The 53961-nt window shown below is 66.0% G+C and carries 60 protein-coding genes (2 of these 60 cut by a window edge); 32 read left to right on the top strand and 28 right to left on the bottom strand.

Features of this window, described 5'->3' with window-relative positions; all coding sequences use genetic code 11:
• The 4 genes in view from leuS to ACFSGJ_RS13660 are tightly spaced (at most 54 nt apart) and all read left to right on the top strand, a layout consistent with a single transcriptional unit that may run on beyond the window.
• On the top strand, positions 1-259 hold the end of the coding sequence (leuS, locus tag ACFSGJ_RS13675) for a leucine--tRNA ligase (protein WP_390262843.1). The gene continues 2288 nt to the left of window position 1, outside the view; only the last 259 of its 2547 coding nucleotides appear in the window; its start codon lies off the left edge, out of view; it ends in the stop codon at positions 257-259.
• Complete coding sequence (gene lptE / locus ACFSGJ_RS13670) at positions 246-722, top strand: LPS assembly lipoprotein LptE (protein WP_390262840.1); 477 nt, start codon at positions 246-248, stop codon at positions 720-722. Before leuS ends, lptE begins: the two co-directional genes overlap by 14 nt.
• Positions 719-1741, top strand: coding sequence for a DNA polymerase III subunit delta (holA, locus tag ACFSGJ_RS13665; protein ID WP_390262837.1), 1023 nt, complete (start codon positions 719-721; stop codon positions 1739-1741). Before lptE ends, holA begins: the two co-directional genes overlap by 4 nt.
• 54 nt (positions 1742-1795) lie before the next feature.
• Positions 1796-2794, top strand: a complete 999-nt coding sequence (locus ACFSGJ_RS13660; RefSeq protein WP_390262835.1) for an LLM class flavin-dependent oxidoreductase — start codon at positions 1796-1798, stop codon at positions 2792-2794.
• Here ACFSGJ_RS13660 and ACFSGJ_RS13655 read toward each other — a convergent pair.
• Positions 2766-3938 carry a TIGR03862 family flavoprotein gene (locus ACFSGJ_RS13655; RefSeq protein ID WP_390262832.1) on the bottom strand — a complete coding sequence of 391 codons (1173 nt, stop codon included), beginning with the start codon at positions 3936-3938 and terminating at the stop codon, positions 2766-2768. The genes ACFSGJ_RS13660 and ACFSGJ_RS13655 overlap by 29 nt on opposite strands.
• Before the next feature lie 38 nt (positions 3939-3976).
• Between ACFSGJ_RS13655 and ACFSGJ_RS13650 the strand changes: the two genes are divergently transcribed.
• Positions 3977-4288 (top strand): HNH endonuclease, encoded by a 312-nt coding sequence (locus ACFSGJ_RS13650; protein WP_390263121.1) that lies wholly within the window; start codon positions 3977-3979, stop codon positions 4286-4288.
• 21 nt (positions 4289-4309) lie between these two features.
• On the opposite strand, the gene ACFSGJ_RS13645 is transcribed toward ACFSGJ_RS13650, so the two are convergent.
• A complete protein-coding gene (locus ACFSGJ_RS13645; RefSeq protein ID WP_390262829.1) occupies positions 4310-5305 on the bottom strand; it encodes an asparaginase in 996 nt (331 codons plus the stop codon).
• 175 nt (positions 5306-5480) lie between these two features.
• Here ACFSGJ_RS13645 and ACFSGJ_RS13640 point away from each other — a divergent pair, with 175 nt between their 5' ends.
• Positions 5481-6008 carry an invasion associated locus B family protein gene (locus ACFSGJ_RS13640; RefSeq protein WP_390262826.1) on the top strand — a complete coding sequence of 176 codons (528 nt, stop codon included), beginning with the start codon at positions 5481-5483 and terminating at the stop codon, positions 6006-6008.
• A 137-nt stretch (positions 6009-6145) separates the two neighbouring features.
• The gene (rlmN, locus tag ACFSGJ_RS13635; RefSeq protein ID WP_390262823.1) at positions 6146-7348 is read left to right on the top strand and encodes a dual-specificity RNA methyltransferase RlmN; all 1203 of its coding nucleotides are present in this window, start codon (positions 6146-6148) and stop codon (positions 7346-7348) included.
• Here rlmN and ACFSGJ_RS13630 read toward each other — a convergent pair.
• Entirely contained in the window at positions 7345-8097 is a 753-nt protein-coding gene (locus ACFSGJ_RS13630) for a winged helix-turn-helix domain-containing protein (RefSeq protein ID WP_390262820.1), read from the bottom strand. The genes rlmN and ACFSGJ_RS13630 overlap by 4 nt on opposite strands.
• Positions 8021-8314: a hypothetical protein gene (locus tag ACFSGJ_RS13625; RefSeq protein WP_390262817.1), complete on the bottom strand. Its 294-nt coding sequence runs from the start codon at positions 8312-8314 to the stop codon at positions 8021-8023. The genes ACFSGJ_RS13630 and ACFSGJ_RS13625 overlap by 77 nt, the downstream gene beginning before the upstream one ends.
• 192 nt (positions 8315-8506) lie before the next feature.
• On the opposite strand from ACFSGJ_RS13625, the gene ACFSGJ_RS13620 reads away from it, so the two are divergent.
• From ACFSGJ_RS13620 to ACFSGJ_RS13610, 3 genes are all read left to right on the top strand, one after another.
• Positions 8507-8941, top strand: coding sequence for a hypothetical protein (locus ACFSGJ_RS13620; protein ID WP_390262814.1), 435 nt, complete (start codon positions 8507-8509; stop codon positions 8939-8941).
• A gap of 150 nt (positions 8942-9091) precedes the next feature.
• Positions 9092-9715, top strand: a complete 624-nt coding sequence (locus ACFSGJ_RS13615) for a ribonuclease HII (protein ID WP_390263119.1) — start codon at positions 9092-9094, stop codon at positions 9713-9715.
• A gap of 98 nt (positions 9716-9813) precedes the next feature.
• Positions 9814-10935: a site-specific DNA-methyltransferase gene (locus tag ACFSGJ_RS13610; RefSeq protein ID WP_390262811.1), complete on the top strand. Its 1122-nt coding sequence runs from the start codon at positions 9814-9816 to the stop codon at positions 10933-10935.
• An 80-nt stretch (positions 10936-11015) separates the two neighbouring features.
• On the opposite strand, the gene ACFSGJ_RS13605 is transcribed toward ACFSGJ_RS13610, so the two are convergent.
• The 3 genes from ACFSGJ_RS13605 to mutY all read right to left on the bottom strand — a co-directional run bounded on the left by ACFSGJ_RS13605 (position 11016) and on the right by mutY (position 13808).
• Positions 11016-12161 carry an alkane 1-monooxygenase gene (locus ACFSGJ_RS13605; protein ID WP_390262808.1) on the bottom strand — a complete coding sequence of 382 codons (1146 nt, stop codon included), beginning with the start codon at positions 12159-12161 and terminating at the stop codon, positions 11016-11018.
• A gap of 84 nt (positions 12162-12245) precedes the next feature.
• Complete coding sequence (gene gloA, locus ACFSGJ_RS13600) at positions 12246-12746, bottom strand: lactoylglutathione lyase (RefSeq protein WP_390262806.1); 501 nt, start codon at positions 12744-12746, stop codon at positions 12246-12248.
• A 15-nt stretch (positions 12747-12761) separates the two neighbouring features.
• Entirely contained in the window at positions 12762-13808 is a 1047-nt protein-coding gene (gene mutY, locus ACFSGJ_RS13595; RefSeq protein WP_390262803.1) for an A/G-specific adenine glycosylase, read from the bottom strand.
• An 82-nt stretch (positions 13809-13890) separates the two neighbouring features.
• Here mutY and ACFSGJ_RS13590 point away from each other — a divergent pair, with 82 nt between their 5' ends.
• Positions 13891-14439 carry a DUF721 domain-containing protein gene (locus tag ACFSGJ_RS13590; RefSeq protein WP_390262801.1) on the top strand — a complete coding sequence of 183 codons (549 nt, stop codon included), beginning with the start codon at positions 13891-13893 and terminating at the stop codon, positions 14437-14439.
• Between the two features lie 3 nt (positions 14440-14442).
• The gene (locus tag ACFSGJ_RS13585) at positions 14443-15117 is read left to right on the top strand and encodes a DsbA family protein (protein ID WP_390262799.1); all 675 of its coding nucleotides are present in this window, start codon (positions 14443-14445) and stop codon (positions 15115-15117) included.
• Between the two features lie 12 nt (positions 15118-15129).
• Here ACFSGJ_RS13585 and lpxK read toward each other — a convergent pair whose 3' ends face one another.
• From lpxK to ACFSGJ_RS13555, 6 genes are all read right to left on the bottom strand, one after another.
• Positions 15130-16119 carry a tetraacyldisaccharide 4'-kinase gene (gene lpxK / locus ACFSGJ_RS13580; protein ID WP_390262796.1) on the bottom strand — a complete coding sequence of 330 codons (990 nt, stop codon included), beginning with the start codon at positions 16117-16119 and terminating at the stop codon, positions 15130-15132.
• Positions 16119-17297 carry a 3-deoxy-D-manno-octulosonic acid transferase gene (locus tag ACFSGJ_RS13575; RefSeq protein ID WP_390262795.1) on the bottom strand — a complete coding sequence of 393 codons (1179 nt, stop codon included), beginning with the start codon at positions 17295-17297 and terminating at the stop codon, positions 16119-16121. The genes lpxK and ACFSGJ_RS13575 overlap by 1 nt, the downstream gene beginning before the upstream one ends.
• Positions 17298-17316: 19 nt before the next feature.
• Entirely contained in the window at positions 17317-17562 is a 246-nt protein-coding gene (locus ACFSGJ_RS13570) for a DUF4170 domain-containing protein (protein WP_390262793.1), read from the bottom strand.
• 36 nt (positions 17563-17598) lie between these two features.
• Positions 17599-18402 (bottom strand): 3'(2'),5'-bisphosphate nucleotidase CysQ, encoded by an 804-nt coding sequence (locus tag ACFSGJ_RS13565; protein ID WP_390262791.1) that lies wholly within the window; start codon positions 18400-18402, stop codon positions 17599-17601.
• Positions 18389-19744 (bottom strand): TldD/PmbA family protein, encoded by a 1356-nt coding sequence (locus tag ACFSGJ_RS13560; RefSeq protein ID WP_390262788.1) that lies wholly within the window; start codon positions 19742-19744, stop codon positions 18389-18391. Before ACFSGJ_RS13560 ends, ACFSGJ_RS13565 begins: the two co-directional genes overlap by 14 nt.
• 153 nt (positions 19745-19897) lie before the next feature.
• Positions 19898-21421, bottom strand: coding sequence for a DUF2125 domain-containing protein (locus tag ACFSGJ_RS13555; RefSeq protein ID WP_390262785.1), 1524 nt, complete (start codon positions 21419-21421; stop codon positions 19898-19900).
• Between the two features lie 144 nt (positions 21422-21565).
• On the opposite strand from ACFSGJ_RS13555, the gene ACFSGJ_RS13550 reads away from it, so the two are divergent.
• Positions 21566-22312, top strand: coding sequence for an SDR family oxidoreductase (locus tag ACFSGJ_RS13550; RefSeq protein WP_390262782.1), 747 nt, complete (start codon positions 21566-21568; stop codon positions 22310-22312).
• A 20-nt stretch (positions 22313-22332) separates the two neighbouring features.
• Here the strand turns inward: ACFSGJ_RS13550 and ACFSGJ_RS13545 are convergent, their stop codons facing one another.
• Together ACFSGJ_RS13545 and ACFSGJ_RS13540 are read right to left on the bottom strand one after the other, a co-directional pair.
• Entirely contained in the window at positions 22333-23739 is a 1407-nt protein-coding gene (locus ACFSGJ_RS13545; protein WP_390262780.1) for a sensor histidine kinase, read from the bottom strand.
• 115 nt (positions 23740-23854) lie between these two features.
• Entirely contained in the window at positions 23855-24553 is a 699-nt protein-coding gene (locus ACFSGJ_RS13540; protein WP_390262777.1) for a TVP38/TMEM64 family protein, read from the bottom strand.
• Positions 24554-24843: 290 nt separating this feature from the next.
• Between ACFSGJ_RS13540 and rpmH the strand changes: the two genes are divergently transcribed.
• The 5 genes from rpmH to ACFSGJ_RS13515 all read left to right on the top strand — a co-directional run bounded on the left by rpmH (position 24844) and on the right by ACFSGJ_RS13515 (position 27642).
• Complete coding sequence (gene rpmH / locus ACFSGJ_RS13535; protein ID WP_343081895.1) at positions 24844-24978, top strand: 50S ribosomal protein L34; 135 nt, start codon at positions 24844-24846, stop codon at positions 24976-24978.
• A 20-nt stretch (positions 24979-24998) separates the two neighbouring features.
• On the top strand, positions 24999-25427 hold the full coding sequence (gene rnpA / locus ACFSGJ_RS13530) for a ribonuclease P protein component (protein ID WP_390262773.1): 429 nt from the start codon (positions 24999-25001) through the stop codon (positions 25425-25427).
• Positions 25424-25657, top strand: coding sequence for a membrane protein insertion efficiency factor YidD (yidD, locus tag ACFSGJ_RS13525; protein ID WP_390262770.1), 234 nt, complete (start codon positions 25424-25426; stop codon positions 25655-25657). The genes rnpA and yidD overlap by 4 nt, the downstream gene beginning before the upstream one ends.
• Positions 25650-26540: a tRNA 2-thiocytidine(32) synthetase TtcA gene (ttcA, locus tag ACFSGJ_RS13520; protein WP_390262767.1), complete on the top strand. Its 891-nt coding sequence runs from the start codon at positions 25650-25652 to the stop codon at positions 26538-26540. Before yidD ends, ttcA begins: the two co-directional genes overlap by 8 nt.
• Before the next feature lie 70 nt (positions 26541-26610).
• On the top strand, positions 26611-27642 hold the full coding sequence (locus tag ACFSGJ_RS13515; RefSeq protein WP_390262764.1) for an EAL domain-containing protein: 1032 nt from the start codon (positions 26611-26613) through the stop codon (positions 27640-27642).
• Positions 27643-27995: 353 nt separating this feature from the next.
• On the opposite strand, the gene ACFSGJ_RS13510 is transcribed toward ACFSGJ_RS13515, so the two are convergent.
• Positions 27996-30242 carry a transglycosylase domain-containing protein gene (locus tag ACFSGJ_RS13510; protein WP_390262761.1) on the bottom strand — a complete coding sequence of 749 codons (2247 nt, stop codon included), beginning with the start codon at positions 30240-30242 and terminating at the stop codon, positions 27996-27998.
• A gap of 266 nt (positions 30243-30508) precedes the next feature.
• On the opposite strand from ACFSGJ_RS13510, the gene ACFSGJ_RS13505 reads away from it, so the two are divergent.
• Positions 30509-30847: a P-II family nitrogen regulator gene (locus tag ACFSGJ_RS13505; RefSeq protein ID WP_390262758.1), complete on the top strand. Its 339-nt coding sequence runs from the start codon at positions 30509-30511 to the stop codon at positions 30845-30847.
• Positions 30848-30878: 31 nt separating this feature from the next.
• Positions 30879-32246 (top strand): ammonium transporter, encoded by a 1368-nt coding sequence (gene amt / locus ACFSGJ_RS13500; protein WP_390262755.1) that lies wholly within the window; start codon positions 30879-30881, stop codon positions 32244-32246.
• A gap of 57 nt (positions 32247-32303) precedes the next feature.
• Here the strand turns inward: amt and ACFSGJ_RS13495 are convergent, their stop codons facing one another.
• From ACFSGJ_RS13495 to argB, 6 genes are read right to left on the bottom strand one after another with little or no spacing between them, the layout of a single operon-like run.
• Positions 32304-33485 (bottom strand): amino acid aminotransferase, encoded by a 1182-nt coding sequence (locus ACFSGJ_RS13495; RefSeq protein WP_390262752.1) that lies wholly within the window; start codon positions 33483-33485, stop codon positions 32304-32306.
• Positions 33486-33487: 2 nt separating this feature from the next.
• Entirely contained in the window at positions 33488-34336 is an 849-nt protein-coding gene (sseA, locus tag ACFSGJ_RS13490) for a 3-mercaptopyruvate sulfurtransferase (RefSeq protein ID WP_390262750.1), read from the bottom strand.
• 60 nt (positions 34337-34396) lie between these two features.
• Positions 34397-34870, bottom strand: coding sequence for an SsrA-binding protein SmpB (gene smpB / locus ACFSGJ_RS13485; protein ID WP_390262747.1), 474 nt, complete (start codon positions 34868-34870; stop codon positions 34397-34399).
• Positions 34871-34879: 9 nt separating this feature from the next.
• Positions 34880-35398: a SixA phosphatase family protein gene (locus ACFSGJ_RS13480; protein ID WP_390262744.1), complete on the bottom strand. Its 519-nt coding sequence runs from the start codon at positions 35396-35398 to the stop codon at positions 34880-34882.
• On the bottom strand, positions 35395-36036 hold the full coding sequence (locus ACFSGJ_RS13475) for a ferredoxin (protein WP_390262741.1): 642 nt from the start codon (positions 36034-36036) through the stop codon (positions 35395-35397). The genes ACFSGJ_RS13480 and ACFSGJ_RS13475 overlap by 4 nt, the downstream gene beginning before the upstream one ends.
• Entirely contained in the window at positions 36036-36911 is an 876-nt protein-coding gene (gene argB, locus ACFSGJ_RS13470) for an acetylglutamate kinase (protein ID WP_390263116.1), read from the bottom strand. Before argB ends, ACFSGJ_RS13475 begins: the two co-directional genes overlap by 1 nt.
• Positions 36912-37060: 149 nt before the next feature.
• Here argB and ACFSGJ_RS13465 point away from each other — a divergent pair, with 149 nt between their 5' ends.
• The gene (locus ACFSGJ_RS13465) at positions 37061-37792 is read left to right on the top strand and encodes an SDR family NAD(P)-dependent oxidoreductase (protein WP_390262738.1); all 732 of its coding nucleotides are present in this window, start codon (positions 37061-37063) and stop codon (positions 37790-37792) included.
• On the opposite strand, the gene yihA is transcribed toward ACFSGJ_RS13465, so the two are convergent.
• The 4 genes from yihA to ACFSGJ_RS13445 all read right to left on the bottom strand — a co-directional run bounded on the left by yihA (position 37793) and on the right by ACFSGJ_RS13445 (position 41786).
• Positions 37793-38443 carry a ribosome biogenesis GTP-binding protein YihA/YsxC gene (gene yihA / locus ACFSGJ_RS13460; protein ID WP_390262735.1) on the bottom strand — a complete coding sequence of 217 codons (651 nt, stop codon included), beginning with the start codon at positions 38441-38443 and terminating at the stop codon, positions 37793-37795.
• Positions 38444-38512: 69 nt separating this feature from the next.
• Positions 38513-39262, bottom strand: a complete 750-nt coding sequence (locus tag ACFSGJ_RS13455; RefSeq protein ID WP_390262732.1) for an MOSC domain-containing protein — start codon at positions 39260-39262, stop codon at positions 38513-38515.
• Positions 39259-41058: a membrane protein insertase YidC gene (gene yidC / locus ACFSGJ_RS13450; RefSeq protein ID WP_390262729.1), complete on the bottom strand. Its 1800-nt coding sequence runs from the start codon at positions 41056-41058 to the stop codon at positions 39259-39261. The genes ACFSGJ_RS13455 and yidC overlap by 4 nt, the downstream gene beginning before the upstream one ends.
• A 173-nt stretch (positions 41059-41231) precedes the next feature.
• The gene (locus ACFSGJ_RS13445; protein ID WP_390262726.1) at positions 41232-41786 is read right to left on the bottom strand and encodes a hypothetical protein; all 555 of its coding nucleotides are present in this window, start codon (positions 41784-41786) and stop codon (positions 41232-41234) included.
• Positions 41787-41920: 134 nt separating this feature from the next.
• Here ACFSGJ_RS13445 and ACFSGJ_RS13440 point away from each other — a divergent pair, with 134 nt between their 5' ends.
• The 6 genes from ACFSGJ_RS13440 to ACFSGJ_RS13415 all read left to right on the top strand — a co-directional run bounded on the left by ACFSGJ_RS13440 (position 41921) and on the right by ACFSGJ_RS13415 (position 47842).
• Entirely contained in the window at positions 41921-43633 is a 1713-nt protein-coding gene (locus ACFSGJ_RS13440) for a type I secretion system permease/ATPase (RefSeq protein ID WP_390262723.1), read from the top strand.
• Entirely contained in the window at positions 43630-44880 is a 1251-nt protein-coding gene (locus tag ACFSGJ_RS13435; protein WP_390262720.1) for an HlyD family type I secretion periplasmic adaptor subunit, read from the top strand. The genes ACFSGJ_RS13440 and ACFSGJ_RS13435 overlap by 4 nt, the downstream gene beginning before the upstream one ends.
• Positions 44881-44954: 74 nt before the next feature.
• Positions 44955-45419, top strand: a complete 465-nt coding sequence (locus ACFSGJ_RS13430) for a RidA family protein (RefSeq protein ID WP_390262717.1) — start codon at positions 44955-44957, stop codon at positions 45417-45419.
• A 77-nt stretch (positions 45420-45496) separates the two neighbouring features.
• The gene (locus tag ACFSGJ_RS13425; protein ID WP_390262714.1) at positions 45497-46258 is read left to right on the top strand and encodes a glycerophosphodiester phosphodiesterase family protein; all 762 of its coding nucleotides are present in this window, start codon (positions 45497-45499) and stop codon (positions 46256-46258) included.
• A 91-nt stretch (positions 46259-46349) separates the two neighbouring features.
• Positions 46350-47528, top strand: a complete 1179-nt coding sequence (locus ACFSGJ_RS13420) for a GNAT family N-acetyltransferase (RefSeq protein WP_390262711.1) — start codon at positions 46350-46352, stop codon at positions 47526-47528.
• A complete protein-coding gene (locus tag ACFSGJ_RS13415; RefSeq protein ID WP_390262708.1) occupies positions 47525-47842 on the top strand; it encodes a 4a-hydroxytetrahydrobiopterin dehydratase in 318 nt (105 codons plus the stop codon). Before ACFSGJ_RS13420 ends, ACFSGJ_RS13415 begins: the two co-directional genes overlap by 4 nt.
• 27 nt (positions 47843-47869) lie before the next feature.
• Here ACFSGJ_RS13415 and ACFSGJ_RS13410 read toward each other — a convergent pair whose 3' ends face one another.
• Positions 47870-48358, bottom strand: a complete 489-nt coding sequence (locus tag ACFSGJ_RS13410; protein ID WP_390262705.1) for a peroxiredoxin — start codon at positions 48356-48358, stop codon at positions 47870-47872.
• A gap of 74 nt (positions 48359-48432) precedes the next feature.
• Between ACFSGJ_RS13410 and ACFSGJ_RS13405 the strand changes: the two genes are divergently transcribed.
• The 5 genes from ACFSGJ_RS13405 to ACFSGJ_RS13385 all read left to right on the top strand — a co-directional run bounded on the left by ACFSGJ_RS13405 (position 48433) and on the right by ACFSGJ_RS13385 (position 53053).
• Positions 48433-49635 (top strand): NAD(P)/FAD-dependent oxidoreductase, encoded by a 1203-nt coding sequence (locus ACFSGJ_RS13405; RefSeq protein WP_390262703.1) that lies wholly within the window; start codon positions 48433-48435, stop codon positions 49633-49635.
• A complete protein-coding gene (rsmD, locus tag ACFSGJ_RS13400) occupies positions 49635-50198 on the top strand; it encodes a 16S rRNA (guanine(966)-N(2))-methyltransferase RsmD (RefSeq protein ID WP_390262701.1) in 564 nt (187 codons plus the stop codon). The genes ACFSGJ_RS13405 and rsmD overlap by 1 nt, the downstream gene beginning before the upstream one ends.
• Before the next feature lie 11 nt (positions 50199-50209).
• Complete coding sequence (locus ACFSGJ_RS13395) at positions 50210-51058, top strand: universal stress protein (protein ID WP_390262698.1); 849 nt, start codon at positions 50210-50212, stop codon at positions 51056-51058.
• An 81-nt stretch (positions 51059-51139) separates the two neighbouring features.
• The gene (locus ACFSGJ_RS13390; protein ID WP_390262695.1) at positions 51140-52624 is read left to right on the top strand and encodes an AMP nucleosidase; all 1485 of its coding nucleotides are present in this window, start codon (positions 51140-51142) and stop codon (positions 52622-52624) included.
• A 138-nt stretch (positions 52625-52762) separates the two neighbouring features.
• Positions 52763-53053, top strand: a complete 291-nt coding sequence (locus tag ACFSGJ_RS13385; RefSeq protein ID WP_390262692.1) for an HU family DNA-binding protein — start codon at positions 52763-52765, stop codon at positions 53051-53053.
• A gap of 97 nt (positions 53054-53150) precedes the next feature.
• On the opposite strand, the gene aroC is transcribed toward ACFSGJ_RS13385, so the two are convergent.
• On the bottom strand, positions 53151-53961 hold the 3' portion of the coding sequence (aroC, locus tag ACFSGJ_RS13380) for a chorismate synthase (RefSeq protein WP_390262688.1). The gene runs 293 nt beyond the window's last position; the window shows 811 of its 1104 coding nt (coding positions 294-1104); the start codon falls outside the window, past its right edge; its stop codon occupies positions 53151-53153.

Raw genomic sequence — 53961 nt, 5'->3', positions numbered from 1 at the left:
GATGCTGGGGGGCGAGGGGCTCGTCGCGCAAGCGCTCTGGCCCAAGGCCGATCCGGCGCTACTGGTCGACGATACCGTGATCCTGCCGATCCAGATCAACGGCAAGCGCCGGGCCGAGATCGAGGTGCCGCGCGACATGCCGCAGGCCGAGATCGAGGCGCTCGCGCTGGCCGAGGAAACCGTGGCGCGGATGCTCGACGGCAAACCGCCAAGAAAGCTCATCGTCGTGCCGGGGCGCATCGTCAATGTCGTGGTCTGACCGGCGCAGCCTTCTGCTTGGCCTGATGGCCTTGGCCGGCTGCGGCTTTCAGCCGGCGCTTGGCCCCGGCGCACCGGCGCGCGGGCTGATGAACGCGGTTCTGGTGGATGCGCCGGGCGACAAGGACGCCTATGATCTGGTCGAGCGTCTGGAAGAGCGTCTGGGACGCAGCCAAACTCCGGCCTACCGGCTGTCCTATCGGATCTCGACCGGGCAAACCGGGCTCGGCATCACGCCCGAGGGGGCGACGACGCGCTACAATCTGGACGGCAGCGTCACCTACACGCTGGAGGATATCGCGTCGGGCACCCAGATCGCAGCGGGCCGGGTCGAAAGCTTTACCTCATGGTCAGCCACGGGCAGCACGCTCTCGACGCTCGGAGCGGAACAGGATGCGCGGCGGCGCCTGATGCATATCCTTGCGGATCAGATCGTGACACGGCTGATCGCCGGGCGGTCATGAAACTCGCCGGCGCCGAGGCTGTCCGCTATTTCGCAAGGCCCGATCCCGGGCGCCCGGGGCTGCTGATCTACGGCGCGGATGCGATGCGGGTCGCCCTGCGCCGGCAAGAGGTGATCGCCGCGCTGATCGGCCCCGAAGGCGAGGCCGAGATGCGGCTGACGCGGATGACCGGCGCCGACCTGCGCAAGGACCCGACGCTTTTGCCGGACGCCGTCCGCGCGCAGGGTTTTTTTCCCGGCCCGCGCGTGGCTTTTCTTGAGGATGCGTCAGACAGCGTCGCCGATCCGGTTGCCACAGCACTTGGCGAATGGCGCGAAGGCGACGCGCAGATCGTCGTCACGGCAGGATCGCTGACCGCGAAATCCCCGCTCCGAAAGCTGTTCGAGGCGCATCCCCGCGCCCATGCCATCGGTATCTATGACGATCCGCCGGGACGGGAAGAAATCGAGGCGACGCTTGCCAAGGCCAGTCTGCAGCGGATCGAGCCGCAGGCGATGGCCGATATCCAGGCGCTCGCTCGCAGCCTCGATCCGGGCGATTTCCGGCAGACGATCGAAAAGCTCGCGCTTTACAAGTGGCAGGATGAGGCGCCCGTCACGCCGGATGACATTGCCGCCTGCGCGCCTTCGACCATTGAGGCGGGAATGGACGATATCCTGCATATCGCTGCCGAGGGCCGGCTGCAGGAGGTCGGCCCGGTGATGCGGCGGCTGGAGGGGCAAGGCGTGCAGCCTGTCACGCTCTGCATCGCGGCGGCGCGACATTTCCGGGCGCTTCACGCGGCGGCTTCGGACCCTGCCGGGCCGGGACAGGGCATCGGCCGCCTGCGTCCGCCGGTCTTTGGGCCCCGGCGCGACCGGATGCTGCGTCAGGCACAGGGTTGGGGTATGATCAAGCTGGAACAGGCGCTGACGCTTCTGCATGACACGGACCTTGCGCTGCGGTCTTCGCAACGGGCGCCCGCGATGGCGCTGGTCGAACGGGCGATGATCCGGCTTGCCAATCTCGCACGGCGCTGAGGGTTTCACTTCGCCCCGCGATGCCTAGATAGAGGCAAAGCAAAGGACGCGACCATGATCCCCTTTTCCCTACTCGATCTCGCCCCGGTGCCCGAGGGCAGCACCGTGACCGAGGCGCTGGCCAATGTGACCGATCTTGCCCGTCATGCCGAGCGTCTCGGCTATCACCGGTTCTGGATGGCGGAACACCACAACATGACCGGCATCGCGAGCGCGGCGACAGCGGTCATGATCGGCCATGTCGCCGGCGCGACCCGCACGATCCGGGTGGGCGCAGGCGGGATCATGCTGCCCAACCACTCGCCGCTGATGGTGGCGGAACAGTTCGGTACGCTCGCGACGCTATACCCCGGCCGCATTGATCTGGGGCTGGGCCGCGCCCCCGGAACCGACGGGGCCACCGCGCAGGCCCTTCGGCGCAACCGCAACCCCGAGGATCATTTCCCGAACGATGTCGTCGAACTGATGACCTATCTGGGCGATGCCGAACCCAACGCGCCGATCCGCGCCGTCCCGGGCACGGGGACACATGTGCCTGTGTGGATCCTCGGCTCCAGCCTCTTCGGGGCGCAACTGGCGGCCTATCTGGGTCTGCCTTACGCCTTTGCCTCGCATTTCGCACCCGCGGCCCTGCCCGAGGCGGTCGAGGCCTATCGTGGCGGTTTCCGCCCCTCGGCACATCTGGACCGGCCGCGCTTCATGCTTGCGGTGAACGTCTTTGCGGCCGACACGGATGCCGAGGGCACCTACCTTCGCAGCTCGATGATCCAGGCCTTCGCTAACCTGCGCACCGGGCAGCCCGGCCCCCTGCCCCGGCCTGTCGAGAATGTAGAGGAAATACTGCCCCCGCATATCCTGCCCGGCGTGCGTCACGCGCTCGCCGTCTCGGCGGTCGGCAGCGCCGCTACGGTCCGGCAGCAGTTGCAGGGCTTCCTGGATGCCTACCAGCCGGATGAAGTCATCCTGACCGGGCAGATCCACGACCATGCGGCGCGGAAACGGTCCTTTGCGATCGCGGCCGAGGTCATGTCGGACCTTCGCGCAGCCGCCTGAGCGCGGCCCGCCCCGCATGGCGCCCTGTCGCAAGGCAAGCCGTCAACAGATAGCCGCCCGTCGGCGCTTCCCAGTCCAGCATCTCGCCACAGGCAAAGATGCCGGGGAGCGCGCGGAGCTCCAGCGCCGGCGTCAGGGCAGACCGGCGGATGCCGCCGGCGGTCGAGATCGCCTCATCCATCGGGCGCGGGCCGGCATGGCGCAGGGGCAGGCGCTTGAGCAGCCGGGCCAGCGCCTGCCCCTGCGGCAGCGGGCGACCAAATTCCTGCAACAGCGCCAGCTTGACCCCGTCGAGCCCCAACTTCCGCCGGAGGTGGTTGGTGATGCTCTGGCTCGACTTTCCGGCAATCCGCCGGGCGATCTCTGGCTCCGGCAGGTCGGGCAGCAGATCGAGGTGCAGCACGGCGCCGTCGCGCATCTGCCGGGCAAGCGCATAGATCCCGCCGCCTTCAACACCCCGGGCCGAGACGACGAATTCGCCCCGGTGGCGCCTGTCGCCCGCTGAAAGCGCGACGCCCTTGACCGGGGCGCCGAACCAGCGCGCCATATGTGGCGACCAGTCCACGACAAAGCCCATATTGGCGGGGGCAAAGGGCGCGACCTCTACCCCCTTTTCCGTCAGCCACTGCACCCAGGCGCCATCCGAGCCGAGCCGCGCCCAGCTTGCCCCGCCAAGCGCCAGCACCGTGACCGCCGGCCGCAGCGACGCTGCATCGCCCTCAAATCGAAGGGCGTCCCCGTCAAACCCCGTCCAGCGCCACCCTGTGCGCAGTGTGACACCTTGGCCATCGAGCCGCCGCAACCAGGCCCGCAGCAGCGGCGACGCCTTCATCGCCACCGGAAAGACACGCCCGGAAGAGCCGGTAAAGACCTCCTGCCCCAGCGACCGCGCCCAGTCCTGAACCCCGGCTGGATCAAGGTCGGCGATCATCGGGCGCAGCCAGTCGGCGGCCTCTTCGTAATGCGCCAGAAAGCCCTCGAACGCCTCGGCCTTGGTGAGGTTGAGGCCCGACTTCCCGGCCATCAGGAACTTCCGTGCGGGGCTCGGCTTGGCCTCGGCCACCGTCACCGACACACCGCCCGCCGAAAGCACGTCAGCCGCCATGAGCCCCGCCGGCCCCGCCCCGATCACAAGCGCGTCCATCCTTGTCCTTTCCCGCAGGGCCCCCGATCTTGTCCACCATGACGCCGCATGATCCGCCAGTCTGCCCGCTTTGCCATCGTCCGATCCCGCCGGACGTGCCGCAAAGCCTGCATCATCTCGTCCCCCGGCTCAAAGGCGGCAAGGGCGGCCCGACCGCCCTTTTGCATCACATCTGCCACAAGGAAATCCACGCGAGCCTTACCGAGGCCGAACTGGCGCGCGACTACAGCACGTTCGAGGCCCTGCGCGCGCATCCAAGGCTTGCGCGGTTCATCGACTGGGTGGCGCGGCGCCCGCCGGGTTTCATCTCGCGCACGCCCGGTGGGCATCGACGTCCGGGCCGGCGCTGAGGGCAGGCCAGAGTCAGGGCCTCAGGCGAAGCCCTCGGCCTTGCGAAAGATCCCCACCTCGCGCCCGCGCCAGTTCCGCTGCACCGCGTCCAGCCGTTTCAGCGTCGCGGGATGGTTCGGATCGAGCACACCTTCCCGCACCAGCAGAGCGCAGATCGCGGCCTCGGCCCCACGGGTGCCGCCATCCACGATCTTGAGCGCGATCCCGCGCCTTTTTTCCGGCAGGATCGCCACGAAGACCGCCTCGGCGCCGGTCTTGATCGCGACCTTGCCGCCCATCGCCCGCATGAGCTCGGTGCAGGCGCGCCCCTCACCGGCCACAAGCTCGGGCCGGGCGGCCATGGCCCGGGTCAACCGGGCCGCCGCGCGGTTGCGGGTGTCGCCGTCAGGATTGGCCGCCGCGAAAAAGGCCATCGACCGCGCCAGCCCCGCGACCGAGGTGGCAAAGTTCGGCGCCGAGCAGCCGTCGATTCCGTGACCGGGGCTTTGCTCGCCCGTCACCTCTTCGAACGCCGCCTTGACCGCCTGCTGAACGGGATGGTCAAGCTCGACATATTCCGGCCCCGCGCCCATATGCTGCGCCAGCGTCAGAAAGCCGCAATGCTTGCCCGAACAGTTGTTGTGGACCTGACAGGCGCCCTCCTCGGCGCGGATCAGCCGGTCACGTTCCGCCCTGTCCGAGGGTTCCTGCACGCCGCAGCGCAGGTCCGCGTCACCGAGGCCGAGGTCGGCAAGCCAACGGCGTGCCATGTCGGTATGGATCGCCGCGCCCTGATGACTGGCGCAGGCAAAGGCAAGCTGTGCCTCGCTCAGGCCCGCGGCGTCGGCCGCACCGCTTTCCAGCAGCGGAAGGGCCTGCAACATCTTGCACGACGACCGCGGAAAGATCACCGCCTGCGGATCGCCCCAGGCGTCGATGATCGCGCCCTTTTCGTCGCAGATGACCGCGTGGCCCAGATGCCTGCTTTCCAGCATCCCGCCGCGCCAGAGTTCGGCCATTGGAACGGGTTCGGTCATCTTTCACCTCTCACAGCTGCGCGATTTCCTGCCCACGGGGGTTTCATCGCAGGGGTTTTTTGCGGTATGGAAGGCTTATCGAGTTGAAAAATCCGCCGCCAGAGGAAAAGGTCGCCCGGGAAACCCCTGTCGGCCATGACAGGCGGAAAAGCGATAATCCGGGGGCTGTGAAACAATGACATCTTGGGTAGTGCGGGGGATCGGCGCAGGTCTCATGACGCTGATGGCGTCTGCGGCGATGGCGCAGCAATCCACGAACCGCGTCGCGTCCAACACGGACTGGAGCGTTTTCGTAGAAGAGTCGCCAAGGGAATGCTGGGGCGTGTCCAGCCCCAAACAGGTGCGCAACACCCGCAACGGCCAGCCGGCGGATGTGCGGCGCGGGGACATCCTTCTCTTTGTGACGTTCCGGCCCGGCGCAGGCGCCCGGGGTGAAGTGTCGTTCACCGGCGGCTATCCCTTTGCCGACGGATCGAATGTCGAGGTGCGGATCGGGTCCGAAACCTATCAGCTGTTCACCGATGGCGACTGGGCCTGGCCCGCGAATGCCGAGGATGACGCGCGCATCCTTGCCGCGATGCGCCGCGGGTCCGAGGCTGTGCTGACCGCCCGTTCGGCGCGGGGAACGCAGACGCAGGATACATTCTCGCTCATGGGCTTTACCGCCGCCATGACCGAGGCCGAGAACCGCTGCGCAGGCTGAGCGGTTGTGAAATTTTCCGGCGCGCCCCGGCCTGTCCGGGGCGTTCTGCATTTTCCGAAACCCGCGTGAAGGCGGGAATCTGTTTCTTTGCCGCAACGTTTCCTATATAGACACGCATCCCTTTGACGGAGACGACCATGACCAGCCAAGGCGCCTCGGCCCCGATCACGCAGGACGTGCTCACCATTCCCCGGAAACTGCCGGAGGAGGGGCGGATCAACCTTGTCGGTCTGACGCGCGATGCGATGCGAGAGGCGCTGGTATCGGCGGGCACCCCGGAAAAGCAGGCAAAGATGCGGGTCGGCCAGATCTGGCAATGGATCTATCACTGGGGGGTGCGCGACTTTGGCGCGATGACGAACCTCGCCAAGGATTATCGCGCCATGCTGGCCGAGAAGTTCACCGTGACGATCCCCGAGATCGTCAGCCGCCAGATCAGCAGCGACGGCACCCGCAAATATCTGGTCCGGATTGCTGGCGGGCATGAGGTCGAAACCGTCTATATCCCCGAGGAAGGGCGCGGCACGCTTTGCATTTCCAGCCAGGTCGGCTGCACGCTGACCTGCAGCTTTTGCCATACCGGAACGCAGAAACTGGTGCGCAACCTCACGGCGGGCGAGATCGTCGGGCAGATCCTGCTGGCGCGGGACGATCTGGGCGAATGGCCGCAGCAGGGCGCGCCCAAGGACGAAACGCGGCTGATTTCCAACATCGTCCTGATGGGCATGGGAGAACCGCTTTACAACTTCGAGAATGTGCGGGACGCGATGCGCATCGCGATGGATGGCGAAGGTATCTCGCTGTCCCGGCGGCGCATTACCCTGTCGACCAGCGGCGTCGTGCCCGAGATCGCCAAGACGGCTGAGGAAATCGGCTGCCTTCTGGCGGTGTCGTTCCACGCGACCACGGACGCCGTGCGCGACAAGCTGGTGCCGATCAACAAGAAATGGAATATCGAGACGCTGTTGAACGCACTGCGCGATTATCCGCGGCTCTCGAATTCCGAGCGTATCACCTTTGAATATGTGATGCTGAAGGACGTCAACGACTCGGACGCCGATGCGCGGCGGCTGGTGCAGCTGATTTCGGGTATCCCCGCCAAGATCAACCTGATCCCCTTCAACGAATGGCCCGGGTCCGCCTATCAACGATCCGACGAAAAGCGCATACGTGCCTTTGCCGACATCATCTACAAGGCCGGTTATGCCAGCCCGATCCGGACACCGCGGGGCGAGGATATCATGGCCGCCTGCGGTCAGCTCAAATCCGCGACCGAGCGGGAGCGTAAAAGCCGTGCCCAGATCGCGGCTGAACTGGCCGCCGAGGCCAGCGCGGGCTAGACCATCCGGATCACGTCCTTGTCGATCGACAGCATGTAGCCCTGACGGGCATTGTTGCGCACCAGAAGCTCGCTGACCATCTGGTTCCCGAGGCTGTCGCGAAGGCGCTTGATCCGGGTGGCACCTGCGGCCTCGTCGCAATCGGCCGCGTTCCGGCCCGAGATCATCGCCTCGATCTGCGCGCCGGACAGAACCTCATCATCCATCCGCGCCTCGGCCAACACCGCCAGCGTCTCGATCGCGGCGGGCGTCAGGCGAAAATCCATATGGTTGAGCGACACGAGATTCTCTGCCCGCGAAATGACGAGCGAGGACACCTCGATCCCCGATTGCTTGATCTGCGACATCCGACGGTTCAGCGCGACGATCATCACCAGAAAGACCAGCGCCGCCCCGAGAAGAGCGGTGGAAAATACCAGCAGCACGAAGATGACCATGCGGTAAGAGGCAAGGACCTCTGAAAAGGACGTGGCGGATTCGGCGAGGATCTCCAGCAGCCGGATTTCGGTCATGCCGGTCAGCGCGTCGTTTTCCACAAAGATGCGCTCGACCTTCTGGTTGAAGGCGTTGGCGCTTGGCAGATTGAGAAACAAGAGCGCTGCCGCCCCTGCAAGGATCGCCACGACCGCAGTGATCCCGAGCGTGACGACGCGATGTCCCGCCCGCAGTGCTTCAGTAGCGGAGATAGAACTGTCCCGCACTCGCTCTCCTCTCGTCCAAGCCTTCGGGGCCGAAAATGGACATGACATTGAGCAGCGTCCAGCCATCCCGTCCAATTCGGCCGGATATTGCCTGCGCTGCCGCCTGTGCGCCGGAACACGCCTGATCCGGCAGCTCGATCACGCCATAGTGCAGACGGAGCGGATTATCCCGCTTGGCCTTGTAATCGGCATAGCAGGCCGCCTCGGCCATGCCGGCGGACAGAACGAGCAGCGCCACAAGGGCAAGAATGCGGTGCGGTTTCATGCCCCGACACTGGGGCCGAAGGGACCGATAATCAATAACAAAGCAGGTTTTCGCCGCCGGTTATCCGATAACAGCCTGCCGATATTGCCTGTCGGGCAGGCCAGCGCCCAGCCTCATCCCATCAGCCGCCGGGCGCTGTCCGGCAGATCAGCGACATGCCCGGCAGGCGCCGGCAGCACAGAGGATGAGTTCATGGCATTCCTTTCCAAAGTCACCGCACTGGCCACCGCAGCCGCGATCGCCTTTTCCGCAGCCGTCGTGCAGCCGGCGCAGGCCGCGACCAATCAGGACCTGCAGCGCCTTCTTTACGGGGCGGCGGGGATCGCGGCGCTGGGTCTCATCCTGAACGAGGGGCGCCGCAATCAGGCGCAGGCGGCCCCTTCGCGCCCCTCTCACCCCCATCGCGGCCAGACCTATCTGCCGGCGCGCTGCGCCAGCGACGAACGCACCCGCAACGGGTGGGAGACCTTCTACGATTCCAACTGCCTCCGCCGTGAGGGGGTCCGAAATCTGCCGGGACGCTGCGAAGTCCGTGTCGTCAGCCCGCGTGACCGTGGGCGCGATATGTACAGCGGCGCCTGCCTGCAACAGGCAGGCTACCAGCCCGAGCGGCGCGGCCGGCGCTGAGCCGGAAAGACCGCGCCCGGGCCGGGCAGCAACCGGCGGGGCAGTGGGGCGGGGGCCGAGGCACCCCCGCCCCTTTTTTCGCCTACCCCGTCTTGGCCGCCTCTTTTTCGGCGCGTCGCCCCGCGCTAAAGAGGGCCCATGATGACCTTGATGAGCCTTCCCCACGACCAGAGCTTCGAGAGCCTTGCGGCCGCCCAGGGCTATCTGCGCGTCGCGGGCGTCGATGAGGTGGGTCGCGGTCCGCTCGCCGGTCCCGTCACGGCGGCAGCGGTTCGCCTGCGGGCGGGCCGGATACCCGCAGGTCTGCGCGATTCAAAGGCCCTGACCCCCGCGCGCCGAGAGGCGCTCTGCGCCGAGATCATGGAGGCGGCCGAGGTCTCAGTCGCCCATGCGAGCGTCGAGGAAATAGACCAGCTCAACATCCTGCGGGCCAGCCATCTGGCGATGTGCCGCGCCTTGGCGGGGCTGCCGGATATCGACTTTGCCCTGATCGACGGCAACCGCCTGCCCGAGGGGCTGACATGCGCCGGGCAGGCGATCGTCAAGGGCGATGCGCTCTGCCTCTCGATTTCCGCAGCCTCGATCGTGGCCAAGGTCACGCGTGACCGGATCATGGTGGATTTGGCGCAACAGCATCCCGGCTATGGCTGGGAACGCAACGCAGGCTATGGCACACGCGAACATTGCGCCGCGCTTCAACATCTTGGGGTCAGCCCACACCATAGACGGTCCTTCGCGCCGGTCTACAACATCTTGTATCAAGTGAATTCATAAGCCGCTGATTCAAATAAAGAAATTGACGGCGATTCGCCGATGACTCATGTTATCCACAACAAACGACGCGAAACGCGCGGATAAACTGAGGCAGCAAGATGACCAGAACCAAGGCAGCAGGGGCGGCAACGCTTCCCCTGAACGAGATACTTGCAGGCGATTGCATCGAGGTAATGAACCGTCTGCCAGAGGCTTCGGTCGATCTCATCTTTGCCGATCCGCCTTACAACCTGCAACTGCGCGGCGATCTGCACCGCCCCGACAACTCGCGCGTCGATGCGGTGGACGATGCCTGGGACCAGTTCGCGAGCTTCGAGGCCTATGACCGCTTTACCCGCGACTGGCTGCGGGCGGCACGGCGCCTCTTGCGGCCGAACGGGGCGATCTGGGTGATCGGCAGCTATCACAATATTTTCCGGGTCGGTGCCGCGCTTCAGAACGAGGGTTTCTGGATTCTGAACGACGTGGTCTGGCGCAAGTCGAACCCGATGCCGAACTTTCGCGGCAAGCGCCTGACGAATGCCCATGAAACGCTGATCTGGGCGTCCAAGGCCGAGGCGAGCAAATACACCTTCAACTATGAGGCGCTGAAGGCGCTCAACGAAGGGGTGCAGATGCGGTCGGACTGGCACCTGCCGATCTGCACCGGGCATGAGCGGATCAAGGACGCCAACGGCGACAAGGCGCACCCGACGCAAAAGCCTGAAAGCCTGCTGCACCGGGTTCTGGTGTCCACGACCAATCCGGGCGATGTGGTGCTCGACCCGTTTTTCGGGACCGGAACGACCGGCGCCGTCGCCAAGATGCTGGGGCGCAATTTCGTGGGGATCGAGCGCGAGGAGACCTACCGTGAGGTCGCGGCGCGCCGGATCGAGCGGATCCGCCCCTATGACCGCACCGCGCTCGAGGTGACGGGGTCAAAACGCGCGGAACCGCGCATCCCCTTTGGTCAGCTGGTCGAACGCGGGATGCTGCGCCCGGGCGAGGTTCTGGTCTCGCCCAACGGCAAGAGCGCCAAGGTGCGGGCCGACGGAACGCTGGTCGGCAATGACGTCAAGGGCTCGATCCATCAGGTCGGCGCCGCGCTGGAAGGCGCCCCAAGCTGCAACGGCTGGACCTACTGGCATTTCCGGCGCGAGGGCAAGATGATCCCCATCGACCTTCTGCGCCAGCAGATCCGCGCGGAAATGTCGGCGGCCGAGGCGCCCCGCGCGAACTGACACATCCTTTGAATACCGCCAGCGCCCTGCCATCGCCGGGCGCCGCCTTGCCCCGCCGCATCACCTGTGGCGGGGTTTTTTCATACGTGACGCGGCAAGGGGTTGGTGCCCCGGTTATAGGGCTGCCAGTCTTCGATGTCGGGATAGTATTTCCGGCGCCACGCCCGCACCCTGGGGTTCATCACCCGGCGCCACAGCGGCGGGATCATCGCAAGCGTCGTCATCGCGGGATAGCCGAAGGGAAGTTGCGGCGCCTCCTCCTCGGAATAGGTCTGCAGCAGGGGAAAACGCCGGTCGGGCTTGTAATGATGGTCGGAATGGCGTTGCAGGTTGATGAGCAGCCAGTTCGACGCCTTGTGCGCCGCGTTCCAGCTGTGCCGGGGCAGGACATGTTCATACTTGCCCTCACCCAGATGCCGGCGTGTCAGCCCGTAATGTTCGATGTAATTGGTCAGTTCCAGTTGCCAGACGGCCACGAAGGCCTGAAAGGCGAAAAGCCCGACGCCGGCCCATCCCCCCAGACCCGCTGCAAGGATCAGGCACCCGCCCTGCAGCGCCGCGTAACGCCAGAACGGGTTACGTCGGTGCCAGACGGGCAGCCCGCGCCGCGCGAGCATCTGCGCCTCGGCGCGCCAGGCCGAGGGCGGACAATCGCGCAGGACCCGGTAGAAATAGCGATGAAACCCCTCGTTGTAGCGGGCCGTCACCGGGTCGCGCGGCGTGCCGACATGCCGGTGATGCACCAGGAGATGTTCCGAGCGGAAGTGGCTGTAAAGCACCATCCCCAGCAGCAGGTCGCCCAACCAGCGTTCCACCCGGTTCTTCTGGTGCAGCAACTCATGGGCATAAACGATGCCGACGGTGCCCGAAATAACCCCCGCCCCGAACATGAGGACAAGCGTTTCCACAAGGCTCAGGTGATCGGTATGCGTGACCCACCAGATCAGGCCGAACACCGTCACGAACTGGATCGGAAACCATATCAGCGTGATGAGCCTGTACCAGAACAGGTCGGTTTCCGGGATCAGCGGGTCCGGGTTCCCCTCTTCCAGCCCGGTGATCGCATCGAGGATCGAGACCATCACCCAGCCATAAACCGGCAGCAGGATAACCGTCCAGCCGCCCTGCACCGCCCCAAGCACGGCCAGCGGGATCATCCCGAGCGACAGCCAGAACGGCAGGGCGTTCTTCAGCCTCCGGATATCCTTTGCGTCAGCGGTTGCCATGCGCACCTCCTGGCCATCGGGGGCAGTTTAGCCGCAATCGCGGGCGCGGAAAACCTCGCCCGCCGCCCAAGGACGGGCCTGCCCTCAGTCCGAGCGATATTGTGCAAGCGCCGAGGCGACAAGGTCGGGTTGCACGATTTCCAGCCAGTAGCCGTCCGGGTCGCGGATAAAGGCGATGTCCTTTATGCCGCCCTCACCCAATCGTTTCTGAAAGGTGACGCCCAGCCTTTCGAACCGGGCACAGGCAGCCGAAATGTCCGGCACTGAGATGCAGATATGGCCATAGCCCTTGGGCGCTTCGTTTCCGCTATGCATCACGCTGTCATCCGTCTCGGACCCCCAGTTATGGGTCAGTTCCAGAAGCCCGGGGCGCGAGAATGTCTGTTCCAGACTGCCATCCACAGGGTCATGCCCGCGCGGCTGGAGAAAATAGAGCGAGAACTTCCATTCGGCTAAATCGAGCCTTGTGACCAGACGCATCCCCAGAACGTCCCGGTAGAACGCCAGCGAGCGGTCCGGGTCCTTGATCCGCAGCATGGTATGGGCCAGGACATAGCCATCGGTTTCGGCAAGATCGTCTTGCATATCGGAAACTCCCTTTCAGATTGTCGCGCGGACGAGATCATAGGCCTTGCGCATCACGGTCGGCAGAGCAGCGGGACGAAATTCCGCCTGCGGCATGAAAAACCCCCGCAGGGGCTCGGCGTCCATATCGACCTTAGCGACGCGCAGCCCAAGGCTCAGGTGAAAATGGGTGAAGGTGTGGCGGACCTCTGCCCCGGGATCGCGCCAGTCTGCCTCCAGCGGCGGCGCCTCGGCAGGGGCGGCGCCCCAATCCGCGCCGGGCCAACCCAGCATTCCGCCCAGAAGGCCCTTGTCCGGCCGGCGCTCCAACAGCCAGGCGCCATCGCTGCGGCGGGCGACATAAGCGATGCCGTGGCGCAGCGGTTTTGCCGCTTTCGCGCTTTTGCGCGGAAGATCCGACTGCATCCCTGCGGCCCGGGCGGCACAGTCCGCGTTCCACGGGCAGATCCCGCAGGCGGGGCTGCGCGGGGTGCAGATGGTGGCACCAAGGTCCATCACCGCCTGCGCATAATCCCCGGGGCGCTCGTCAGGCGTCAGCCGGGCAGCAAGCGCCGTAAGTTCGGGCTTTGCGGCGGGCAAGGGCGTCTCGACCAGAAAGAGCCGCGACATCACCCGTTCGACATTTCCGTCGACCACCACGGCGGGTTCATCGAACGCGATCGCGGCGACCGCGGCTGCGGTGTAGGGGCCGATGCCGGGCAGCGACAACAAACCCGCGCGTGACGTGGGGAACCGGCCCCCATGGTCGTCCCGGACCGCCCGCGCACATTTCAGCAGATTGCGCGCCCGGGCATAATACCCCAGTCCCGCCCATGCGGCCATCACATCCTCATCCCGGGCCGAGGCGAGCGCCGAGACATCGGGCCAGCGTTCGATGAACCGCCGGAAGTAATCCCGCACCGCGGCCACCGTCGTCTGCTGCAGCATCACCTCGGACAACCAGACGCGGTAGGGATCGGGGTGCACCCCCGCCGCACGGTCGGCAGGACCGACACGCCAGGGCATTGCCCGGGCATGGCGGTCATACCAGGCCAAGAGTTCGATCACCCGACCGTCACGCAATCTTTATTCCTTCAAATGCTGCAAAGCGCTGGCGCCTGCGGTGGTTGCGCCTAAACTATGGGCCGGTAAAGGTCGGGACAAGATGACGAATTCCCAGGGCAAAGCACAGGATCGCGTGCGACGGCGGATGCGCGGCTTCGAGGCCGCGGGCAACCTGCTGCGCGACCGCATCCGCGGCGCCGGGGAAAAGCGCGGCTTTGCCGTCAGCCGGATGCTCACCCATTGGCCCGAGGTGGTGGGCACGGATATCGCCGGTGCCTGCCGTCCGGTCCGCATCGCCTATGGGCGCGAAGGGATGGGCGCCACGCTCACGCTGCTGGTGCAGGGGGCGATGGCCCCGGTCATCCAGATGCAACTGCCCCAGATCCGGGACAAGGTGAATGCCTGCTACGGCTACAATGCCATCGCACGCATAACCGTGACCCAGACGGCTGCCGAGGGTTTTGCCGGAGGGTTCACCGAGCGGCAGGCAGGTTTCACCCCCGCCCCCCCGCAACCCGGGCCGAACCCCGAGATCACCGCGCGCGCCGGCGCAGCCGTCGCCGATGTGCGGGACAACAGCCTGAGAGAGGCGCTTGAAGCCCTCGGGCGAAACATTCTATCCGGTCCGAAACGACAGAAAGGCAACTAGATCATGCTGAGAAAGCTCATTCCCGCAGTTGCGGCGCTTGCCGTGGTGGCGGCGGGCGGCTGGTGGTTCTCCGGTAACGGCGGATCGGGGGGCGGAATGACCGCGATCTCTCGCGCCGATGCGCAGGAAACCGCGTCGGAGGTTGACTTCAGCCGGGTTCCCGACATGGCCCTCGGCGATGAGAATGCGCCGGTGACGCTGATCGAATACGCCTCGTTCACCTGCCCCCATTGCGCGAGTTTCCACGCGACGGTCCTGCCGGAGCTTCGGGCGAACTACATCGACACCGGCAAGGTGCGCTATGTTCACCGCGAGGTTTATTTCGACCGCTATGGCCTCTGGGCTGCGATGGTCGCGCGCTGCGGCGGCGAGATGCGTTACTTCGGACTTGCCGACCGGATCTATTCGACCCAGCGCGACTGGACGGCATCCAACGATCCCTCGGTCGTGGCGGAAAACCTGCGCCGGATCGGCCGCAGCGCGGGTATGAACGACGCGCAACTGGACGCCTGCCTGCAGGATGGCGACATGGCGCAGGCGATGGTCGCGGTCTATCAGACCAATGCCGATGCCGACGACGTGCGCGCGACGCCTACCCTGATCATCAACGGGGAAAAGCATGGCAACATGTCCTATGCCGATCTTTCGCAACTGCTGGACGGTCTGCTGGACGACTAACGCGCCCGGGTATCAGCGGGGCAGGCCCAGATCCGTCAGGGCCTGTTCCAACGGCATAGAGTCATCGAGTTGCAGCCGGACCGGCAATGTCAGCACCTTGCGGCGCCAGGCCAAAGGCAACCGGACCGCATCCTTTTCGGTCGTCACCAGCTGCGCATTGCGCAGCCTTGCCTCGGCCTCAAGCCGTTGGAGAAGGCGCGGCGTGAACGGCTGGTGATCTTCCAGCGCCTCGTGGCGGATCAGATCCGCCCCCAGATCGCGGAGCGTCGCAAAGAACTTTTCCGGATGCCCGATCCCGGCAAAGGCAAGCGCGCGCAGACCGGTCCATTGCATCCCCGTCTGCAGCGGCTCCAACCGGCCGCCGAGCACCGGACAGGGAAACGGCCCCCATTGCGACTGAAAACCGGCGCGCGCCTCCGGCGATCCGATTGCAAGGACCATGTCGGCACGGGCAAGCCCGGCCGCGACGGGTTCGCGCAGGGGGCCGGCGGGCAGGCAACGACCGTTACCAAAGCCCATTGCCGCATCGACCACGACAATCGACAGGCTTTTGGCGACCGAGGGATTCTGAAATCCGTCATCCAGCAGGACCACAGCCGCGCCAGCCTCTGCCGCGGCCCTGACCCCCGCAGCCCTGTCGCGCGCCACCCAGGTCGGGGCAAAGGCGGACAGAAGAAGCGGTTCATCCCCGACCGCCGCCGCATCATGGCGTGTCGCATCGACACGGACCGGGCCCTTCAGCCGGCCGCCATACCCGCGCGAGACGATATGCACCCCGTGCCCCTGCAGCCGCTGCGCCAGAAACATCGCCATCGGCGTCTTGCCGGTGCCCCCCACATTCAGGTTCCCGATGCAGATAACGGGGACCGGCGCCTGCCACCCTGCCCCCCGCGCGATCCTGCGTGCGGTAGCGTAGCCATAGACATGCCCGAGCGGCGACAAAAGCCGGGCCTGCCAGCCGGGCTGGTCAGGGGGCGTGAACCAGAACCGCGGCGCGCCCATCAGGCGGTCCCCCGGGGTTGAAGCGCGGCCAGAAGCATCGCCGCCACCCGGTCGGTCACATCCGCGCCGCTTGACGCCACGACCCAGGCATTATGGGCCATCATCGCCGTACGGTCGGGGGCGCGAAGTTCACCTATTGTTGCGCTCAGAACCGGGACGCTGCCAACCAGCCGGGCTGCCCGCGCGGCGCCCAGACGCGATAGAACGCCGGAATGCGCCCCCCTGCGCGGCCCGTGCAGGATCGCCGAGCCGAGCGCCGCCGGCTCCATCGGGTGGCGAAGGGGCCCGTCCCCGATCAGCGTTCCGCCCAGAAACGTGATCTGCGCAAGGCGATACCAGAGGCCGTATTCCCCCTCGGTGTCGGCAACATAGACCTGATCCTCATCATCGGGATAGTCTTCGCGGGACCGGAGCGCGGCTGACAGCCCCAATGCCTCTGCCCGGTCGGCGATGCCCGGCCCGCGCCGCGCCTCACGCGGGACAAGGATCATCAGCGCCCTGTGCGACAGACGCAGCACGGCGGCATGTGCCTGAAGCAGGCTTTCCTCTTCCTCGGGCGGGACATCGGCGGCAAGCCAGACCAGCCGGGTGTGCAGGCCCTGCGCCAGTGCCTCCCGCTCGGCCTCGGTGCAAGGCAGCGCCTGCGGGCTGGCCTCGACCCGCCCCGTCACCAGAACCCGGTCGGGCGCGGCGCCAAGACGCCGGAATATGGCGGCGCGGTCTTCGTCCCAGGCGAGAACCCGTTCCATCCGCTGAAGCAACGCGCGCAGAAGACCCGGATACCATGCGCCACCGCTCACATGCGGGGCCGTTCCTGTGTCGATCAGATATAGCGGCACATCCCGGCGATGCGCTTCGGTGATCAGCGCCGCAGGCAGCGCGCCCGCGGCCAGAACACCCATCGACGGCTTCCAGTGGTCGAGAAAGGCACTCGCTGCCTCCGGCGCATCCACCGGCAGGCTCGTCCCGCCTTCGACACCGGTCATCAGGCCCGCCGGCGCGGCGGGACCGCGCGCGATGCGGGGCCAGAGTTCGGAGATCGCCGCGCCTCCCGCGGGATCAGCGGCGTGAAACCAGACAAGCCGCCCCGGTGGGCGTGCATCGTGCAGACGGACGGGATCGCCGGCGCGATGCCGCCGGCCCGACCGCAGCAGATAGAGCGCCAGCCCCAGTGACATGTTTTATCCCTTCGGCGCCTCAGACGCCCAGTTCCTCGGTCGGGCTTGCAGGCTGTTCCTCATCGCGCAACCGATGAATATGGGCAATGAAATAGCGCATATGTGCATCGTCCACAGTCCGCTGCGCTTCGGCTTTCCAGGCGGTATAGGCGCTGGCATAGTCAGGATACATGCCGACGATATGAATGTTGGCGGTATCGCGGAACACGTTCTTGGACGGGGTCACAAGCTCGCCGCCAAAGACAAGATGCAGGCGCTGGGTCATGGATGCTTCCTTTTCAATGCGCGCGCAGCCTAGTCATCAGAGCGCGCGGGTCAAGTCGGCGCGTCCGGCGCCGAGCCGCTGCAGAAAGTCGTGGTGAACGGCCTCGGGCCCCGCGATCACGCCATCCGTCTGCGGGTGGGGCGCGTTGAACCGCAGCGCCTGCCCCTTCCGGTCGCTCAGATGCACGCCCGCCTCGGCCGCGATCAGCGCCGCCGCCGCGATGTCCCATTCCCAGGCGGGGCGGAGCGTCAGCATACCGTCGAAGCTGCCATCAGCCACAAGACAAAGCCGCCATGCGAGCGACGGGCGAAAATGCCGCTCGACCTCCGGAACGCCGCCCGGCCACAGGTCCGGCGCAAGCTGCGTACGCGAGGCAAGCACCCGCGCGCCGCCCGGCACCGCGCGCGGCCTGACGCGAATGACCCGACCGTTGAGTGTCGCACCGCCCGTCGCTGTCGCGGTATAGGTCAGGTTCATCAGCGGAAGATGTACCACCGCCGCGACGGGGCGCCCGTCTTCCACCACGGCGAGGGCATGGGCAAAGCTGCGCTGGCCATCCAGAAAAGCCCGGGTCCCGTCGATGGGGTCGACCACGAAGACCCGTTGGCGCGTCAGCCGGTCGCCATCGTCCGCCGTTTCCTCGGACAGCCAGCCATAATCCGGCCGTGCCTCCAGCAGGCGGGACCGGAGCATTTCGTCGACCTCAAGGTCGGCCTCGCTGACCGGCCCCTGCCCCTGCCCCTTGTCCCAGCTTTGGGGGCCGTTGCCAAAGTGGCGGGCGGCAATGTCACCGGCTGCCTGCGCCGCCTCGATCAGAAGGGGCAGATCATTCCCCGGCAATGGTCAGCCCCTCGACCAGAAGGCTTGGCACAACGCTGCTCAGATGGGTGCGGGCGTCATTCGCCGGTATCAGGGACAACAGCATATCCCGCAGATTGCCGGCGATCGTGCATTCGTTGACCGGCCAGGCGATCTCGCCCCCCTCGACCCAGAAGCCGGAGGCGCCGCGGGAATAGTCGCCGGTATTGGGATTGATCGACGCGCCCAGCAGCGACGTGACCAAAAGCCCCCGCCCCATCTCGCGCAGCAGATCGTCGCGCGACCGTTCCCCTTGCGTCAGCGATATGTTGGTCGTGCCGGGCGCAGGCGGCGCGGAGGTGCCGCGCATCGCGTTCGCCGTGCTGCCGGTGGCAAGCTTGCGCCCGGTCGCAAGATCGGTGACCCAGCCGCGCAGGACACCATCCTCGACCCAGGCACGCCGCGCCGTCGCCAGCCCTTCGGCATCGAAGACGCGCGAGCCCGAAACCCGGGGCCGCAACGGGTCCTCGATCACCGACAGGCCCTTGGGCAGGACCTGCTCGCCCATCCTGTCGCGCAGCCAGCCCGATCCGCGCGCAACCGTGCTGCCGTTGATCGCCGACAAAAGGTGGCTGATCAGTCCCGCCGCAACGCGTTCATCGTAAAGCACAGGGAACGCCCCGGTCGGGGGCTTCCGGGCGCCCCGACGCGCGATTGTCCGTTCCGCCGCGATCCGCCCGACCTCTTCCGGTGCCATCAGATCGGACTGGAACACGCGGCTGTCGCCAAAATAGTCCCGCTCCATCCCCGTGCCCTCGCCGGTGATGGCGACACATGACACCCCGCGCGACGTGCGCATGTAGCCGCCGGAAAAGCCGTTGGTTGCGGCAAGGTGGATGGCCTGCCGGCCATAGCCTGCACCGGCGGATTGCACCTTGCTGATCCCCGCAACCGCCAGCGCAGCCGCCTCGGCACGGCGGGCATCGTCCTGCAGGGCGGCAGGCTCGGGTTCCGGCGTCGGGTCGAAAAGCTCCAGCCCGCCGGCATCGCGCAGGGTCGCCAGTTGATCCGCCTCGGCAAGCCCGATCCAGCGGTCCTCCGGCGCCTCGCGCGCCATGGCCACGGCGCGCTCCGCCATCGCCGCAATGGTGCTGTCGCGGGTGTCGGAGGCCGACACACAGGCCTGCCGCTTGCCGATCAACACCCGCAGCCCGATTTCCAGCCCCTCGGACCGCTCCGCCTGTTCAAGCTGGCCGGAACGGACGTCAATGCTGACCGAGGTGCCCGAGATCGCGATCGCATCCGCTGCCTCCGCGCCCGCACGTCGTGCCGCGCCAAGCAACGCCTCGGTCAGACGATCAAGCGACGCCGGTCGATCCGTCATGGCAGCACCCCCTTTGGCCCGTTCAGAGATCAGGACCTAGAGTGCAGGCGGGCGCCGCGCAAGCCCAAGGCAGCGCGCGCCGCCCCGCATAGCCGCACTGCCCAACGAAAAGGGGGCCCTTGCGGCCCCCTTCCAAAGCGATGTCCCGCCGGATCAGCGGATGCGCTGACCGTTTGCCAGAACCTCACCCGCCTCGTTAACCTCGATCCGCGAGGTGAGCGTGTCTTCTTCGCCCTCAACCGGGCGGGCGAAAAGCGTCATCATCATGCGTGCGCCCATCGCCTGGTCCTGCGGCAAGAGACCCATCCCGACCAGCCGGTCAATCAGGGCATTGCCACCGACCAGCCGCAGATCCGCCGTCCCCTCAGGCCGCGGGGACCCCTCGAACGTCACCAGATCGTCGTTGTCGAAGGTGAAAGCGCCTACGCCGGTCAAAAGCGCGCCAAGCCCGCCGACATGCAGTTCGTTCAGCGTCACGCTTTCGATCTGGCCCGGCGCCTCTTCCTGCTCCCAGGTCTCGGGGTTCAGCAGGCTATGCGTCAAGAGCGCGGTGCCCGCCAGGTCGATCACCGCCGTGATCGGGTCCCGGGGCAGGTTCCCCTGGGGATCGAACATCGCCCAGACCTCTTCGTTGACCGTCAGGTCGACAAAGCGGGTCGCGAATTCGAAATCCTGCGGCTCCGGGGCTTCGTCCAGCGGCAGTCGAAGCGTCGTGCCCGTCTCGGCCACGCTGCCCGAGATCGGAACGGGAAACGCCCCTGCGAGCATCGAAAACTCACCGCCATTCGTGCCGGTCTCATAGAGGACACCTTCGTTGTCGAGGCCGAAGGCGAAGCGACCATCCTGAAGTTGCCCCGAGAATTCGAAGGGCTGCGCCGAGTTGTCGACGCCGCTCACATCCACCGTGAAACTCGCTGCGGACATATCCGCGCTCATGAAGCCGCCGGTGCGCAAACGCTCCAGCCATTCTTCCGGCTGGCCCTGAAACAGACCAAGGGAAACCACCTGCTCTGCCGCGAGCCCGTCCATCGCGATCACCGCGCGAACCTCACCGCCCTCGGCCGAGGTTACTTCCCACACATACTCGGCCGAGTCTGCCTGCGCGGTCATGGTGACGCCTTCGTCATCCGTGCGTCCCATTGTGCCGGACAGGGCGAGGACCTCGAGCGCAGCGGTTATTTCGCCCTGATCTTCGGGAGTCAGAAAAATATCACTCATGGTGAAAGCCGCTGCCGTCCACTCATAGGTGACAGCACCCGGATCGCCCTCGGCGATGGCGACGAAATCGGTGAATTCCATGGTTCCGGTCGTGGTGATCGTCTCACCTTCCGGGCCGGTCATCGTCATTTCGAGGATCATCGGGCTACCGCCCGTCATCTCGACCCGGCCATCCCCCAGTTCGCGCAGGCGCATGTCCGCCATAGTCATGGTGCTGCCGCTCTCTGCGCCTTCCAGGGCCATGGTAGACATGGTCATCTCGATGCCTGACACGATGAGCGTGTCGCCGTCGCGGCGCGTTTCGGCATTGGTGATCTGATAACCGACCGAGGCAAGGATCTCTTCCTGATCCGCCCAGACATCTTCTGCCGTAACGTCTGCGAATACAGCGGTGCCGATGGCCGACCCCATCAACCCCAAAAAGATCGCCCTGCCCGAGGTCCTTGCCACATTGATCATACTCAAACCCTCATCCATCCGACATCCGCGCCGGCACATTTCCGGTAACTTCCCCGCCGGTCAACCCGCTGTCCGGGAAATTGGTTTCCCTTTTCCGCCCTATCGGCGACAGTTTGCTGGCGACTTGATAAAAGAGGAATAAAGATGAACGACATGCGCGACAAGGTAATCCTGATCACCGGCGCAAGTCGCGGTATCGGCGCGGCCACGGCAAGGGTCTTCTTTTCCGCCGGCGCGAGGCTTGTGCTGCTGGCGCGGGATCGCGAAAGCCTCGATGCGCTGTCGCAGGAAACCGGTGCCCTGGCCGTAACGGGGGATGTCGCTGATCCCGCTTCGATGGAACTCGCCGTTGCGACCGCCTATGAACGGTTCGGGTCGCTTGACGTGCTGGTCAACAATGCCGGCATCATCGGGCCGATCGCATCCCTTGCAGAGGCGGACGCCTCGGATTGGGGACAGGCGATCGACGTCAACCTCAAGGGCGTTTATCACGGGATGCGCGCCGCGCTTCCTGTCATGCGCGCGCAGGGGGGCGGCACGATCCTCACTGTCGGCTCCGGCGCTGCCCACACACCACGCGAAGGTTGGAGCGCCTATTGCGCCTCGAAGGCCGGGGCGCTGATGCTGACAAAGGTGACGGATCAGGAGGCGCGGGCGGACGGCATACGCGCGCTCAGCCTATCGCCCGGGACCGTCGCCACCGACATGCAGCAGCAGATCCGCCAAAGCGGGATCAACCCCGTCAGCCAGCTTGACTGGTCGGCGCATATTCCGCCCAAATGGGCCGCGCGGGCCTTGCTATGGATGTGCGGCCCCGAGGCGGACGATTTTCTGGGGCAGGAGGTCTCGCTGCGGGACGAGGATATCCGGCGGCGGATCGGGCTGGGCTAACCCCCGGCCCCGGAACGGCGTCACTGCGCCGCGACTTCCAGCACCGCAGCCGCTTTTGGCAGGCGGATGATGAACTCTGTTCCATCCTCATCGGTCCGCACCAGATCGAGACGTCCGCCATGCCCCCGGATCAGTTCCGCCGATATTGCCAGCCCCAGACCAAAGCCACCCTTGCGTGCCCCGCCCTGAAATGCGGTAAAGAGGTGCTCGCGTGCCTTTTCCGGCAGCCCGGGCCCAGTGTCACCGACGCGGATCCACCAGGTTTCTTCATCCTCGCCGCCGCCGATTTCGATGGTGCCCGGACGGCCCGTCGCCTCGATCGCCTGCCGGGCATTCCGGACGAGATTCGAAAGAACACGGAAAAGCTGTTCGCTGTCCGCACGAATCGTGAGGCCGGGGGCGACATCGGTTATGAAGGTGAGCTCGCCCTCCCGCGACGCCAACTGCTCGCTCTCGATCACCTCGGCCACCAGGAGGCGCAGGAAAAGCCGTTCCAGCCGGGGCGCGGGTTCCTCGGCCCGGCCAAAGGCAAGCGTGCTTTCGCAAAGGTTCACGGCGCGCGATAAGGACCCCACCAGCTTGGGCGCCGCACGGGCGACCGCCGGGTCATTGCTCCGCTCCATCCGGTCGGCAAACAGCGTCGCGGTCGTCAGGATGTTGCGCAGGTCGTGGCTGACCTTCGCCACCGCGCCGCCCAGCTGCGCCAGCCGCTCTTTCTGGCGCAACGCCCCCGTCAACTGCGTCTGGAGCGAGCGGAGCGCCTGCTCCGCCTCGCGCACCTCGGTCACACCGCCTGACGGTTCGATGATCCGCCGTGCGTCCTCGGGTGCCTCGGCATAGGCGGTCATGTGCCCCACCAGCCGTCGGATCGGCGCCACCAGCAGCACCCGAACCGCAACGAACAACAATATGGCAGTGACCGCCGAAATGATCGCCGACAGGGCAAGGATGCGCAACGCGTATTCGATCATGTTCGCGCGCAGCGGCGCAGTCTCGATCGTGACCTCGATCAGGAGGCCGGCCGCCTGCACAGGGTTGCCGATCACCCGGATGACCCGGTTTTCCCGTTTGCGCAGAACGTCCAGCGCATCGCGGATCAGGTCGAGCGGGCTCGCCGCGCGCAGGTCGTAGGTCGCATGGACCGGCGAGGGCAGAGGCGAGGACAGGACCAGCTGGCGCATCTCGTCCCGTCGCAGGACCACGTTGAAAACCCCGGCATTGGACAGAAGCTCGCGCTCCAGGTCTTCCGATATCATCTCGTCCGTCGCCAGCAGCGCAAGCGAGGCGATCTGTGCCCGTTCCAGACGCAGCAACAGGTAATCCTCGCGGAAACGCGCGATGGACGGCAGGAAAATCAAAACCTCGGCCAGCATGACGAAGACCACCGTCAACATCAGGAACCGGCCCGAGAGGCTGTTTAGAAACATGCGAACGCCTCAGGGTCACCAAACGGTACGGCCAGCACCGCCGGCGGGGATTATCAAACACTTTCGCCAGAAAATAGGTTCCGTCGAAGGAATTGTTTAGTCCCGGTCCGCAATTTCAGGGTCGGGCCATTCCCGTTCGTTTCTGCTTCCAGAAAACATAGATCGCCGGCAGGATCACCACAAGCGCCAGCGCGGCGAGGGCGCCGAGCACGAACGGGTCCCTTAGCAATGCCTCGTCGGACGGGTCGTCCTGCATCAGAATCTCGCCCAGGCCCGCCCCGATCCATGTGTATAGAAACGTGGCCGGCAGACTCCCAAGCGCGGTGGTCCACGCAAAGCGAAGGGTAGGAACCCGCACCAGCGCCGCCAGAACATTCCCCACAGCCAGCGGGATGCCCGGCAAGATCCGTAACGAGAGAAGCACGAGGACTTCATTGTCCCTTATCCGCTCCATGCTGCGCTGCATCCGCCCGCTGCCGGTGCGCAGCAGGCGCAGGAATGGGCCGCCGAGACCAGACCGGACAGCAAGAAACAGCAAGAGCGCCCCACCCGTCAGGGCCCCAAGATTGAAGAATGCTCCCGGAAATAACCCGAAGAGGAAACCACCGGTCAGCGTCAGCGGCAACGCCGGCAAGGTTGTCAGCACCATCGCGACATAGGCTGCAAGAAACAGCGCCACGGTCAAGCCATAGTTGCGGTCGCGGAACTCGATCAGTGAAAGATGATGTTCATGCAGCGTCTCGAACCGCAACCGGTCGCTGAGCATCGAATAGGCAAGGATTGCCGCAACCGCGATCGTCAACGCCGGGAGCATGCGCCAAAGCGCGGTGCGCATTCCTTGGGAACGCGCGGATTTCCTTCCATTCACCATAGTCTTCCCATGGTTCCGCCCGCATTTTGTCGACCCGGCGACGATAGCCGCCAGCACGGATTCGGGCCAGCAGAACCGGTCACGAAGCGAGGGGCCATGGATCCCGTCGGAATGAACCCGTCAAAGTGAGCCGGCACCGGGCGGTTCTGAATTGACTCGGTCCGGTTCCGCGGCTATGTGCCGTGCTTCGATAAAGCCGGGTCGAATCCGGCTTCCCAAGACGGAGTGGAGCGATGAAACGCACCTATCAACCGAGCAACCTCGTCCGCGCCCGCCGCCATGGGTTCCGGGCACGCATGGCCACCAAAGGTGGTCGCAAGGTTCTGAACGCGCGCCGCGCCAAGGGCCGGAAGGTTCTGTCGGCCTGAGCTGCGCCGAAAGGCAAGGCATGACACCGTCGGCGATCCCCGTGGCAGGCCAATGCGCCGAACCCATAGGGGGACCGGCGGTTTTGTCATGTCCAATCGAAACGCTCAAGCTCCGGTCCGATTTCCTGCGGGCCGCGCAGGCAAGCCGGCAGGGAACCGCCGGCTTCATGCTTCAGGCGCGGCAGCGTGACGGCGACGGGCCGGGGGCCGCGATCCGCGTGGGCTTCACATGCTCGCGCAAGGTCGGGAACGCGGTCACGCGCAACCGGGCCAAGCGTCGCCTGCGGGCAATCGCGAGGCAGGTGATGCCCGGCGCCGCGCAGCCCGGCTGGGACTACGTTCTGGTCGGCCGACCCGGTGCGACGGTCACGCGCCCCTATGACCTTCTGGTCGGCGACCTGCTGCGGGCGATAGAGCAGATCCACCGCCCCAAAAGGTCCAAGGAATGAGCCCGCTTGCGCAGATATTCTCGCTGCCGGTTCGCGCCTACCGCCTGATTTTCTCCCCGTGGGTCGGGCATAACTGCCGCTATCAGCCCACCTGTTCCGCCTATGCGCTTGAGGCGCTCGAACGTCACGGGGCGCTGCGTGGCGGGTGGCTGACGCTTCGCCGTCTCGGCCGCTGCCATCCTTTTGGCGGCAATGGCTACGATCCCGTTCCGGAGAAACACGATGCTTGAAGAGGGGCTTGAAGACGGGCGTGATGACGGACTCGACGGGGGCCGCGAAATCCACCCGCTGTTCCATGGCGCCCCCGCCACGACCGAATTCCGCAAGCTGCGCAAGCGGATCGTGCGCGAGGTGCGCGAGGCGATCGAGCAATACGGAATGATCGAACGCGGCGCTCGCTGGCTCGTCTGCCTCTCGGGCGGCAAGGATAGCTATACGCTTCTGGCGGTGCTGCATGAGCTGCAATGGCGGGGGCTTCTGCCGGTGGAACTGCTGGCCTGTAACCTCGATCAGGGCCAGCCGGGCTTTCCGGCCACCGTCCTGCCGGATTTCCTGACCCGCATGAAGGTCCCGCATCGGATCGAGTATCAGGACACCTATTCCATCGTGATGGACAAGGTCCCGGCGGGGCGGACCTATTGCGCGCTCTGTTCCCGGCTGCGGCGTGGGAACCTGTACCGCATCGCAAGGGAAGAGGGCTGTTCGGCCGTCGTTCTGGGCCATCATCGCGACGACATCCTCGAAACCTTTTTCATGAACCTCTTTCATGGCGGGCGCCTTGCGACGATGCCGCCCAAGTTGCTGAACGAGGAAGGGGACCTCTTCGTCTACCGGCCGCTTGCCTTTGTGGCCGAGGCGGATTGCGACAGGTTCGCGCGGGCGATGAACTATCCGATCATTCCCTGCGACCTTTGCGGGAGCCAGGACGGTCTGCAACGTCAGCAGGTCAAGCAGATTCTCGACGGCTGGGAGGCCCGCAGCCCGGGCCGCCGGCAGGTCATGTTCCGCGCGCTGATGAATGTCCGCCCGTCGCATCTGCCCGACCCGGGCCTTTTCGATTTCACTGGTCTGATGCGCGCACTGTCGAAAGACGAAAAGACGGGTCCGAATTAACCTGCCAGTCATCTTCTCGCGCCTAGGATGTGAGGGCTGAGCCGGTTTCCCGGCCAGGGGCGGAGGCCGGATGGTACAGATGACGCGGATAAACTGGCGGGCTGTCGCGCAATCCCTCTTGCGCCCCGAAATGGTCGCCCTTCTGCCTGCACTCACGCTCGGCTCCTACTGGCTGGGGGGGGAACGGCTTTTGCTTCTGCTCGCCGTCACCCTGCCCGCGCTGACCGCGACCCTCGCCAGCATGGAACGACGGTGGCGGAACCAGCCCGCCCCCGCACGGGCCACCCCGCCCCGGCCCGAGACGGAACTGCTCCGGAAAGCGTTTGAACGTGGGGAATTCCGGGCGTTCTTTCAGCCACAGCTCAGCACGGACACCGGTCGGATCTCGGGGATGGAGGTTCTGGCCCGATGGCAGCATCCCGAACAGGGGCTGCTTGCGCCCGCGATGTTTCTTCCCGCGATCGAGGCGGCCGGACTATCGGAACGCCTCAGCGAAATCATGATCGCCCAAGGGCTTTCGGCGATCAAAGGCTGGGATGCGATGAGTCTGCATGTGCCCACGGTCGCGGTCAATCTCTCTGCGGCGGACCTGCGCAATCCGCGCCTGACGGCCCGGCTTCAGTGGGAACTGGAACGGTTCGACCTTGCGCCCTCACGCTTTACCGTCGAGATCCTGGAAACGGTCGCTGCGGCGCTCCATGAGGACGCGATCGAGGAAACCGTGCGCAGCCTCTCCGCGATCGGCTGCGGCATCGATCTGGACGATTTCGGGGTGCGCCACGGGGCGCTCGATCTTTTGCGCCGCTATCCCGTGAGACGGATCAAGATCGACCGCAGCTTCGTCACCCGGCTGGACCAGGACCGGAATCAGCAAAGGATGCTCACCGCGATCCTGTGCCTCGCCGATCAACTGGGCCTCACCACACTGGCCGAGGGCGTCGAAACGACCGGCGAACACACGATGCTCGCCCAGCTCGGGTGCGGTCATGTTCAGGGCTACGGAATCGCCCGCCCGATGGGGCTTTCGGACGCGACGATCTGGATCGAACAACACCGTGCCAAGCTGACCCAGACGCCCCAGATCGGACGCCGGGCCTCCTGACCGGATCGGTCCTGCGCCATAGCGATAGGCTGAGGGCGGCGGCCCTTCCTGAAGGCAGAGGCGCGGGGCTGATCATGCAGGTTCTGACCCGCGAACCGTCGCCGTACGGATCGACCCCAAGCTCGATTGGCCCGACGTAAAGCCATGCACCTAGGCGCTGCGACCGCTTCCGAACAGTCTCACCAGCCTTACGGAGGCTCCGCACCTCACGCACAGCTACCCTCTGCCGCATGAGGCGCGGCAACCCCGGACGTGACCGCGATCAGCCCGGTTCAACCCAATCTCCGGCGGTCACCCGCGATCCGCGACGAAGACCCGAGGACATCCGTCACAGGCACAGAAGGAAGCGCGCCTCAGTTCGGCAGGAAGGTGCCCAGCACCTCTCGCAGCACCTGGTCGATGGCATTGTCCAGCGATTGCGGTTGCTGCGCCTGCGCCGGGTAATTTCCGGTCGCCGGATCGCGATAGGGATCGACCGGCGCGGGGGCTGCCCCACTGCTATGCTGGCGCACGACCACATCCAGCGGAACCGGCGGTTCGGGCACGTCCAGCGGAAGCGGATGCGCCGGAAGCCCTTCATGCACCCGCACCATCACCTCGCGCCAGATTTCCGCCGGCAGACCCCCGCCCGTGACCCCGTTCAGCGGCGTGTTGTCGTCATAGCCCATCCAGACGCCGGCGACATAATCCGCCGTGAACCCGATGAACCATGCGTCGCGCGCCGCCGATGTGGTGCCGGTCTTGCCCGCGGCCTCCCGGTCGGGAAGGCGCGCGCGCGTGCCTGTGCCGGATTCGATGACCTCGCGCATCATGTAGGTGGTCAGCCGCGCCGCCCGCTCAGAGATGACGCGGTTCTGGATGCCGCCCTCCTTGCCGATCAGCAACTGGTTGTCACCCGCCAGTCGCAGCTCCAAAAGGCCATAGGGCCGCACCGCGTTCCCGCCGTTGAGCAACCCGGCATAGGCGCCCGTCATCTCGACCAGTGTCGCCTCGGACGCGCCCAGCGGCAGCGCCGGCCCCTGGGCCATGTCGCTGCGAATCCCGAATTCGGCGGCGACACGGCGGACATTTTCGCGCCCCACCGCCTCGGACACCCGGATCGCCGGGATGTTGAGCGAATGCTTGAACGCCTCGGTCAGCGTCACCTGCCCGCGGAAATCGTTGGTGTAGTTCCGGGGCGACCACGGCCCCGAGCCGGGGATATGGATCGTCAGCGGCGAATCCTCGACCCAGTCGCTGGGGTGATAGCCGAGATCCATCGCGGCGGCGTAGACGAATGGCTTGAAGCTCGACCCCGTCTGCCGCAGCGCCTGCGTCGCGCGGTTGAACGCCCCGGACACCTGCGTCCGGCGTCCGCCCACCATCGCACGCACTGCACCGTCCGATGACATGACGACAATGGCCGCCTGCGCCTCGGACCCTTCGCGAACCTTGGTTTCAAAGATATGCGCCAGCGCCTCTTCGGCCGCGCGTTGCAGACGCTGGTCCAGCGTCGTGCGGATCACCACGTCCTCGGTCGTTTCGCGCGTAAGGAAGGACGGCCCGCTCTCCATCACCCAATCCGCGAAATAGCCGCCCGCCCGGGCCTCGGCCGCCTCGGAAAGACGCGCGGGGTTCGACCGCGATTGCGAAAGCTCGGCCGAGGTCAGATAGCCCTGTTCCGCCATCAGCCCCAGGATCACGTTGGCCCGGCCCTGGGCCCGTTCCAGGTTGCGGGTCGGCGCATAGTAGGACGGCGCCACCAGCAGCCCCGCGAGCATCGCGGCCTCGGACGGGTTCACCTCATTCGCCGACTTGCCGAAATAGCGTTGCGCCGCCGCCTCGAAGCCGCGCGCGCCCGCACCCAGATAGGCGCGGTTGAGGTAGATCGTCAGGATTTCATCCTTGGAGTATTTCGCCTCCATCGCCAGCGCATAGGGAACTTCCTTGATCTTGCGCCAGACCGAGGATTCCCGGCATTCCGCCTCGTATTCGGCCTCGGTCTGGGTTTCGCGCTCGAAGGGCACGCCGAGGCACAAAAGCTTGGCCACCTGCTGCGTGATCGTGGACCCGCCGTTGCCGGAAAACGGCCCCCGCCCCTCGCGCAGGTTGATGCGCACGGCGCTGGCGATGCCGCGGGGGCTGACGCCCAGATGGTGATAGAAACGCCGGTCCTCGGTCGCCACGACCGCGTGCTGAAGATGCGGGGAGACGTTCTGCGCGGTGATCTGGCCGCCGAACGTCTCACCCCGCCAGGCAAAGACCCGGCCTTCATTGTCCAGAAGCGTCACCGAACCCCGGCTGCGACCGTCCAGAAGCTGCGTCACCGGCGGCAGGGTCGAATAGTAATAGAATGTCGCAAGCCCCAGCAGGACACCGACCACCGCCCCGGTCCGCCAGGTGACACCCCAGACGATGCGGAAGATCAGGCGGAAGAACCCACCGAAAATTCGCCCCAGAAACCCGCCCCGCGGGGCCTTGCGGCGCGCGGTCTTGCGCGCTGTCGCACCGGATTTCGTCTTGCCGGCGGCGCTGCGCGATTTCGCCGCCGCGCCGGCCCTCGACTGGGACGCGTAACGACGATCCGCCACCAAGGGGGGTTTTCTGCCCGAACCACTCATGAACTGCCTGACCGTGTTAATTGTGCCTGCTTTTGCCCCACCATACCGCGTCGCAGCGAAAAAGGGGAGAAGCAACCTTTCACGATTCGGTTTTTGAACAGCGCACTTTTTAGGCGAAGCGTCCTGTTTGTGCAAAAATTGTGCATATCACGCCTCCGGCAACTGCCTAATCCTTGCTCATTTTCTTGAGTTAGGCGGCAACTCCGCGCCTTCTCTGGCTGTGGCGTCAGCCGCAGCGGGCTCCTGACGAAGGGAAGGGAAACGACGTGAAACTCATCATAGCAGCGATCAAGCCGTTCAAGCTCGAGGAGGTCCGCGAGGCGCTGACCGCCATCGGCGTGCGCGGCATGATGGTGACCGAGATCAAGGGCTTCGGGTCGCAATCGGGACATACGGAAATCTACCGCGGCGCGGAATATGCCGTGAACTTCGTCCCAAAGGTAAAGCTGGAAATCGCCGTCAGCTCGGCCATGGCCGATCAGGTGGTCGATACGATCCAGAAAACGGCCAAGACCGACAAGATCGGCGACGGCAAGATCTTCGTTCTCGACCTGCAGCAGGCAGTTCGGGTCCGGACGGGCGAACTCAACGACGATGCGCTCTGACGCAGCCGCAACGGGTAGGAGAGGGAAAGAAATGAAACTGACGAAATATCTGGTGCTGGGGGCCGCGCTGACGGCCATTCCCGCACTCGGCTTCGCACAGGAGGCGGCCGAGGCCGTCGACGCTGTCGAGGCGACCGCTGCGGACGGGGCGCTTGAGGCGCTCAACACCGAGATGGTCTTCATCTTCAACACGCTGCTGTTCATCCTGGGCGGTATTCTGGTGTTCTGGATGGCCGCGGGCTTTGCCATGCTCGAGGCTGGGCTTGTCCGGTCCAAGAACGTGACGATGCAGCTGATGAAGAACGTGGCGCTCTTCTCGCTCGCCGCGATCTTCTACTACCTGATCGGCTACAGCATCATGTATCCCGGCGATGCCTGGATGATCGAGGGCTGGCTGGGGGCGCTTGGCACCGCGGGGCTGGAACCGGTGGGTGTCACGGCCGAACTTGCCGACGATGTCTCCTATGCCTCGACGAGCTCGGACTTCTTCTTCCAGCTTATGTTCTGCGCCACGACCGCCTCGATCGTGTCCGGGACGCTGGCCGAGCGGATCAAGCTGAGCCCCTTCCTGGTCTTCGTGATCGTGCTGACCGCGCTCATCTACCCGATGCAGGCCTCCTGGACCTGGGGCGGCGGCTGGCTGGACGAAGCGGGCTTCTCCGACTTTGCCGGCTCGACCATCGTTCACTCCGTCGGCGGCTGGGCCGCGCTGACCGGCGCGCTCATCCTCGGGCCGCGGATCGGCCGCTATCGCGATGGCCGCACCGTGCCGATGCCGGGTTCGAACCTTGCGCTCGCGACGCTGGGCACGTTCATCCTGTGGATGGGCTGGTTCGGCTTCAACGGTGCCTCGCAGCTTGCGATGGGCACGATCGGGGACGTCGCTGACGTTGCGCGGATCATGGCCAACACGAACACCGCCGCAGCCGGTGGTGCCATTGCGGCGCTGATCCTGACCACGGTGCTCTACAAGAAGCCCGACCTCACCATGGTGCTTAACGGCGCGCTGGCGGGTCTGGTCTCGATCACCGCGGAACCGCTGACGCCGGGCCTCGGCCTTGCGACGATCATCGGTGCGATCGGCGGTATCATCGTGGTCTTTGCGGTGCCGATGCTCGACAAGCTCAAGATCGACGACGTGGTCGGCGCGATCCCGGTTCACCTGATCGCCGGCATCTGGGGCACCATCGCTGTCGTTCTCTCGAACGATGAGGCTTCTCTCGGTGCGCAGCTGACCGGCATCATCGCAACGGCGATCTTCGTTGTCGTCGCCTCGGGTGTGGTCTGGCTCATCGTCAAGGCCATCATGGGCATGCGGGCCGATCAGGAAGCCGAGATCACCGGTCTCGACATGTCCGAACTGGGGATGGAGGCCTATCCCGACTTTTCCAAAGGCTGATCTCCTCCTTCCATCAGCCTTGAGGACTGGCCCGGACCTTTGGTCCGGGCCTTTTTATCAGATGCTGGCGGCGATCGCCTCGGCCACAACCGGGATCGTGCTGTCGGTCAGACCGGCGACATTCATGCGCCCGTCCTCGATCAGGTAGATGCCATGCTCTTCGCGCAGCCGAGCAATGGCGGGCGCGCCGATCCCGATCAGGGAAAACATCCCCCGCTGATCCCGCAGAAAGCCGAACCGGTCCGACCGCGTGGTCTGGCGCAGGGCGTCGGCAAACGCAGCCCGGTTGCGATCCATCGCCAGCCGCATGGTTTCCAGTTCCGACTGCCAGGTCGCCCGCAGATCGGCATCGCCCAGAATCGTCTGGACCACCCGCGCCCCATGATCCGGCGGAAAGGCAAAGTTCTGCCGGTTCAGCCAGGCGAGCATCCCCTGCACCACGCCTTGCGCCTGCGCATCCCGGCAGATCGCCATGGCAAGCCCGGCCCGATCCCGGTAAAGCCCGAAGTTCTTGGAACAGCTTGCGGCGATCAGAACCTCAGGTACCTGCGCGGCGATCAGGCGCAGCCCGTCGGCGTCCTGCTCAAGCCCGGCACCGAATCCCTGATAGGCCATATCGACAAAAGGCACCGACCCACGTTCCGCCAGCAGGGTGGCGAGTTGCCGCCAGTCGTCCCGTGCAAGGTCCGCCCCCGTCGGGTTGTGGCAGCACCCATGCAGCAGAACCACATCGCCCGGCCCGACCTGCGCCAGATCCGCCATCATGCCCGCGCGATCGAGCGCCCCGGTTTCCGCGTCGTAATAACGATAGCTCTTCCGCCGCAGCCCCACCGTGTCGATCAGTGCAGGGTGGTTGGGCCAGGTCGGTTCACTGATCCAGACGGTCGCATCGGGCCGCGCAAGGCGGACGAGTTCCAGAATCTGCCGCACCGCCCCTGTGCCGCCCGGCGTGCCCGCCGCGGCCACCCGCGCCGCGGGCACCGCATCGCCCAGCAGAAGGCCCCGCATCGCCTCCAGAAAACCGGCATCACCCGCAAGCGTCACGTAGGATTTGCTTTCCTGCGTCTCGACCAGATGGCGTTCGGCCGCCTTGACGGCCGCCATCACGGGCGTCTGGCCGGCCGCGTTCCGCCAGACACCGACGCCAAGGTCGATCTTGCCCATGCGCGGATCATCGCGGAACATCTGCATCAGGCGGATGATCTTGTCGGGGCTTTGCGGCCGCAGCGTTTCGAACATGTTCAGCCCTTCTCCACCTTCAGGTCGCCATACATTCCCCATTCGGCCCAGGACCCGTCATAAAGCGAATGGTCCCGATGGCCGATCCGTTCAAGCGCCAGCGACAGGATAGCCGCCGTCACGCCCGACCCGCAGCTGGTGATCGCGGGCTTGGTCAGGTCGACGCCGGCCCCCTCGAACACGCCGCGCAGCTCGGCGGGGGGTTTCATCGTCCCGTCTTCGTTCAGCAGGGTTGCATAATGCACGTTCCTGGACCCCGGAATATGGCCGGCGCGAAGACCGGGCCGGGGTTCCGGCACCTCACCCCGAAACCGCGCCGGCGAGCGGGCGTCGATGATCTCATGATCCCCGAGCTTGGAGGCCGCCGCCACCTGCGTCACATCCTTGATGAGCTGGCTTTGCCGCGACACCGTCATGTGGCGGTCGCGGATGACAGGCGGCAGATCCTCGACCGGGTGCCCCCCGGCCCGCCATTTGGGCAGGCCACCATCCAGCACCGCGATGTCGCGCTTGCCCATCAGGCGGAACAGCCACCAGACCCGCGCCGCGGAAAAGAGCCCGGCCCCGTCATAGACGACCACCTGATGCCCATCGCCCACGCCCATGGCGCGCATCCGGCTCATGAACTTTTCGACCGGCGGCACGGTGTGGGGCAGCGGCGACCGGAGGTCGGAAATCTCGTCTATGTCGAAAAACCGCGCGCCGGGGATATGCGCCGCCTCATATTCCTCGCGCCCGTTGCGGCCCGCATCGGGCAGATACCATGAGGCATCGAGAATACGCAGGTCGGGGTCGCGCAGATGCGCTGCAAGCCAGTCGGTGGAAACCAGCGTCTTCGGATCGTCCTGCATCTCGCCCCCCTTCTCGCCTCTGTCGCTTCCGGCATATCGCCGCGGGCCGGGGCAGGCAAGTCAGCCGTGTTCCTTGAGCAGGCGCTGTTTCTGGCGGTTCCAGTCGCGTTCGGCGCTGGTGGCGCGCTTGTCGGCAAGCTTCTTGCCCTTGGCCACGCCGATCTTCAGCTTGGCGATGCCCCGGTCGTTGAAATACATGACCAGCGGCACAAGGGTCATGCCCTGTTTGGCCGTCGCCGCCCAGAGCCGCGCCAGTTCCCGTTGCTTGACCAGAAGCTTGCGCTTGCGCCGTTCCTCATGGCCAAAGACGCCCGCCTGCGCATAGGCCGCGATGTAGGAGTTGATGAGCCACAGCTCCCCCTGTTCGACGCTCGCATAGCTTTCGGCGATGTTCGACTGGCCCTTGCGCAGGCTCTTGACCTCGGACCCGGTCAGGATGATCCCGCATTCGAGGTCATCCTCGATCGCGTAGTCGAACCGCGCGCGGCGGTTTTCGGCGATGATCTTTGAATTGGGGTCGGATTTCTGGGCCATCCAGCCCAATTAGGCAACCCAGACGCCGCTGTCCAGTGTCCGGGGTGTGGCAAAGGCAACTGCGCGACCCGCGCCAAAGCCGACCCCCGCCCAGTCGGACTGGGAAAATTCGGCGATCAACGTCGCGCAGGTCGGATAGCGGTCGAAATCCGGATGGGCCGGCGCCTGCTGAACCAATGCCGCCGCAAAGGCCGCGATACCGGGATTATGCCCGATCATGATGACGTTCTTTGCCCGCGCCTGCCGCAGGCAACGCAACATCACGTCCGGCCCGGCAAGGTAAAGCGCATCGGCGAACAGAACCTCGGGCCCGCCGACGGCGCCGGTAACCGCCGCAAATGTCTCGCGCGTCCGGGCGGCGGATGACACGAGCGCCTGCCCCGCCCGTTCGCCCCGCGACGCCAGCCAGTCCGCCATCGCCGGCGCCGCCGCCCGGCCGCGCGCATTCAGCGGACGGTCGAAATCCGCCTGCGCGGGGTCGTCCCAGCTCGATTTTGCATGGCGCATGAGGATGAGGCGCAGGGTCATCGGTGAAAATAACTCATGTGATGGGCGGACTGGACCTCCAGCCTGCCATGGCGCTGCGACAGGGGGCAAGCCCGCCGGACGGCGCAGCCCCGCGTCATGCAGTCATTCGGCCCCGAGAGCCAGTCATGGCAGCGGTCCAGATCATATCCCTGCCCCGTCAGCGCGCCCACGGGACAGGCGGCGATGCAGGGGCGGGGGCAAGTTTCACAGGGCGAGGACGCAGGCGGATCGGGCAGCGCAATCCGCTGCCGCAGGATCAAGGCCCCGCGATATGACACGAAAAGCCCCGCCGCGTCATGCACCAGCAATTGCACCGGCGACGGAAAGGCACGCCCGCTCGCGATGGCCCAGCGGAAAAAGGGGTGGAACGGCGGCCCGCCAAAGGGAAAGGCCGCCTGCGCGTCGAGCGCGCCTGCCAGCGCCCCGATCACCCGCAGCGACCAGCGATCCAGGGGGTCGGGGGCGCCGTCCAGAAACTCCGGCTCGGCGGTGACATGCGGCCAGAACCCGGGTTCGGCGGGTCCCAGCAGCAGAACGGTGCCCGCGCCTTGCGGCCCCTCGCCCGCCGCAGGATGAAAACCGCCCATGATCGCCAGATGATGCGACGCAGCCAGTGCGGCGATCGCGTCGTGATCCATCAGGTGCGCGGCTTCACGCGCGGCTCGGTCGAGCGGATGAGGCTGCCCGCCCCATGGTCGGTAAAAAGCTCCAGCAGGCAGGCATTGGGGATACGACCATCAAGGATCACCACCGCGCGCACGCCTTTTTCCAGCGCCGCCAGCGCCGTTTCCGTCTTGGGGATCATGCCGCCGGCGATCACGCCGCGATCCGTCAGGTCCCGCACCTGCTCCGGGGAAAGCTGCGTCACGACCGCGCCGCTTTCGTCCTTCACCCCCGATACGTCGGTCAGCAGCAGCAGCCGGTCCGCCTGCAGCGCCCCGGCAATGGCCCCCGCCGCCGTGTCGCCGTTGACGTTGAAGGTCTCGTTATCCTCGATCCCCGTCCCGACCGGCGCCACCACGGGGATGATGCCCGCGTTGTAAAGATCGCGCAGCACCTGCACGTTCATCTCGACCGGGCGACCGACATAGCCAAGCTCGGGGTCGTCCGGCTCGCAGACCATCAGGTCGTCGTCCTTGCCCGATATCCCGACCGCGCGCCCGCCCTGGTCGTTGATCGCCTGCACGATCCGCTTGTTCACCAGACCGGAAAGCACCATCTCGACCACCTCGACCGTTGCCTTGTCGGTCACGCGCTTGCCCCGCACGAAGTCCGACGTGATGCCCAGCTTGCCCAGCAGGTCGTTGATCATCGGCCCGCCACCATGCACCACCACCGGGTTCACGCCAACCTGCCGCATCAGCACGATGTCGCGGGCGAATTCGGCCATCGCGGCATCGTCGCCCATCGCATTCCCGCCGAACTTGATGACGACGACCGCGCCCGTATAGCGCTGAAGATAGGGAAGAGCCTCGGACAAGGTCCGGGCAGTGGCCTGGGGATCGCGCGTCATGGCAAGCTGCTTCTTCATGGTCGGGTCCGTCTTTGCCGGCCATTCGTAGCGCGGGGGACGGCCGGAGCCAAGAGCCGGCGGACAGCAAGCGGTGCATTGTCTTTCCCGCCCGAAACGCTAGGATTTGCGGGACGCGGCAGGAGCATCGCATGTCCGAACAGAAAACGCTGGTGCTGACCGGGGCCTCCCGGGGAATCGGTCATGCCACGGTCAAACGGTTCTCGGCCGAGGGTTGGCGCGTGCTGACCTGTTCGCGGCACCCCTTCGACCCACGCTGCCCCTGGCCAGGGGGTGAGGAAAACCACATCCAGATCGACCTTGCCGATCCCAAGAATACGATCGAGGCCATAGCGGTCATCCGCGACAAGCTGAATGGCCGGCTCCACGCGCTGGTCAACAATGCCGGCATTTCGCCCAAAGGGCCGGATGGCGGGCGGCTCAACACGCTGGAAACCGACCTGAGGACCTGGGGGCAGGTCTTTCACGTCAACTTCTTCGCAAGCGTCGTTCTGGCGCGGGGCCTGCGCGATGAACTCGCGGCAGCCAAGGGATCGGTCGTGAACGTGACCTCTATCGCCGGAAGCCGCGTGCACCCCTTTGCCGGGGCGGCCTACGCGACCTCAAAGGCGGCGCTCGCGGCCCTCACGCGGGAGATGGCGCATGATTTCGGCCCGATGGGCGTGCGGGTGAATGCCATCGCGCCCGGCGAGGTCGAGACCGCGATCCTGTCGCCCGGCACTGACAAGATCGTGGAAAAGCTGCCGATGCAGCGCCTCGGCCAGCCGTCAGAGGTCGCGGACGCGATCTTTTTCCTCTGCTCGGACCGGTCGAGCTACATTTCCGGCGCCGAGATCGAGGTCAATGGCGCCCAGCATGTCTGATCATTCGAGCGTGGCGATGATCGCGCGCAACGTCTCGATCCCCTCGCCCTTTTCCGAAGAGGTCACGACGATCTCGGGATAGGACGCCGGGTGCTTGGCCAGCGCGCCCCGCACCTGATCCAGAACCTTTGCCTGATCGGCGGCCTTGACCTTGTCCGCCTTGGTCATCACCACCTGAAAGGTCACGGCCGACCGGTCCAGCAGGCGCATGATCTCTTCGTCCACGGCCTTTACCCCATGCCGCATGTCGATGAGAACAAAGGCACGCCGCAGGGTCTGGCGCCCCGACAGATAGGCCCGGAGCAATTCTTGCCAATTGGCAACGATCGCCACGGGCGCCTCGGCATAGCCGTAACCGGGCAGATCGACGAGATAATGATCCGTGCCGGCGGTGAAAAAGTTGATCTCTTGCGTCCGGCCGGGCGTGTTCGATGCGCGGGCCAGCGCCTTGCGTCCGGTCAATGCGTTGATCAGGCTCGATTTACCCACGTTGGACCGGCCGGCAAAACAGACCTCGATCCGGTCGGCGGGCGGCAAGCCGTCCATCGCCACGACGCCCTTGAGGAAATCGACCGGCCCGGCAAAGAGCAGCCGGCCCTTTTCCAGCGCCTCCGGGTCGTCGATCGTCGTGAGCGGAAAGGGCAGTTTCATCTCGTTACTCGTTTGTTTTGCGATGGGCGTTTTGCGATGGGTACCGGCGGGTTCCGTCCCATCATCCAATCAGATTATCCTGACCACGTCGCCGGGGGCGATCTGGCCGCCCTGCTCGATCAGGGCATAAACCCCGAAGTCCTTGTGCCCGAACGCCGCTTCCAGCGCGCCCAGCGTATCGGCATCCGACCGGCCCGTGTCCGGGTTGACCGTCGTCGCCATGCAGCGGGTGATCCGCTGCATCACCCGCAGGCGCGCCGCGCCGATGACAATTTCCCGGCCGACCAGGTCATGTTCCGCCCACGGCTCCCACCCGTCGATCCAGAGGTTGCCGCGCCAGCGGTGGATCGACAGGTCAGCCCCCATCCGCGCGCCCAGATCCGCGTTGGACGCAAGGCTCAGGACCGAGACGAAGGGCTCTGGCCGGTCGGTCATCGCCTGTTCCGGCACCCGATGCAGCGCCCGCGGCGCCGGGCGGTTTTCGGGCCAGAGCGGACGCAACCAGTCGATCAGCGCATCCGCATCGCCGGGCAGCGCGACGGTGATTTCGCCCTGCCGGTGATGGGTCAGTGTCACGGCGCCGTCGGGATGGCGCAGCGCGCGGATGGCCATGAGCTCATGCCCGCTGACGCCGCGCAGAAAGTTCATCTTGGGCGCCCAGCCGTCCGGTTCGGCGCCGAACTTGGCCGCCTGATGGCTGATGGCCCATTCCCGGTCATGGGCAAGGGCGCGCCCCCGTTCCAGAAGCGCGCCCTCCAGCTCTTCGTATCCGACCGACTTGACCGGATGCCGGCAGATATGTGTCAGCCGCCCCGTCATTTGGCCTGCGGAGTCCGTCTGAACCCGCTGACGATGTTTCCGAACAGATCCGGCTTATGCCCATGGCTGCGCATGATGATGTATTGCTGCGTGAAGGTGATCACGTTGTTCGCGATCCAGTAGAGCACCAGCCCCGAGGCAAAGTGTCCCAGCATGAACATGAAGATCCACGGCATCCAGGCAAAGATCATCTTCTGCGTCGGATCGGTGGGGGCGGGGTTCAGCTTTTGCTGCAACCACATCGACACGCCCAGCACGATCGGCATGATCCCGATGAAGATCAGCGCAAGGAAGCTGCCCGGCACCGGTGCGGCCCAGGGCAAGAGGCCGAAGAGGTTGAAGATCGACGACGGATCGGGGGCCGACAGATCGTCGATCCAGCCGATCCACGGCGCGTGCCGCAGCTCGATCGTTACAAAGATCACCTTGTAGAGCGAGAAGAAGATCGGGATCTGCAGCAGGATCGGCAGACAGCCCGCGGCGGGGTTCACCTTTTTCTCGCGATAAAGGGTCATCATTTCCTGCTGGAGCTTCTGGCGGTCGTCGCCGGCGCGCTCTTTCAGCTTTTCCATCTCGGGCTGAAGTTCCTTCATCCGGGCCATCGAGACATAGGACTTGTAGGCCAGCGGAAAGAGGATCGCCTTGAGGATCAGCGTCAGCGCGATGATCGACCAGCCCATGTTGCCGATGAACCCGTTGAGCCAGTGCAGCACGGCAAAGATCGGCTTGGTCAGGAAGAAGAACCATCCCCAGTCGATCGAATCGATGAAACGGTCGATGCCGAGATCGTTCTGATAGTTGCGGATCGTCTCCCACTCTTTCGCGCCGGCAAAGAGCATGGTCTGCATCTCGGCGGACTGGCCGGGTTCAACCGTCACGGCGGGCAGACGAGTCTCGGTCTGGTAGATGTCGGCGTTGGGGACGTATTTCGACACCGCCGTAAAGGGCTGGCCCGGGGTCGGGATCAGCGTCGTCATCCAGTATTTGTCGGTAAACCCGATCCACCCGTTCGAGGTGACCTCCGTGATCTCGGCACGGGCGCGTTCCCGTTCCACCACCGGGAAATCGGCCATGTGGCGGTATTTCGATTCTTCGAGGCTGCCATCGCTCATCTGCACGACGCCTTCGTGCAGGATGAAGAAATCGACAGTGTCGGGGCGCCCATGGCGCGCGACGATGCCATAAGGCGTCATGCGCACCGCCGCCTCGCCCGCGTTCGAGACGCCCTCGGTGACGGTGAAGAGGAAGTTCTCGTCGATCTCGATCCGGCGTGTAAAGGTCAGGCCGCTGTCGTTTTCCCATGTCAGAACAACGGGCTGGCCCGGCGCAAGAACTTCGCCTTCGGCCAGCGTCCAGATCGTGCTGGCGTCCGGCACATCCTCAAAGCCCAGCGAGCCGCCCGGCGACCAGCCGTAAAGGGCGTAATAGGCGCTTTGGCCGCCGACCGGCTGCAAGAGGCGCACATTCGCGGAATCGGGGTCGGTGGTTTCCCGGTAGTCGCGCAAAAGAAGGTCGTCGATCCGCCCGCCCTGAAGCGAGATCGATCCGGCAAGCCGCGGCGTCTCGATCGCGACGCGGGGGATCTCGGCGGCAACCTCGCTGGGCGCATCGGGAATCCCGGCGCCGTCCAGCCCCGTGGGTGGCGCAGGGGCGACCCCACCGGCCTGTTCCGCAACCGCACCGTCGGCAATCGGGTCCATCGCCTGCTGTTCGGGCGGGAACAGGACGAACCAGACGAGGATCACGATAAAGCTCAGCGCCGTGGCGAGCAGGAGATTTTTGTTCTGATCACCCATGAGGGACCACCACCTGTCCTTGTTTTGCAGCGCCGGTTCAACAGACCCCGGCCCGAAAGGTCAAGCGGTTTTGTCCGGGGCCGGCCTGCCGCGATGGGTCCAAGGGGCCAGCAGGCGGAGGTTTCACGCCACTACGCATCCCATTCCCGGCGCGCCACCGCGCCCGTCCGGGCTCAGCGGATGCCCAGCCTCTCCAGCGCCGCGGCGACATCCCCGCCCGCCCCTGACAAGGCCGCGGCAAAGCCATCGCGTTGCTGCGCCAGAAGGTTCTCGGACCCGATCAAGAGGTTGAAGGGCCGCATCCGCCCCGTGCGGTCCGAGGCGTGCCAGCGCAGTATCGTCGCCCCTCCCGAGCCGGAACGGATCTCTATCACAATCTCATGATAGCGCCGCACCTGCCCCGCAGAGACAAGGATCACCGATTCCCCGCCCTGCCGTGCGATCCGGTCCGAAAGGACACCCGCCATGCGCTGCGCATAATGGGTTCCGACCCTGCGCAGGGTCGCAGGTTCCAGATCGGCTGCCGCCGGCCCAAGCACGACCTGCGCGATGATCCCGGTATCGGCCTCGGCAAAAATCCGTTGCGCCGTCGCGGCCGCATCGCCTTCGAGCGCAGCCTGCAATGCGCGGACCAGGTCGTCGGCCAGTCCCGTTCCCTGCGCGCGCAGCCCGGGCGCGAGCGCAAGCCACCCCAAGGCCCCTGCAATCACCCCGCGCCGGTCCGGCATGAAGATGCCAGGGGCAGTATCTTTGCGTTTGTGCCTGCGGGGTAACCACATGTTTGCAACTTTCTGACAGGCTTTGCCACGACTTGCGGTCGGAGCGGGCCACCATGAACGGCGCCAGTGTAGGGATGTTTCGGATGTCACAAAAGAAAGGCGCGGCGGGGTTTCAAGGGCTGCGCAGCGCGTGCCGGCAAAGCCGTGGTATCTTTGCTGCAGTGATCCTCTTTGGCGCTTTCGTCAATCTGCTGATGCTGACGGGCCCCCTTTTCATGCTGCAGGTCTATGACCGGGTCCTGACCAGCCGGTCCGGCCCGACGCTTCTGCTGCTGTTTCTGCTGGCTGTTTTCCTGTTCGCGATGATGGCGTTGCTCGACCACCTGCGCGGACGCCTGATGATCCGGGCGGCGGCGCGGTTGCAGCGGGTGCTTGACCGCGGAGTGCTCGCGGCAGAACTGGATACCCCTGCCGCCGCCAGTCTGCGGCGCGACCTCGACGCCGTCCAGTCCTTCATCCGCGCGCCGGTCGCGCTTGCGTTGCTCGACATGCCGTGGACGCCGCTTTTTGCGGGGCTCATCTTTCTTTTTCATCCGCTGATGGGTTGGTTCGCGCTTGGTGGCGGCGCCCTGCTCGTGGGCCTGACCGTCCTGAACCAGTGGATCACCCGGCAGGGCGCCGCAACGGCAGCCCTGCACATGGCGGCGGCAGACGACCTTGCCGGCGCGATGACGACAGGCGCCGAGACGCTGCGCGGCCTTGGCATGGCACCTGCGCTGCTTGACCGATGGGTGGCGATGCGAGGGGCGGCGCAGCGCAGCGCAGTGACGGCCGCCGACCGGACCAACCTCATCGCAGCCGTCACGCGCAGCTTCCGGCTGTTGCTGCAATCGGGAATGCTCGCGCTCGGCGCGCTCTTGGTCCTGCAGGACGCGCTGAGCCCCGGGGCGATGCTGGCCGCATCGATCCTGTTGGGACGAGCGCTGCAACCGGTGGAAACGGCGCTGGCACAATGGCCCCTTGCTCAGGCGGCACGGGCGGGCTGGCAGCGGCTGGACACGGTTCTGCCCCCTGCACCCATGGCGACCATGCCCACCCCCCTGCCCCGCCCGACGCCCGATCTTGAGGCGCAGGACCTCACCCTCATCGCGCCGGGCGCCAGCCAGCCGGCGCTGCGGCTGCTGGGGTTTCATCTGGGCGCGGGGCAGATCATGGGGGTTCTGGGGCCGGCAGGTGCGGGCAAGACGACGCTCGCCCGCGCAATTCTGGGCCTCTGGCCTGCGGCGTCAGGCACATTGCGGCTGGGCGGCGCGCGGATCGGGCAATACGACCCCCGAACGCTGGCGACCCATATCGGATACCTGCCGCAGCAGGTGACGCTCTTTGACGGGACGGTCGCGGACAACATCGCCCGTTTTGCGCCGGATGCGGACCCGGCGTATGTGATCGTGGCAGCGCAGCGCGCGGGCGCACATGACATGATCCTGTCGCTGCCCCAGGGGTATGACACGGTGATCGGCACCGGCGGCCCCGGGCTTTCGGGCGGGCAGTTGAAGCAGATCGGCCTCGCCCGGGCGTTCCATGGCGAGCCGGTGATGCTGTTGCTCGATGAACCCGAGGCCGGGCTTGACGCAGCCGGGGTCGTCGCGTTGCACCAGGCGCTGCGCCTCTTCAGGTCGCAGGGGGGGACCGCCATTGTCATCACCCACCGCAGCACGACCATTCGGGAATGCGACATGCTTCTGGTGCTCGATCGCGGGACCCGCCGCGCCTTCGGCCCGAGGGAGGAGGTGATGGCGCGGCGTGAACTTGCGGCCGCCCCGCCGGCACAGCCATTGCGGGCGGGGTCGCGATGATGTGGCCGGTTCGCGGCACCATCATCTGTGGCCTTCTTGCGCTTGTCCTGCTGGTAGGCGGATTGGGCGGCTGGGCCGCAACCGCCCCACTCGCCGCCGCCGTCACCCTCTCGGGACAGGTAGAGGTCGATCCACGCCACCAAATCGTGCAGCACGCCGAGGGCGGGCTCGTGACCGCGCTTCTGGTGGCCGAGGGGGACAGGGTTTCCGCCGGGCAGGTGCTCCTGCGCCTCGACACGACGCAGTTGCGTGCGGACCTCGCCGCGACAGAGGCGCAGTATCACGAAATCCTCGCCCGGCGCGCCCGGCTGGAGGCGGAACGGGACGGCGCGGCAGAAGCGCGGTTCGATCCCACCCTCCGCAGCAGGGCGCCTGATCTGGTCGCCGGTCAGGCAGCGCTCTTTGCCGCGCGGCGCGAAAGCCATCTGCGGCAACAGGCGCAGATGGAACGGCGGCTGAACCAGATTGCCCGCCAGATCGAGGCTATCGGGACCCAACTTGTCGCACTGGACATTCAGGCCGACCTGACGTCGCAGGAACGCCGGACACAGGATCAGCTTCTGGACGCAGGCCTTGCCCGGGCCCCGCAGGTCCTTGCGCTCCGCCGGGCCGAGGCCGCCCAGCAGGGGGAGTTGGGACGATTGCGGGCCGCCCGTGCCGAAGCCGAGGAACGGGCCGCGGAAACAGAACTTGCCCTGCTCCGCCTGACCGACCTGCACCGCGAAGAAGCCCTGACCCAGCTGCGGGAGATCGGGTATCGCGAGATCGAGCTATCGGCGCAGCGCGACGCCCTGCAGGACCGCATCGACAGGGCGGAACTGCGCGCGCCCATGACCGGCACGGCCTGGGCCTTGCAGGCGGCGGGGGCAGGTGCGGTGCTGCGCCCTGCCGAACCCGCGCTCGTCATCGTGCCCGAGGGTCAGCCGCTGATCGTCCGCGCGCGCCTTCCCGCAGGCGAGGCGGGGCGTATCCGGCCCGGCCAACCGGCGAGGATGCATAAGGCAGCCCATGGCGGGCGCGATGAGCCCCCGATCCTCGGGAATGTCCTGCGAATTTCCCCCGACGCCATGTCGGATGAGGTGACGCAGGGCCGCTATTTCCAACTCGTCATCGGCCTGCCGGAGACAGAGACGCTGCGACCGGGGATGCCGGTGGATGTCTTTCTGCAGACCGACAGCCGCACCGCGCTTGCCTATCTTCTGCATCCGGTCAGCCGCTATCTGGACCGCGCCCTGCGCGAGGGATGAGGGGGCTTTCGCAATCCGGACGGGCAGGCTAGCGTGCCACAAAACCCAACCTGGCCAGAAACGAAGGACCCCGGATGAGCAACGATATCGATTCCCGTCTCAAGGAACTGGGCCTCTCCTTGCCTCAGGCACCGGCCCCCGCCGCGAACTACGTGCCCTATGTGGAATGCGGCAAGCTTCTGTTCGTGTCGGGTCAGATCAGCCATGGGCCTGATGGCCTCATCAAGGGGCGGCTGGGCGCGGATCTTGACGTGGCAGAGGGCGCGGCGGCCGCACAATCCTGCGCGCTGAGCCTGATCGCCCAGGCCCGTGCTGCCTGCGGCGGCGATCTGGACCGGGTGAAGCGCGTCGTGAAACTGACGGGTTTCGTCAACTCCACCCCCGATTTCACCGACCAGCCCGAGGTGATCAACAGCGCATCGGATCTTATGGTCGCAGTCTTTGGCGATGCCGGTCGCCACAGCCGGTCCGCGGTCAGCGCGGCCTCGCTGCCCCGTGGCGTGGCAGTCGAGATCGAGGCGATCTTTGAACTGAACTGACCGGTGATCCGGCCATGCGCCTGTCACGCGAATGACATGCAGGCCGGGCACCATGGCCACCCGCAGACGGAGCCGCAATGCAACTGCCCCAGGATTTCCTGACCCGCCCGATTGCCCATCGTGCCCTGCATGACCGGCAGGCAGGCCGTCCCGAAAACTCGATCGCCGCGATTTCGGCTGCGGTTGCGGCGGGCTATGCGATCGAGATCGACCTTCAGCTTTCGGCCGACGGTGTCGCCATCGTCTTTCACGACTATACGCTTGCACGGCTCACATCGTCGCGTGGGCCGGTCCGCGCGCGCCCGGCGGCGGAACTTTGTGCCCTTCCGCTCCTTGGAACAGACCAGACGATTCCGCGACTGGAAGATGTGCTGGCCGAGGTGGGCGGCCGCGCCCCCTTGCTGATCGAGATCAAGGATCAGGACGGCGCCCACGGCCCTGCCATCGGCGCGCTTGAGGCGGCTGCGGCGCGCGCGCTCCAGGGCTATGCCGGCCCCGTCGCGCTCATGTCCTTCAACCCCTATTCGGTGGCAGAGATGGCGCGCCTGCGCCCGGATCTTCCGCGCGGCCTGACGACCAGCGCCTACCGGGCGGACGACTGGCCCCTGCTGCCGCCCGAGGTGCGTGACCGGCTGCGGGACATCCCCGACTATGACCGCGTCGGCGCCTCTTTCGTTTCGCATGAGGCGCGCGATCTCGACCGCCCGCGTCTTTCGACGCTGCGCGACCGGGGCGCGTCGATCCTGTGCTGGACAATTCGCTCGCCCGAGGCCGAAGAGGCGGCGCGCAGATGGGCAGACAACATCACCTTTGAGGGATATCGCGCCGCGCTCGCTTGACGCTGCCTCCGCAAGGAACATCTTGGGGCACCGGGCGGACGCAGCGACGCGCCAGAAAGCCCGTGACAGGACAACCCATGACAGGAAACCGATGAACCGCGAGATCGAGATCACGCTGATCGAGGGCCTTTCAGAGATTCCCGCCGCGGACTGGGACGCCTGCGCAAACCCGGGCGGCGGCAGGCCCGTCGATCCCTTTACCACCCATCGTTTCCTGATCGCGTTGGAGCGTTCGCGTTCGGTGGGGCCGGGCACGGGCTGGGAACCGCGTCATCTGGTGGCCCGGCATGAGGGCCGGATCATCGCCGTCGCGCCGACCTATGCCAAAGGCCACAGCCAGGGCGAATACATCTTTGACCACGCCTGGGCACAGGCATGGGAACGCGCCGGCGGGCAGTATTATCCGAAGCTGCAGGTGGCGGTGCCCTTTACCCCTGCGACGGGGCGGCGCCTTTTATGCCATCCGGATCTCGGGCAGGCGGGCCGGTCTGCATTGTTGCAAGGGCTTGTGCAGGTGGCGGCACGGAACGAACTCTCATCCGCCCATATCACCTTTTGCACCGAGGAAGAGGCGCGCGAGGGCGCGGCGCTGGGGCTTTTGCACCGGGTGACGCAGCAGTTTCACTGGACCAACCCGGGTTATGGCAGTTTCGACGACTTCCTCGGCTCGCTGTCGTCCCGCAAGCGCAAGGCGATCCGTAAGGAACGCTTCACGGCGCAGGGCTTTGGCGGCAGCATCCATGCGCTGACGGGCGACGAGATCGCGCCTGAACATTGGGATGCCTTCTGGACCTTTTATCAGGACACCGGCGCGCGCAAGTGGGGTCGGCCCTACCTGACGCGCGCCTTCTTTGACCTTGTTCAGGACACGATGCGGGATGACATCCTGCTGGTGATGGCGCGGCGCAACGGGCGCTGGGTGGCGGGCGCCCTGAACTTCATCGGGCGAGAGACCCTGTTCGGCCGCTATTGGGGCGCCGTCGAGGATCATTCCTGCCTCCATTTCGAACTGTGCTATTATCAGGCCATCGACCATGCCATCGCGAACGGGCTGAAACGGGTCGAGGCGGGGGCGCAGGGCGAACACAAGCTTGCGCGCGGATATCTGCCTGTGGCGGTCCATTCGCTGCACTGGATCGGCGATCCGGGTTTCCGGGCCGCCGTCGCCCGCTATCTGGATGAGGAACGGCACGCGACGGATGAGGAAATCGAGATCCTGACGGCCTTCGGCCCCTTTCGTCGCGGCCCGCAGGAGGCAGAGGTGGAATGATGTCAGGGACACATCCCGAAGACCCGGAGCTTGGAGACGATCTGGTCCAAAGCGGCTGGCGCTGGCGGGAAGACCGCAAGGCGATCGTCAAGACGTTCGAGTTCCGGAATTTCCGGGAGGCCTTCGCCTGGATGATGCAGGTGGCCTTCTGGGCGGAAAAGCTGAACCATCACCCCGAATGGCGCAATGTCTACAAACGGGTCGAGGTCGAACTGACCTCCCACAACAGCGGCAGCGTCACCGAGGCTGACCTGAAGCTCGCCCGCCATATGGATGAGGCCGCGACCCGCATGGCCGGCCACGACGCCCCCTGACGCCGTAACCGGGCTGTCCGGATGCGATCAGAGCACCGCCAGAAGCGCCTCGCCCCCCGACACCTCGCAGACGCCCGGCGATTCCTCGATCTGGAGCCGGGTGACCACGCCGTCCTCGACCAGCATCGCATAGCGGCGCGACCGGCCGATCAGCCCGACCGGCGGCGCATCGAAGCTGAGACCGATCGCCTTGGTGAAGGTGCTTTCGGGATCGGCGAGCAGCATGATGCCGGCAGCATCCGCCCCGGTCGCCTCGCCCCAGGCCTTCATGACGAAGGGATCGTTGACCGAGATGCAGACGATCTCGTCGATGCCGCGCGCGCGGAATTCGCCCTCGGTGCGAATGAAGCTGGGCATATGGGCGGTGTGGCAGGTGCGCGTAAATGCACCCGGAACGGCAAAGATCACGATCTTGCGTCCCTTGGTCAGTTCGCCGGTCGAGACTTTTTCCGGCCCCTCTGCGCCGATACGCAGCAGTTCGGCCTCGGGCAGGCGGTCGTTGATTGCCAAAGTCATGGTCGTCCTCGCGCATTGCGTTCCCGTTCGCGGCGACTATAGGGTCGGGCGACGGGTCAGGACCAGAGGGAAAGATGGCGGGAATAGTTGTCGTGGGCGCAGGTCAGGCCGGGGCATCGCTGGTGGCGCGTCTGCGCAGCCGAGGATATGAGGGTGAGATCACCCTGATCGGTGCAGAGACTGTGCCCCCCTATCAGCGGCCGCCCCTGACGAAGGGCTATCTGACCGGCGAATTGCCGCTGGAAAGGCTCTTTCTGCGTCCTGAAAGCTGGTATGCCGATCAGCGCATCACCCTGCGTCTGGGTCAGATGGTCACGGGGATCGATCCCGTCGCCCGGCAATTGCGTCTGGGGGATGAGGTCATCGGCTATGACCAGCTTGCGCTGACCACCGGATCGACCCCGCGCCGGCTGCCCGAAAGCATGGGCGGAACCCTTGGCGGCGTTTACGTCGCCCGCGATCTTGCCGATGCGCAGGCGATGGCCCCGGAATTCGTGGCGGGCCGGAGGGTTCTGGTCGTGGGCGGCGGCTATATCGGGCTGGAGGCCGCTGCCGTCGCCGCCAGGAAGGGCCTGCATGTCACCGTCATCGAGATGGCGCCCCGCATCCTGCAACGGGTCGCTGCCGCCGACACCTCGGACTATTTCCGGGCGCTGCACCGGTCCCATGGCGTCACGCTGATGGAAAGCACGGGCCTTTCGCAGCTGGAGGGCCGCGACCGCGTGCGCCGCGCCCATCTCACCACCGGCGAGGTGCTCGAGGTCGATTTCGTCATCGCCGGCGTGGGGATCGCGCCGAATGTCGCGCTGGCCGAGGCTGCGGGCCTGACGCTCGACAACGGCATCGCCACCGACGCGCAGGGCCGCAGTTCCGACCCGTCGATCTGGGCTGCGGGGGATTGCGCGTCCTTTCCCATGGGGCCGCACCGGATGCGGCTGGAAAGCGTGCAGAACGCGATCGATCAGGCCGAGCTTGTGGCCGACAACATGCTGGATGACGGGCGTGCCTATACGCCTGTCCCGTGGTTCTGGTCCGACCAGTATGATGTGAAACTGCAGATCGCGGGGCTGGGTCTGGGTCATGACCGCACCCTGCGCCGCGAGGGGGACGGCACGCTCTCGATCTGGTATTACGCGGGCGAGCGTTTCCTTGCCGTCGATGCGATGAATGACCCGCGCGCCTTCATGGTGGGCAAGCGCCTGCTGGAGGGCGGGCGGAACGCCGACCCGGCATTGATCGCGGACCCCGCCTTTGACCTCAAGGGGCTTTTGCGCTGATGCGGATCATCGGCGGTCGCGCAAGGGGGCTGATGCTTGAATCGGTGGGCGCGGGCGACGCTGCACGTCATCTGCGCCCCACCACGGATCGCGTGCGCGAAAGCATCTTCAACCTCCTCATCAACGGCGGATACGGCGACCCGGTAGGCGGCGCGCGGGTGCTCGACCTCTTTGCCGGGACCGGCGCTCTGGGGCTCGAGGCGCTGTCGCGCGGGGCAGCGCATGTGACCTTCGTGGATGATGGCACGGCGGCGGCGACGCTGATCCGCCGGAACATCGAGCGGATGCGCGTGGGCCCCGAAACCGTTTTGCTGCGCCGCGACGCCACCCGGCTGGAACGGCATGACGGGGCGGCGTTCGACCTCGTTTTTCTTGACCCGCCTTATGGCAAGGGGCTGGGCGAAAGGGCGATGACCGCCGCCCGCGATGGCGGCTGGATCGCCCCCGCGGGACTGATCGTCTGGGAAGAAGGCACCGCCCCGACCCCGCCCCCCGGGTTCGATCTGGTTGACCAGCGCCGCTACGGGGATACCTTTGTCTCGATCCTGCGCCCATCGGACTGAAGGAGGTGCCAATGCCCCGCCATATTCTGGCTGCGGTCACACCTGGACCACATGCACATCGCATCCTGCAGCGCGCCCGCCATCTTGCGCTGCAACACGCCGCCGACCTGACGGTGATCAGCGTCCTGCACGGCTCGCTCGGCCTTGCCATGGACGGCGCGGCGAAAGAGGCCGCGATGCGCGCGACCCGTGAGGCACTTGCCGAAACGCTCGCCGATGCGGGCGATCCGCCACTGCGGATCGAGTTCGGCAATCCGGCCGCCATCATCACCGCCTGCGCCGAAGACCTGGGGGCCGATCTGATCGTGCTTGGCCCGAACGAACAAAAGAGCCTCTCTGCCCGCATTATCGGGTCGACCACCGACCGGGTCCTGCGGCAGGCCACGGTGCCGGTCCTGATCGTGCGCCGACCCCCGGACGGGGATTATTGCGGCGTTCTGGTGGGGCTGGACGATTCCCCCGCGGCACAGGCGGGGCTGCGGACGGCAGCGGCGCTTTGCCCCGGGCATCCGCTGCAACTGGTGGCGGTGACCGACCTGCCGATGGACTTCGAGCAGGCGCTGCTCCTTTCCGGAACCCCCAAGGCCGAGATCACGCGCTGGCGCAACGATCTGCGCCGCCAGACGGCCGCCGGCCTCCAGGAACGCGCGGCAGACTGGCCCAACACCCGCCCCCGGGTCTTTGTCGGCCTGCCCGAGGTGGTGCTGGTCCGTCTGTCACGCGCTCCGGGTGTCGACCTGATCGTGCTGGGCAGCCGGGGGCGTGGACCGATCATGGCGAATATCCTCGGCAGCGTCGCCCTGCGCGTCGCCCGCGAGGCACGGGCGGACGTGCTTGTCGTACCGGCCGGGACGGACTGACCCGCCGGCTACGCTTGCACCGGAACCGGTTTTTGGGCCTTATGGCGGCCCGAAGGCTGATCCCCATGCGCAAGGCACTCCATGAACCATCCCGATACGACGCTGCCGATCCTGACCCCGCCCAAACCTCCGGCGCAGGTTTTTTCCGACGCCGAGGCAGCGGTGCAGCATCTGGAAGAGCTTTACGAGACGGCGACGCAGTTCCTGCATCAGCATTTTGCCCAGACGATCAAGGAAGGCCGTCCGCAGGCGCGCTATCGTGCCTTCTATCCGGAAATCCGCATCACGACGACAAGCTTCGACAAGGCGGACAGCCGGCTGAGCTTTGGCCATGTGCCGGGCCCGGGCACCTATGCGACGACCGTGACGCGCCCGGATCTGTTCCGCGCCTATCTGCGCCAGCAGATCGACCTTCTGATGCGGAACCACGGGGTGGATGTCCAGATCGGCACCTCTGACACGGCGATGCCCGTGCATTTCGCGGTGGCGAACAATCCGGCGGTGAATGTCCCGCAGGAGGGCGTACTGGACTTTTCCCTGCGGGATGTGTTCGACGTCCCGGATCTGGCGACGACGAACGATGACATCGTGAACGGCTATGCGGTCAGCAACGCGGACGGTTCGGCGCCCCTGGCCCCCTTCACCGCCCAGCGTGTGGATTATTCGCTGGCACGGCTATCGCATTACACCGCCACCGAGGCGGAGCATTTCCAGAACTACGTCCTTTTCACCAACTATCAGTTCTATATCGAGGAATTCGAGACGGTCGCCCGGCAGGCCCTTGCCGATCCCGAAAGCGGCTACACCGCCTTTGTCGGCCCGGGCAACCATGTGGTGACGGATGCCGAGGCGCCCTTGCCCCTACCGCTCAAGCTGCCGCAGATGCCGACCTATCATCTCAAGCGCGCGGACGGGAACGGCATCACGCTGGTCAATATCGGCGTCGGCCCCTCGAACGCAAAGACCGCGACCGACCATATTGCGGTGCTGCGGCCACATGCCTGGCTGATGGTGGGCCATTGCGCCGGGCTTCGGAACAGCCAGAGGCTTGGCGATTTCGTGCTGGCCCATGCCTATCTGCGCGAAGATCATGTGCTCGACGCGGACCTGCCGATCTGGGTTCCGATCCCGGCGCTGGCCGAGATCCAGATCGCCCTGCAAGAGGCCGTGGCCGAGGTGACGGGGCTCGGGGGCTACGAGCTCAAGCGGATCATGCGGACCGGCACCGTGGCCACCATCGACAACCGCAACTGGGAATTGCGCGACCAGTCCGGCCCGGTCCGGCGCCTGTCGCAATCGCGTGCCGTGGCGCTCGACATGGAAAGCGCCACGATCGCGGCGAACGGGTTCCGGTTCCGCGTTCCCTACGGCACCCTTCTTTGCGTGTCGGACAAGCCCCTGCACGGGGAACTGAAGCTGCCCGGCATGGCGACGGAATTCTACCGCACCCAGGTCACGCGCCATCTTCAGATCGGGGTGCGCGCGATGGAACGCCTGCGCGAGATGCCGCTGGAACGCATACACAGCCGTAAATTGCGTAGCTTTGAGGAAACAGCCTTTCTTTGACGGCGGGAAACAGCCAATTGCGACAGCTTTTAGCTTGCGAAACGCCCCAAAAGATAGTGTAGCAAGTCAATGATCTGCCATGCGGCACCTGAAATAAAACAGTGGCCCGCCCAGGGCCCAGGAACGAGGAGACTGGAGATGACCACGAAACCGATGACCAAGACTCAACTCGTCGCCGCTTTGGCCGAGGAGATGGGTTCGGACAAGAAAACCGCCGGCGCAGCGCTTGACGCGCTCGGCACGCTCATCACGCGCGAAGTCGCCGAAGGCGGCGCTGTCACGCTTCCCGGTCTGGGCAAGTTTGCCTGCCGCACCCGCCCCGAACGTATGGTGCGCAACCCCGCCACGGGCGAGCAGATTTCCAAGCCCGCCGACAAGGTCGTCAAGGTCACGATCGCCAAGGCGCTCAAGGACAGCGTGAACAGCTGATCGGATTTCCGCGGCCCGCCCGCGGAAACCACAAGGCCGTCCCGAGGGACGGCCTTTTTCTTTGGCACTATGCCCGTGGGGATCCTGACAGGCCGCCTTACCCGATGCGACCGCGCGCACCCTCGCCCACCTGCCCGCGATGCAGCAGCAGGTGATCGAGGATGACACAGGCCATCATTGCCTCGGCCACCGGCACGGCGCGGATACCCACGCAGGGATCGTGCCGGCCCTTGGTGACCAGATCGGTTTCCTGCCCGGTGCGCGTCACGCTGCGCCGGGGCGTCAGGATCGAAGAGGTCGGCTTGACCGCCAGCCGCACAACCACATCCTGCCCGGTCGAAATACCGCCCAGAATTCCACCCGCGTGGTTCGACAGATATTCCGGCCCGTCGGGCCCCATGCGAATCTCATCGGCATTCTCGGTCCCGGTCAGGGCGGCCGCCGCCATGCCCTCACCGATCTCGACGCCTTTGACGGCATTGATCGACATCATCGCCGCCGCCAGATCGCTGTCCAGTTTCGCATAGATCGGCGCGCCAAGACCCGGCGGCACGCCCCGGGCGACAACCTCGATCACCGCACCGACCGAATCGCCGGATTTCCGGAGCGCATCCAGATAGTCGGCCCAGTCCTTCGCCGCCTGCGCATCGGGGGTCCAGAACGGATTGCGCGCGATTTCCGCCGCGTCGAAACGCGCCCGGTCGATCCGGTGCGGCCCCATCTGGACCATGTAGCCCGTCACGGAAACACCCGGCGCCAGAACCCCCAGGGCGGCCCGCGCCACACCGCCTGCCGCCACCCGGGCCGCGGTTTCCCGCGCGCTGGACCGCCCGCCGCCGCGATAGTCGCGGATGCCGTATTTCTGCCAATAGGTGATGTCGGCATGGCCCGGGCGGAACGCCTCGGCG

Origin of the sequence: Halodurantibacterium flavum (assembly GCF_042681825.1) — a bacterium.
Taxonomy (GTDB): domain Bacteria; phylum Pseudomonadota; class Alphaproteobacteria; order Rhodobacterales; family Rhodobacteraceae; genus Halodurantibacterium; species Halodurantibacterium flavum.
Note: the sequence above shows the minus strand (reverse complement) of the source record. Positions and strands in the feature narration are given on the sequence as shown.

Excerpts from the sequence above, each read along its gene's own strand:
- lptE (WP_390262840.1), top strand. The coding sequence starts at position 246 with ATGTCGTGGTCTGACCGGCGCAGCCTTCTGCTTGGCCTGATGGCCTTG.
- holA (WP_390262837.1), top strand. The coding sequence starts at position 719 with ATGAAACTCGCCGGCGCCGAGGCTGTCCGCTATTTCGCAAGGCCCGAT.
- ACFSGJ_RS13660 (WP_390262835.1), top strand. The coding sequence starts at position 1,796 with ATGATCCCCTTTTCCCTACTCGATCTCGCCCCGGTGCCCGAGGGCAGC.
- ACFSGJ_RS13655 (WP_390262832.1), bottom strand. The coding sequence starts at position 3,938 with ATGGACGCGCTTGTGATCGGGGCGGGGCCGGCGGGGCTCATGGCGGCT.
- ACFSGJ_RS13650 (WP_390263121.1), top strand. The coding sequence starts at position 3,977 with ATGACGCCGCATGATCCGCCAGTCTGCCCGCTTTGCCATCGTCCGATC.
- ACFSGJ_RS13645 (WP_390262829.1), bottom strand. The coding sequence starts at position 5,305 with ATGACCGAACCCGTTCCAATGGCCGAACTCTGGCGCGGCGGGATGCTG.
- ACFSGJ_RS13640 (WP_390262826.1), top strand. The coding sequence starts at position 5,481 with ATGACATCTTGGGTAGTGCGGGGGATCGGCGCAGGTCTCATGACGCTG.
- rlmN (WP_390262823.1), top strand. The coding sequence starts at position 6,146 with ATGACCAGCCAAGGCGCCTCGGCCCCGATCACGCAGGACGTGCTCACC.
- ACFSGJ_RS13630 (WP_390262820.1), bottom strand. The coding sequence starts at position 8,097 with ATGTCATGTCCATTTTCGGCCCCGAAGGCTTGGACGAGAGGAGAGCGA.
- ACFSGJ_RS13625 (WP_390262817.1), bottom strand. The coding sequence starts at position 8,314 with ATGAAACCGCACCGCATTCTTGCCCTTGTGGCGCTGCTCGTTCTGTCC.
- ACFSGJ_RS13620 (WP_390262814.1), top strand. The coding sequence starts at position 8,507 with ATGGCATTCCTTTCCAAAGTCACCGCACTGGCCACCGCAGCCGCGATC.
- ACFSGJ_RS13615 (WP_390263119.1), top strand. The coding sequence starts at position 9,092 with ATGAGCCTTCCCCACGACCAGAGCTTCGAGAGCCTTGCGGCCGCCCAG.
- ACFSGJ_RS13610 (WP_390262811.1), top strand. The coding sequence starts at position 9,814 with ATGACCAGAACCAAGGCAGCAGGGGCGGCAACGCTTCCCCTGAACGAG.
- ACFSGJ_RS13605 (WP_390262808.1), bottom strand. The coding sequence starts at position 12,161 with ATGGCAACCGCTGACGCAAAGGATATCCGGAGGCTGAAGAACGCCCTG.
- gloA (WP_390262806.1), bottom strand. The coding sequence starts at position 12,746 with ATGCAAGACGATCTTGCCGAAACCGATGGCTATGTCCTGGCCCATACC.
- ACFSGJ_RS13590 (WP_390262801.1), top strand. The coding sequence starts at position 13,891 with ATGACGAATTCCCAGGGCAAAGCACAGGATCGCGTGCGACGGCGGATG.
- ACFSGJ_RS13585 (WP_390262799.1), top strand. The coding sequence starts at position 14,443 with ATGCTGAGAAAGCTCATTCCCGCAGTTGCGGCGCTTGCCGTGGTGGCG.
- lpxK (WP_390262796.1), bottom strand. The coding sequence starts at position 16,119 with ATGGGCGCGCCGCGGTTCTGGTTCACGCCCCCTGACCAGCCCGGCTGG.
- ACFSGJ_RS13575 (WP_390262795.1), bottom strand. The coding sequence starts at position 17,297 with ATGTCACTGGGGCTGGCGCTCTATCTGCTGCGGTCGGGCCGGCGGCAT.
- ACFSGJ_RS13570 (WP_390262793.1), bottom strand. The coding sequence starts at position 17,562 with ATGACCCAGCGCCTGCATCTTGTCTTTGGCGGCGAGCTTGTGACCCCG.
- ACFSGJ_RS13560 (WP_390262788.1), bottom strand. The coding sequence starts at position 19,744 with ATGACGGATCGACCGGCGTCGCTTGATCGTCTGACCGAGGCGTTGCTT.
- ACFSGJ_RS13555 (WP_390262785.1), bottom strand. The coding sequence starts at position 21,421 with ATGATCAATGTGGCAAGGACCTCGGGCAGGGCGATCTTTTTGGGGTTG.
- ACFSGJ_RS13550 (WP_390262782.1), top strand. The coding sequence starts at position 21,566 with ATGAACGACATGCGCGACAAGGTAATCCTGATCACCGGCGCAAGTCGC.
- ACFSGJ_RS13545 (WP_390262780.1), bottom strand. The coding sequence starts at position 23,739 with ATGTTTCTAAACAGCCTCTCGGGCCGGTTCCTGATGTTGACGGTGGTC.
- ACFSGJ_RS13540 (WP_390262777.1), bottom strand. The coding sequence starts at position 24,553 with ATGCTCCCGGCGTTGACGATCGCGGTTGCGGCAATCCTTGCCTATTCG.
- rpmH (WP_343081895.1), top strand. The coding sequence starts at position 24,844 with ATGAAACGCACCTATCAACCGAGCAACCTCGTCCGCGCCCGCCGCCAT.
- rnpA (WP_390262773.1), top strand. The coding sequence starts at position 24,999 with ATGACACCGTCGGCGATCCCCGTGGCAGGCCAATGCGCCGAACCCATA.
- yidD (WP_390262770.1), top strand. The coding sequence starts at position 25,424 with ATGAGCCCGCTTGCGCAGATATTCTCGCTGCCGGTTCGCGCCTACCGC.
- ttcA (WP_390262767.1), top strand. The coding sequence starts at position 25,650 with ATGCTTGAAGAGGGGCTTGAAGACGGGCGTGATGACGGACTCGACGGG.
- ACFSGJ_RS13515 (WP_390262764.1), top strand. The coding sequence starts at position 26,611 with ATGGTACAGATGACGCGGATAAACTGGCGGGCTGTCGCGCAATCCCTC.
- ACFSGJ_RS13510 (WP_390262761.1), bottom strand. The coding sequence starts at position 30,242 with ATGAGTGGTTCGGGCAGAAAACCCCCCTTGGTGGCGGATCGTCGTTAC.
- amt (WP_390262755.1), top strand. The coding sequence starts at position 30,879 with ATGAAACTGACGAAATATCTGGTGCTGGGGGCCGCGCTGACGGCCATT.
- ACFSGJ_RS13495 (WP_390262752.1), bottom strand. The coding sequence starts at position 33,485 with ATGTTCGAAACGCTGCGGCCGCAAAGCCCCGACAAGATCATCCGCCTG.
- sseA (WP_390262750.1), bottom strand. The coding sequence starts at position 34,336 with ATGCAGGACGATCCGAAGACGCTGGTTTCCACCGACTGGCTTGCAGCG.
- smpB (WP_390262747.1), bottom strand. The coding sequence starts at position 34,870 with ATGGCCCAGAAATCCGACCCCAATTCAAAGATCATCGCCGAAAACCGC.
- ACFSGJ_RS13480 (WP_390262744.1), bottom strand. The coding sequence starts at position 35,398 with ATGACCCTGCGCCTCATCCTCATGCGCCATGCAAAATCGAGCTGGGAC.
- ACFSGJ_RS13475 (WP_390262741.1), bottom strand. The coding sequence starts at position 36,036 with ATGGATCACGACGCGATCGCCGCACTGGCTGCGTCGCATCATCTGGCG.
- argB (WP_390263116.1), bottom strand. The coding sequence starts at position 36,911 with ATGACGCGCGATCCCCAGGCCACTGCCCGGACCTTGTCCGAGGCTCTT.
- ACFSGJ_RS13465 (WP_390262738.1), top strand. The coding sequence starts at position 37,061 with ATGTCCGAACAGAAAACGCTGGTGCTGACCGGGGCCTCCCGGGGAATC.
- yihA (WP_390262735.1), bottom strand. The coding sequence starts at position 38,443 with ATGAAACTGCCCTTTCCGCTCACGACGATCGACGACCCGGAGGCGCTG.
- ACFSGJ_RS13455 (WP_390262732.1), bottom strand. The coding sequence starts at position 39,262 with ATGACGGGGCGGCTGACACATATCTGCCGGCATCCGGTCAAGTCGGTC.
- yidC (WP_390262729.1), bottom strand. The coding sequence starts at position 41,058 with ATGGGTGATCAGAACAAAAATCTCCTGCTCGCCACGGCGCTGAGCTTT.
- ACFSGJ_RS13445 (WP_390262726.1), bottom strand. The coding sequence starts at position 41,786 with ATGCCGGACCGGCGCGGGGTGATTGCAGGGGCCTTGGGGTGGCTTGCG.
- ACFSGJ_RS13440 (WP_390262723.1), top strand. The coding sequence starts at position 41,921 with ATGTCACAAAAGAAAGGCGCGGCGGGGTTTCAAGGGCTGCGCAGCGCG.
- ACFSGJ_RS13435 (WP_390262720.1), top strand. The coding sequence starts at position 43,630 with ATGATGTGGCCGGTTCGCGGCACCATCATCTGTGGCCTTCTTGCGCTT.
- ACFSGJ_RS13430 (WP_390262717.1), top strand. The coding sequence starts at position 44,955 with ATGAGCAACGATATCGATTCCCGTCTCAAGGAACTGGGCCTCTCCTTG.
- ACFSGJ_RS13425 (WP_390262714.1), top strand. The coding sequence starts at position 45,497 with ATGCAACTGCCCCAGGATTTCCTGACCCGCCCGATTGCCCATCGTGCC.
- ACFSGJ_RS13420 (WP_390262711.1), top strand. The coding sequence starts at position 46,350 with ATGAACCGCGAGATCGAGATCACGCTGATCGAGGGCCTTTCAGAGATT.
- ACFSGJ_RS13415 (WP_390262708.1), top strand. The coding sequence starts at position 47,525 with ATGATGTCAGGGACACATCCCGAAGACCCGGAGCTTGGAGACGATCTG.
- ACFSGJ_RS13410 (WP_390262705.1), bottom strand. The coding sequence starts at position 48,358 with ATGACTTTGGCAATCAACGACCGCCTGCCCGAGGCCGAACTGCTGCGT.
- ACFSGJ_RS13405 (WP_390262703.1), top strand. The coding sequence starts at position 48,433 with ATGGCGGGAATAGTTGTCGTGGGCGCAGGTCAGGCCGGGGCATCGCTG.
- rsmD (WP_390262701.1), top strand. The coding sequence starts at position 49,635 with ATGCGGATCATCGGCGGTCGCGCAAGGGGGCTGATGCTTGAATCGGTG.
- ACFSGJ_RS13395 (WP_390262698.1), top strand. The coding sequence starts at position 50,210 with ATGCCCCGCCATATTCTGGCTGCGGTCACACCTGGACCACATGCACAT.
- ACFSGJ_RS13390 (WP_390262695.1), top strand. The coding sequence starts at position 51,140 with ATGAACCATCCCGATACGACGCTGCCGATCCTGACCCCGCCCAAACCT.
- ACFSGJ_RS13385 (WP_390262692.1), top strand. The coding sequence starts at position 52,763 with ATGACCACGAAACCGATGACCAAGACTCAACTCGTCGCCGCTTTGGCC.